The sequence below is a fragment of the Mycobacterium kyorinense genome (genome assembly GCF_002101735.1).
In the GTDB taxonomy this organism is placed as follows: domain Bacteria; phylum Actinomycetota; class Actinomycetes; order Mycobacteriales; family Mycobacteriaceae; genus Mycobacterium; species Mycobacterium kyorinense.
This window is the reverse complement of the sequence record NZ_LQPE01000050.1, coordinates 1-47,427: the sequence shown is the minus strand read 5'-3', so window position 1 is coordinate 47,427 and position 47,427 is coordinate 1. Positions and strand designations below refer to the sequence as shown.

40 protein-coding genes and 3 pseudogenes are annotated in these 47,427 nt (G+C 66.0%); 10 read left to right on the top strand and 33 right to left on the bottom strand.

The window, feature by feature from the left end:
- A pseudogene (locus AWC14_RS08140) lies at positions 1-1,100 on the bottom strand (transposase); the annotation flags it as partial.
- A 7-nt stretch (positions 1,101-1,107) separates the two neighbouring features.
- Between AWC14_RS08140 and AWC14_RS29500 the strand changes: the two are divergent.
- A pseudogene (locus AWC14_RS29500) lies at positions 1,108-1,851 on the top strand (transposase family protein); the annotation flags it as partial.
- A gap of 36 nt (positions 1,852-1,887) precedes the next feature.
- Here the strand turns inward: AWC14_RS29500 and AWC14_RS29495 are convergent.
- The 16 genes and pseudogenes from AWC14_RS29495 to AWC14_RS08055 all read right to left on the bottom strand — a co-directional run.
- A complete protein-coding gene (locus AWC14_RS29495; RefSeq protein ID WP_084046956.1) occupies positions 1,888-2,250 on the bottom strand; it encodes a cupin domain-containing protein in 363 nt (120 codons plus the stop codon).
- Between the two features lie 141 nt (positions 2,251-2,391).
- Positions 2,392-4,230: a type VII secretion AAA-ATPase EccA gene (eccA, locus tag AWC14_RS08125; protein WP_085241133.1), complete on the bottom strand. Its 1,839-nt coding sequence runs from the start codon at positions 4,228-4,230 to the stop codon at positions 2,392-2,394.
- Between the two features lie 21 nt (positions 4,231-4,251).
- Entirely contained in the window at positions 4,252-5,847 is a 1,596-nt protein-coding gene (gene eccE, locus AWC14_RS08120; protein ID WP_158089875.1) for a type VII secretion protein EccE, read from the bottom strand.
- A complete protein-coding gene (gene mycP / locus AWC14_RS08115; protein WP_428838955.1) occupies positions 5,844-7,532 on the bottom strand; it encodes a type VII secretion-associated serine protease mycosin in 1,689 nt (562 codons plus the stop codon). Before mycP ends, eccE begins: the two co-directional genes overlap by 4 nt.
- An 11-nt stretch (positions 7,533-7,543) precedes the next feature.
- Positions 7,544-9,058: a type VII secretion integral membrane protein EccD gene (gene eccD, locus AWC14_RS08110; protein WP_249026317.1), complete on the bottom strand. Its 1,515-nt coding sequence runs from the start codon at positions 9,056-9,058 to the stop codon at positions 7,544-7,546.
- Positions 9,055-10,587 carry a MinD/ParA family ATP-binding protein gene (locus tag AWC14_RS08105; protein ID WP_142281616.1) on the bottom strand — a complete coding sequence of 511 codons (1,533 nt, stop codon included), beginning with the start codon at positions 10,585-10,587 and terminating at the stop codon, positions 9,055-9,057. Before AWC14_RS08105 ends, eccD begins: the two co-directional genes overlap by 4 nt.
- Positions 10,588-10,698: 111 nt before the next feature.
- On the bottom strand, positions 10,699-11,601 hold the full coding sequence (locus AWC14_RS08100; protein ID WP_085241125.1) for an ESX secretion-associated protein EspG: 903 nt from the start codon (positions 11,599-11,601) through the stop codon (positions 10,699-10,701).
- 79 nt (positions 11,602-11,680) lie between these two features.
- Positions 11,681-11,965 carry a WXG100 family type VII secretion target gene (locus AWC14_RS08095; protein ID WP_085241123.1) on the bottom strand — a complete coding sequence of 95 codons (285 nt, stop codon included), beginning with the start codon at positions 11,963-11,965 and terminating at the stop codon, positions 11,681-11,683.
- 35 nt (positions 11,966-12,000) lie between these two features.
- Positions 12,001-12,297: a WXG100 family type VII secretion target gene (locus AWC14_RS08090; protein WP_085241121.1), complete on the bottom strand. Its 297-nt coding sequence runs from the start codon at positions 12,295-12,297 to the stop codon at positions 12,001-12,003.
- Positions 12,298-12,431: 134 nt separating this feature from the next.
- The gene (locus AWC14_RS08085; protein WP_085241119.1) at positions 12,432-13,580 is read right to left on the bottom strand and encodes a PPE family protein; all 1,149 of its coding nucleotides are present in this window, start codon (positions 13,578-13,580) and stop codon (positions 12,432-12,434) included.
- 29 nt (positions 13,581-13,609) lie between these two features.
- Positions 13,610-13,903, bottom strand: a complete 294-nt coding sequence (locus tag AWC14_RS08080) for a PE family protein (RefSeq protein WP_085241117.1) — start codon at positions 13,901-13,903, stop codon at positions 13,610-13,612.
- A 92-nt stretch (positions 13,904-13,995) separates the two neighbouring features.
- A complete protein-coding gene (gene eccCa, locus AWC14_RS08075; protein ID WP_085241115.1) occupies positions 13,996-18,237 on the bottom strand; it encodes a type VII secretion protein EccCa in 4,242 nt (1,413 codons plus the stop codon).
- A complete protein-coding gene (gene eccB, locus AWC14_RS08070; RefSeq protein WP_249026316.1) occupies positions 18,237-19,748 on the bottom strand; it encodes a type VII secretion protein EccB in 1,512 nt (503 codons plus the stop codon). The genes eccCa and eccB overlap by 1 nt, the downstream gene beginning before the upstream one ends.
- Positions 19,749-19,838: 90 nt before the next feature.
- Positions 19,839-20,921, bottom strand: a complete 1,083-nt coding sequence (locus AWC14_RS29160) for a VldE C-terminal domain-containing protein (RefSeq protein ID WP_211282295.1) — start codon at positions 20,919-20,921, stop codon at positions 19,839-19,841.
- Between the two features lie 62 nt (positions 20,922-20,983).
- Positions 20,984-22,126, bottom strand: a complete 1,143-nt coding sequence (locus tag AWC14_RS29940) for a lysozyme family protein (protein WP_283016180.1) — start codon at positions 22,124-22,126, stop codon at positions 20,984-20,986.
- Positions 22,127-22,454: 328 nt separating this feature from the next.
- A pseudogene (locus AWC14_RS08055) lies at positions 22,455-23,177 on the bottom strand (transposase); the annotation flags it as partial.
- Positions 23,178-23,304: 127 nt separating this feature from the next.
- On the opposite strand from AWC14_RS08055, the gene AWC14_RS08050 reads away from it, so the two are divergent.
- The gene (locus AWC14_RS08050) at positions 23,305-24,438 is read left to right on the top strand and encodes a transposase (RefSeq protein WP_249026314.1); all 1,134 of its coding nucleotides are present in this window, start codon (positions 23,305-23,307) and stop codon (positions 24,436-24,438) included.
- A gap of 67 nt (positions 24,439-24,505) precedes the next feature.
- Here AWC14_RS08050 and AWC14_RS08045 read toward each other — a convergent pair whose 3' ends face one another.
- The 4 genes from AWC14_RS08045 to AWC14_RS08030 all read right to left on the bottom strand — a co-directional run bounded on the left by AWC14_RS08045 (position 24,506) and on the right by AWC14_RS08030 (position 28,896).
- Positions 24,506-25,333 (bottom strand): hypothetical protein, encoded by an 828-nt coding sequence (locus tag AWC14_RS08045; protein ID WP_249026313.1) that lies wholly within the window; start codon positions 25,331-25,333, stop codon positions 24,506-24,508.
- 204 nt (positions 25,334-25,537) lie between these two features.
- Positions 25,538-27,946 carry a hypothetical protein gene (locus tag AWC14_RS28065; RefSeq protein WP_142281615.1) on the bottom strand — a complete coding sequence of 803 codons (2,409 nt, stop codon included), beginning with the start codon at positions 27,944-27,946 and terminating at the stop codon, positions 25,538-25,540.
- Positions 27,947-27,950: 4 nt separating this feature from the next.
- Positions 27,951-28,409, bottom strand: a complete 459-nt coding sequence (locus tag AWC14_RS28060; protein ID WP_142281614.1) for a hypothetical protein — start codon at positions 28,407-28,409, stop codon at positions 27,951-27,953.
- A gap of 217 nt (positions 28,410-28,626) precedes the next feature.
- Complete coding sequence (locus AWC14_RS08030) at positions 28,627-28,896, bottom strand: hypothetical protein (protein WP_142281613.1); 270 nt, start codon at positions 28,894-28,896, stop codon at positions 28,627-28,629.
- Between the two features lie 119 nt (positions 28,897-29,015).
- Here AWC14_RS08030 and AWC14_RS08025 point away from each other — a divergent pair, with 119 nt between their 5' ends.
- The gene (locus tag AWC14_RS08025) at positions 29,016-29,405 is read left to right on the top strand and encodes a hypothetical protein (RefSeq protein ID WP_085241106.1); all 390 of its coding nucleotides are present in this window, start codon (positions 29,016-29,018) and stop codon (positions 29,403-29,405) included.
- Positions 29,406-29,434: 29 nt separating this feature from the next.
- Here AWC14_RS08025 and AWC14_RS28590 read toward each other — a convergent pair whose 3' ends face one another.
- From AWC14_RS28590 to AWC14_RS08010, 4 genes are read right to left on the bottom strand one after another with little or no spacing between them, the layout of a single operon-like run.
- Positions 29,435-29,578: a hypothetical protein gene (locus AWC14_RS28590; protein WP_158089874.1), complete on the bottom strand. Its 144-nt coding sequence runs from the start codon at positions 29,576-29,578 to the stop codon at positions 29,435-29,437.
- Positions 29,579-29,583: 5 nt separating this feature from the next.
- Positions 29,584-30,273 (bottom strand): DUF6338 family protein, encoded by a 690-nt coding sequence (locus tag AWC14_RS08020; protein WP_085241103.1) that lies wholly within the window; start codon positions 30,271-30,273, stop codon positions 29,584-29,586.
- Between the two features lie 6 nt (positions 30,274-30,279).
- Positions 30,280-30,987, bottom strand: a complete 708-nt coding sequence (locus AWC14_RS08015) for a hypothetical protein (protein ID WP_085241101.1) — start codon at positions 30,985-30,987, stop codon at positions 30,280-30,282.
- Positions 30,988-31,026: 39 nt separating this feature from the next.
- The gene (locus AWC14_RS08010) at positions 31,027-31,530 is read right to left on the bottom strand and encodes a helix-turn-helix domain-containing protein (RefSeq protein ID WP_142281612.1); all 504 of its coding nucleotides are present in this window, start codon (positions 31,528-31,530) and stop codon (positions 31,027-31,029) included.
- A 301-nt stretch (positions 31,531-31,831) separates the two neighbouring features.
- On the opposite strand from AWC14_RS08010, the gene AWC14_RS08005 reads away from it, so the two are divergent.
- The 3 genes from AWC14_RS08005 (at position 31,832) to AWC14_RS07995 (ending at position 33,922) form a co-directional block, all read left to right on the top strand.
- The gene (locus AWC14_RS08005; RefSeq protein WP_158089873.1) at positions 31,832-32,254 is read left to right on the top strand and encodes a WhiB family transcriptional regulator; all 423 of its coding nucleotides are present in this window, start codon (positions 31,832-31,834) and stop codon (positions 32,252-32,254) included.
- Between the two features lie 23 nt (positions 32,255-32,277).
- Positions 32,278-33,249, top strand: coding sequence for an alpha/beta fold hydrolase (locus tag AWC14_RS08000; protein ID WP_249026312.1), 972 nt, complete (start codon positions 32,278-32,280; stop codon positions 33,247-33,249).
- A gap of 97 nt (positions 33,250-33,346) precedes the next feature.
- The gene (locus AWC14_RS07995) at positions 33,347-33,922 is read left to right on the top strand and encodes a hypothetical protein (protein ID WP_249026311.1); all 576 of its coding nucleotides are present in this window, start codon (positions 33,347-33,349) and stop codon (positions 33,920-33,922) included.
- A gap of 144 nt (positions 33,923-34,066) precedes the next feature.
- Here the strand turns inward: AWC14_RS07995 and AWC14_RS07990 are convergent, their stop codons facing one another.
- The 6 genes from AWC14_RS07990 to AWC14_RS07965 all read right to left on the bottom strand — a co-directional run bounded on the left by AWC14_RS07990 (position 34,067) and on the right by AWC14_RS07965 (position 39,453).
- Entirely contained in the window at positions 34,067-34,408 is a 342-nt protein-coding gene (locus AWC14_RS07990; protein WP_085241095.1) for a YbaB/EbfC family nucleoid-associated protein, read from the bottom strand.
- Positions 34,405-35,973, bottom strand: coding sequence for a PPE domain-containing protein (locus AWC14_RS07985; protein ID WP_085241093.1), 1,569 nt, complete (start codon positions 35,971-35,973; stop codon positions 34,405-34,407). The genes AWC14_RS07990 and AWC14_RS07985 overlap by 4 nt, the downstream gene beginning before the upstream one ends.
- 170 nt (positions 35,974-36,143) lie before the next feature.
- Positions 36,144-36,449 (bottom strand): type VII secretion target, encoded by a 306-nt coding sequence (locus AWC14_RS07980; protein WP_142281611.1) that lies wholly within the window; start codon positions 36,447-36,449, stop codon positions 36,144-36,146.
- 78 nt (positions 36,450-36,527) lie between these two features.
- On the bottom strand, positions 36,528-36,854 hold the full coding sequence (locus AWC14_RS07975; RefSeq protein ID WP_085241089.1) for a hypothetical protein: 327 nt from the start codon (positions 36,852-36,854) through the stop codon (positions 36,528-36,530).
- Between the two features lie 4 nt (positions 36,855-36,858).
- Positions 36,859-38,373: a DUF4226 domain-containing protein gene (locus AWC14_RS07970; RefSeq protein WP_085241087.1), complete on the bottom strand. Its 1,515-nt coding sequence runs from the start codon at positions 38,371-38,373 to the stop codon at positions 36,859-36,861.
- 144 nt (positions 38,374-38,517) lie between these two features.
- Positions 38,518-39,453 (bottom strand): DUF2637 domain-containing protein, encoded by a 936-nt coding sequence (locus AWC14_RS07965; RefSeq protein ID WP_158089872.1) that lies wholly within the window; start codon positions 39,451-39,453, stop codon positions 38,518-38,520.
- A 635-nt stretch (positions 39,454-40,088) separates the two neighbouring features.
- On the opposite strand from AWC14_RS07965, the gene AWC14_RS07960 reads away from it, so the two are divergent.
- The 4 genes from AWC14_RS07960 (at position 40,089) to AWC14_RS07945 (ending at position 45,998) form a co-directional block, all read left to right on the top strand.
- Positions 40,089-40,784, top strand: coding sequence for a WhiB family transcriptional regulator (locus AWC14_RS07960; RefSeq protein WP_158089871.1), 696 nt, complete (start codon positions 40,089-40,091; stop codon positions 40,782-40,784).
- Between the two features lie 1,529 nt (positions 40,785-42,313).
- Positions 42,314-42,595, top strand: coding sequence for a hypothetical protein (locus tag AWC14_RS07955; RefSeq protein WP_085241081.1), 282 nt, complete (start codon positions 42,314-42,316; stop codon positions 42,593-42,595).
- Positions 42,596-44,456: 1,861 nt separating this feature from the next.
- Positions 44,457-45,377 (top strand): ParA family protein, encoded by a 921-nt coding sequence (locus AWC14_RS07950; RefSeq protein ID WP_085241079.1) that lies wholly within the window; start codon positions 44,457-44,459, stop codon positions 45,375-45,377.
- A gap of 21 nt (positions 45,378-45,398) precedes the next feature.
- Complete coding sequence (locus AWC14_RS07945) at positions 45,399-45,998, top strand: hypothetical protein (protein WP_085241077.1); 600 nt, start codon at positions 45,399-45,401, stop codon at positions 45,996-45,998.
- Positions 45,999-46,102: 104 nt separating this feature from the next.
- On the opposite strand, the gene AWC14_RS07940 is transcribed toward AWC14_RS07945, so the two are convergent.
- On the bottom strand, positions 46,103-46,372 hold the full coding sequence (locus AWC14_RS07940; RefSeq protein ID WP_085241075.1) for a hypothetical protein: 270 nt from the start codon (positions 46,370-46,372) through the stop codon (positions 46,103-46,105).
- A gap of 32 nt (positions 46,373-46,404) precedes the next feature.
- Positions 46,405-47,427 (bottom strand): zinc ribbon domain-containing protein (locus tag AWC14_RS07935; RefSeq protein WP_142281610.1); only part of this gene is annotated, 1,023 nt, incomplete at its 5' end.

Below are 47,427 nucleotides of genomic sequence, written 5' to 3'. Positions count from 1 at the left end.
CGCGCCGCGGCCTTCTGCTGTTGTGGTGTGCAGTCGATCTGATCGATGACCAGCCGATCGGGCTGATCAGCGGGAAACGACGCCACCGCCAGGTTGGACACGTTGGCATCCACCCCGGCCCGCCGACCGGCCGGGACCTCGGCGCGGCGGGCCCGGGTGGCGGGGGACTGATACCCGCTTTGATGTACGAGGAGATGCGCGTAGTAGCGCCAGGCCCCAGGAGCCCTACGGTCGGCGACCCGGACCAGGTCGATCTTGTGCCACACATCCGGATCGGCCAGGAAATGGGCCAGCTGCGCCCACCTGCCCGCCCCTTGAGGCAGCCGCACAGGTAGGACGAGATCTCCGGCGGGCAGCCCGGCGAACACTACCGCCAGAACACCATCGTAATCGGCCCATGAGCTCGCCGGACGCGTCGGCGCCGCCAGCCTGGCGGGCTGGGCCAGGATCGAGGTCCCCGCCGGGCGGGCGGCTGCGGCGGCGCCGGTGGTTACCTCGGCGCTGAGCTGCGGGTGCCGATAGGCGGCCAGGTGCCCGTCCAGGGTGCCGACCAGCCGGTAGGTCTCCCACGTCGGCGTGGCCTTGGTGTGCGAACGGGCCCGCCCCGGTATCCGGGTGAATTCCCACCACGACCCGACCCGCGGCGGTCCGTGCCGGCGCCCCGAGCCGTCAGCGAACAGGTGCCGGTCAACGGTTTCCCACACTTCATCGGCCACATGTAACCCGATGGCTTTGGTCAGGTGATCCCGCATCCACCGGCTGGCCTCGATATGCGATTTCGCCGCGGCCTCAAGACCCTTGCGCGTCAACCCCAGCCGCTCGCGCAGCGCCTTGGGATCAGCCGCGCGCTCATGATGGGCCGCCCAATAGGCCAGACACCGCGCGGCGGCGTCGCGCTGCAGCGCACGCCGAAGCCGAAACACCGCCTCCCACTGCCGTTCCAACCGCTCGCGGGCGCGGTGATCAGAGGCATCCAACTCCAGGCGGATCACCGACACCGGCCCCTCGTATTTGAAGTTCGGGGCTTTCGACTTGCCGCGCCGCCGTGGCATCACGTCACCGCTGGTCGCGGTGGTGGTGTCGGTGACCGAGGCTGCCATGTAGGTTATGAAACCATCACCCACTGACACCAACACGCTGCCACACCGATGGCGAAACCTACTGCCGCTCACCGGGCTAACCCGCACCCAGATACAGACCGTCTACGCCATGGCCCAACAGCGGCTGCCGCCACTGCCCGGACGGCCCTGGGCCCTGCCGTTGCCGGTGCGGGTGCTGCTCGTGCTGATCCATCTGCGCACGAACCTGACCACCCGCGCGCTGGCGGCCCTGTTTCACACCAGCCAATCCACGGTGGACCGCGTCATCCATCACCTGGTGCCAGTGCTGGCCCAAGCGCTACAGCCCAATCCGGCTGCCGGCACCGGGCCGTGGATCATCGACGGCACCCTCATCCCGGTGCACGACCAGTCGATCACCGCCATCAGCAAGAACTACCGCCGCAGCGTCAACACCCAGATCATCATCTGTGCTCACCGGCGACGCGTGCTGATAGCCGGCCGCTGCTGGCCCGGTAACCGCAACGACGTCATCGTGGCCCGCCACACCGTGGCGCAACTATTGAATGATCATGTCGTCCTTGGCGACGGAGGCTACCGCGGCATCACCACCATCACCACACCGCGCCGCGACCACACCGGCCGGATCGTCCGCGATGAGCAGTACCGGGCGCACCGCCGGATCAGGGCTCGGGTCGAACACGTCATCGCCCGTCTCAAAGACTGGCAAATACTGCGCCAATGCCGCCGCCGCGGCGACGCCATCAACCACAGCCTCCAGATCGTCGCCGGGCTGTGGAACCTGAAAGCACCAATCCAGTTCAAGAACTCAGACAACTTCGTAATCGGCGGTGCGTACCCCGCCCGCGCCGCCGGTGTTAGGCATGCCTGTTGGCTCGATAAGCACAGCATGGACCTCCTCGCTGGCAACAGGGCAGTGCTCGATTCCGCGGGGAACAACGAATAGTTGTCCCGGCCCCAGCACGACGTCTCGATCACGCAGCCGGATCGTCAGCTCACCTGCCAGGACCAGGAACAGTTCATCGGTGTCTTCGTGGCTGTGCCAGACAAACTCGCCATCGATCGTGACAACCTTGATTTCGTAATCATTCCGGCGCGCAACCGTTTTCGTCGTCCAGTGCTCGGAGAGCAGCGATAGCTTCTCGGCAAGGTCCACAACGTTATTCGTCACGCGACCAGTATGACCCGACAGGCGCAGCGTTCGAATCACCGTCGAACCGCCGGCCACGATTACGGGTCATCTCTTAGCCGGCATGAACGCGGTGACCCGGGCCGGGCAACCGTTACCCCGGCACTGGCCAACAACGGCCAACTACGTTTGTAACGGTTGTTTTTCTGACACCGCCGCGCGCAGCCCCTCGGCCAGATCCTCGCGGGTCAATTCTCGCAGGCGCTGCAGCTGCTCGTCGCTGAACTCGGCGTCGTCGCTGGCCAGCAGGTCATCCAGCTCGGCGTTGTCCAACCGGGCGTTGCGGTGATCGCGGGCCTTTTCCACCACGTTGCGCACAAACCCGGCGTTGCCCAGCATGTCGATGCCGCGGATGAGATCGCCTTCGGCGGTGCGGGTCTGCTCGGTGTAGAAGCGTTCGAAATCGGGTCGCAGCACCTCCACCGCGGCGTCACTGGTGACGTCCTCATCCTCAGCGACCATCAATTTCGTCAACTCGATAAGCTCAGGCGGGGTGTAGCTGAAAAACTCGATGACCGTGGAAAACCGGCGGCGCAGACCCTGATTGACTTCCAGCATGCGTTCCATGGCCTTGGCGTAGCCGGCGCCGAACACCACCAGCTCGTCGCGGTGATTTTCCATGTACAGCAGCAACGTGTTGATGATCGCGTTGCCGTACGGGTCGCCGGTGGAATAGCCGCGCTCATGCAGCGAATGCATCTCATCGAAAAACACCGCCCCACCCAAGGCGCCCTCAAGCATTTCCTCGGTGTTCTTTTCCGCATCGGCCATGTAGCGGCCCAGCAGCTTAGCGCGGCTAGTCTCCACCACCAGCGGCTTGGTCAACACTTTCAGACCGCACAGCTGCTTGGTGAAAGCCCGCGCCACCGAAGTCTTTCCGGTACCCGGGGGCCCCAACAGCAGTGTGTGCCGCGATGTCACCGGAACCCGCAACCCCGCCTTGGAGCGCGCCAGGTTCACTTTCGTTGTCGAGCGGATACGTTTGATTTCGCGTTTAGCCGCCTCCATGCCCAGCATTGCATCCAACTCGGCTTGACCCTGCGCCAAATACTGCGCGGCCGCCTGCGCATCGCGTGCGCTCTGCGTCTGCGCGCGGGTCGGCGCGCTGGCAGCATCCCACGGATCGGTGCGAGCCTCAATAGTTTCCGGGTCGGTCAGCACCAGCCGCCGGCTGGGATCGTCCATCGCCTCGCGGGCCGGACTGAACTTCGGGTCGCGAGAATACACCCGCCGCAACAGCTGCCCGGCTTCGTCTTCGCGGCCCAGATGCCGCAAACACATCGCCTGCGTATAGAGGATCACCGTGGCCGCCTGGGGCACCCGCTCATCGGCGGCGGCTCTTTCCCCGCGCCGAAAAGCGTCCTCGAACACACCCAGCGACGCCAGCGCCGTGGTCGCCATCGCGGTGGCCGCGCACTCGTATTCCGGCCGGTACCAACGCTTGTCGACCGGGAACAGCCGCAGCACATCGGTCCAGCGTTGGGTGCAAAAATGCAGCAGCCCGCTCACGTAGGTGTGCAAGTCGGCGTCGAACGGATCACTCGTGTCCGGCTGGCCGCCCAGCAGCGCATCAGCCTGCCGGTATTGCCTGCCTCGGATCAGCACGCTGGCATAGCCGCAGCGCAGCGAGTCCACCGAGTTGATCGGCAGCTGCAAAAACAAGCCGTCGAACACCATCGGCCGAAACTGTGCGCCGATGACCCCCAAGCGCCGTATCTCCCAGCCCAGCGTGCCCACCGCCGCCCACGCCCCGCCCAAGACCTCCGCAGAGTCCTCGCCGGCCAGCAACCGGCCCAGCCACCCGTCACATACCGACGGATCAGCCTCGGTGGCGGCGCGAAACATTTCGGCGGCCACCTGCTGGTTGTGGCTGGGAACCAGCCCGCCCACACTGACCCCTGAGGCCAGCAGGCCGCGCCGAAATGCGCTGCGCGCCGGGGTTTCCGAATCAATTCCCGTCATTGCGATGAAGTCCCCCCAAAGTCAGGCGGCGTGGCGGGATTTGGTGCCGATCAGGCGGCGCTCATAGCTCAAATCGATGCGCAGCCGGTACTGGAACGCCCACGTCCGGATCACCGCCGTGGCGGGGCTGTCCTGCTCGATATGCACATCAGCGGTGCTGCCTGCGCCCGGGCCCACCCTGCGCACCGTCACCGCCGCCGCGGCCGGCGTTGGTGCGTCAACGCCGTCATAGACCACCAGCCACGCCAGCCGTGACGGCGGCAAGCTCACACCCAAGCCGCCCGGGCCGACAACCTGCAAACCGGCCGCAGTGGCCTCCCGCCACCGCTGCGGCTGGCCGCTGCACACCAGCACCTGATATCCGGTTGCGGCCGCGCGCAACGCCACCTGCACCGTCAACGCGAACTCTCCGCACACCGTGACCAGCGACCCCGCGGTGGGGTCGGCCAAGTCCACCAGCAGCGGATGCCCGGTCGTGGTGGAACCGATGATGATGCCCGTGGCCGCGACCGGCATGGTGATCGTCTCCTCGGCGCCCAGCACCCGGCACGGCACCTTCGGCGCCGGCCCGGGCCGCGCCAGCCCGGCCAAAAGCCCGACGTCGTGGCGACCCGACAGCGGGTTCAACCCGGTCAGCGGGGGTGCGGCCAGCGGGGCGCCGGTGTGATATCGCACCATCACCCCCACCGTGGTCTCGCCGTTGTCGGTCCGCCGCAGCTGCACCGACACCACCGTGGCGTCGGTGTCCGGCGCCCACAGCCGATCCAGCGTGGCGGTGCAAATGTCGCCCGGCGACACCCAATAGGTGTGCACATAACCCCCCGAGTGCCGCAGCCGGCCCCACCCCGGCCGCACCGAGGACGCCTCGATCCCGGCCAGTAACACGGCATCCGCGTCGCGGATCTGCTCGGCGGTCAACACCCGCGCCGGCAGACGCATGTTGGTCAGCTCCGCGGCCAGCCACTCTGCGGCCGCACTGACCGTGGCCGCGACCGACTCACGCCACAGCACCGCCGCCGCGCCGCGCACCGCGTTGAACCGCACCACCAGATACGTTCGGCGCTGCCCGACCGCCGGGTGATCGCCCACTTCGCTCGAATACACCGGCGAATACGGGTGATGCGACTGCGGGGCCCGCCGCGACCCGCTGCTGAGGATGTCGACGCCGTCCAACCGCACATCGCACTGCTGTAAACCCTTGGCCAGCGCGGCCAGCGGCAGCTTCACCAGCGACTCGACCCGCCCGTAGTCGAGCACCGAGGGGCTGTGCGGCGGCCCGTCGACCGCCACCACAGCCACCGCATCCGCGCCCACGCCGCGGATTCCCACCCCCTGGGCCGGGCCGAATGTGCGCGAATAGTCGCCCAATTCCCCGCCCTGTTCATCGAGTCCGTGGTGCGGCCAGCCCAGCGCAGCCCACCCCAAATCGAGCAGCCCCGCGCCGCGCCAGCGCACCAACGCCGCCACCGCGATCAGCCCGGCCACCCCGATCCCGCTCCACCAGCCGGCCCGACCGCCCACGCCGGCCCCGGTGAACACACACCCCACGCCGGTGACAAACACCGCGACCAGCCGCAGCCACGAGGCCCCCACACCCAGCGGAAACGCCGGCGTCACGGCCTGGCCCCCCGCCGCTGTGAAATCAGCGCGGCACTGCCCAACACCAGCGCACCCAGCAGCGCGGTACCCGCCACCCCGGCAGCACTGACCCAAACCGGCGTCATATCGCGGCCGATCTTGGGTGGTGCCAGCACCAGCGGCGCGGCGAGGTGTTGCGGCCCAACCGGTTCGCCCGGCGGCAAATCGTAGGTCAGCGCGGCGACCGGATCGACAATGCCGTGACCGACCTGGTTATCGACTCCGCGGGCCGGGGCATGGGCGGTGGCCAGCAACCGGTTGATCACCTGATGCGCAGTCAAATTAGGGTATTTCGCCCGCACCAGCGCGGCGACCCCGGAGACGATCGCCGCCGAAAACGACGTGCCGCCAACCTGTTTGAGCGTGTTCTGCCTGCCCTCCACGGCGTTCATCAAGCCGTCATCGCGCGGCGAGAGCCCTTCGACGTCGGTGCCCGGCGCAGCGATCGACACCCACGGGCCCGCCATGCTGTTCTGCAGCGGCGCCCCGGTGGCATCCACCGCACCCACTGTCAACACATAGTCAGAAAACCACGCAGGGGTGGCGATGGTGGTCACCCCGGCCCAATCGCGAGGATCGTTGGGCGTCAACGGGTTATAGATCGGATTCTGTTTGCAGTCCCCACTGGCCTCGTCGCCGACATTGCCCGCCGCCGCCACGATCACCACGTTGCGCTCCACCGCCGCGTAACGCACCGCCGCCCCCAAATCCTGCTGATCCAAAATGTCGGTCGACGTCATGCACGACACCTCCGAGATGTTGATGACCGTGGCACCCAGATTCGCCGCGTGCACGATGGCCCGGGCCATCGTGCGCACATCACCGGCTTTGCGCCGCGTCGCCGGGTCTTGATTGCCGGCGAAAGCGTCTTTGGGGCTAAACGCTTTGGAGCTTTGCCGAATCGAAATGATCGACACATCCGGCGCCACCCCAAAAAACCCGTCCGCCACCGGCGGCGGCGGGGCCGGAAGTGGCGGCGGCGGCACCGGGGATGGATCATCAGGTCCTGGCGGTGCGGTCTTCAACCGGCCCGCGGCGTGCACGAACCCGCCGCCATCCGGGCCGCTCTGGCGCCAACCCTCCCCTTCCGGCGGCGGCGGAGGCGGGGGCGGCGCAGGCACCACGGTCACCGTCTGCGGCGGCGGTGGTGGCGGCGGAGCCTCATTGGTCGGCACCGATTCGGGCCGGCGAACCTCCCGCGGCGCCGGCAGCGGTGTGCTCCCGTCGTTGGGCTTGGCGGCGATCATCGACGCCACCAGCGTTCCGTGCGCATCACAGTCCGACAGGCCGTTGTCGGCGGGCACCACATAGTCGCCGCCGCCCACCAGATCCGGCAGCCGAGGGTGCGGGCTGACCCCGGTGTCGATCACGGCGACCCGCTGGCCCGCCCCGCGCCCAAACCGCCACGCTTCAGCCAAATTCAGCATGTCCAGGTAATGCGGCTGCACCCGGTAGTCGGTGCCGGGCATCGTGCCCACCTTGGTGCAATAGGCGCCCTGGCGCAGCGGCTGATCAGGACCCGGCGGCCCATCAGGGGGCAGCGCGGCCACGTTGATCTGCGGAGGCTCCACCGCGCCGGCGCATGGCGCGCCCCACAGCCCGGCCCAGCCGACCGCCGACACACTTAGCGCCGCGCTAACCAATGTGCGTGCCCGCACCGCCACCACCCTCCCCGTCACCGGTACCGGATTGCGGCCAGCACACCCATCAGCCAAAACACCAACGGGAAAACACCGGCCAGACACACGTACTCGATCCACTCCACCACCTTGCGAAACGGCGGGGTGTAGAAGTGGTTGGGCACCACCTGCGCTGCCACCAGCCCGGCCAATGGAACCGCGATGATCACCGACACCCCGACCAGCAACGCAGGCAACGTCCACAGCCCGACCACATAACGGCCGGCAACCCCCACCACCAGCGTCACCGCCGCCCCGGCCAACACGGTGGCCTGTGCCCGGTCGGCAAATGAACGTCCCCGCAGCAGCACCGCCACCGCGACCAGCCCCGCCACCAGCAGCGGCAGCCAGCGCCGCGGCGCATGCGGGTCGGCCAACCCCACACAGGCGGCCACCAACAACCCGGTCGTCGCCACCAAAAGCCCGGTCAAATAGGCGTGCGCCCGATCGGTGGCCACCGCGACCTCACGCACCGACTCCGGCCCGGCGAACGTGTCCACCTGCCCGCTGGCCACCGCAACATTGGCCGGCAGATCCGGGCGAGCCTCGAAAATCCAGCGGCCCGACGCCGAGGGAAACACCGGAAGCCGAATACCGGCCACCCGCCGCGCCGCGCTCGGCGAGGCATGCACACCCAGCAGCGCCGCCAACAGCAGAATCGACAACAGGATCGGCGCCGAGGTCACCGCCACCATGCGCGCCAGCCCGATCAGCACCCCGGCCACGCCCGTCACAATCACCGCAGTCCCCATCGCGATATGACGCCCCGTGAAGCGCACCACCAGCACCGCCGCCAACACCAGCACCGCCAACCCCAGCGCGGCATGAGGCGCACCCACCGGCCCCGGCACCGCCGCGCCGGCCGCCACCGCCGCCGGCGCGCACCCCGCCAGCAACATCGTGTCACCCACCACGCGCCCGGGCGCGCTGCGCTGGCGGGCCAACACCACCACCGCGGCCACGATCAGCACCATGGCCAGCAGACCGCCGTACACACTGGGAACCCAGCCCAGATGGCCGTAGCGCCAACGCGCCAACAGCGCGGTCGCGCTCAGCGTTCCCGCCGCGACCATGACCGCACCGACTCGTCCCGCCCACACCGGGGTTACCGCCGGCCAGCGCGCGGTCAGCTCGGCGGCCACCGCGGTGGTCACATGCTCGACGACGTTGATGCGTGACTCGGTGTCGGTGGCGAACCGCAACCACAACCGAGTGCCGTCACGAACCTGCTGCTCGGCCAACGTCAAACCGGGCTTGAGCGCGGTGCCGTCCACCCAGCACAACGCCCACCGGCCGCGCTCCCCCGCGGTCAGCGGCGCCTCGCCCAGCTCGACCAGGCGGCCGTTAACCAGGTCCACCAGCGCCGACATCTGCACCGACACCGCCACGGTGGCATCGAGGACCACCCCAATTTTGGTGGTGCCCGCGATCACCCCCACCATCACCCGATCCGGCAACGCCGGCGTCGGCGCGCTCGACGTGTCGGCTTCGCGGTGGCGTGCGATGGTCACGCCGCCCACGCCCCCGCGGTCGGGAACCCTTGGGCCAGGTCGGCGGCCAGCTCCATCAACGCCAGCCGGGTCTTTTTGCGCAGGGCACCGTAGTCCAGGTCGGCGCCGTCGCGCAGGTGCGGATCCCACGGGATGGTGTGCACCGAGCGCACCCGTTTGCCGACCGTTTCGCCGATATGGGCTTGGAAATGCTTGTTCAGGCTGTGGTTGGCGTCGTTGAGCACGATGACCGACCGCTGCAGCAGTTCATGGCCATTGCGGGCGGCCAGCCAGTTGATCGTCTGCTCAATGGCCAGGCCGCCGTCGACACCGCACGAACCGACGATCATCAACGCATCCGACACCGACAGAATCGCCTTGAAGAAACTGTTTTCCACATCGGTGCCGCAGTCCACCAGGCACAGTTGATAAAAACGGCGGGTCAAGCCGACGGTGTCGAAAAACGTGGCGTCATCAAGCGGCATCGGGCTGGCGGTGTTCTGGTTTCCGGCCAGCACTTCAAGGCCCTGCTTGTTGCGGCCGGTGAATCGGCGCGCCGTGGGATAGTCGACCACCTGGTCTTGGGAGCCCAAAAAGTCGCGGATCGACGTCCACGCCTGCGGATCGATGTAGCGGCCCAACCCGCCGTAGGTTGGGTTAGCGTCGATCGCCAGCACCGGCTGGCCGCGCTCCAAAGCGAACACCGAACCCACCCCAGCGGTCACCCGGGTCTTGCCGACCCCACCTTTGACCGACACCGCCGCGATCTGATAGTTGCCCGGGATATTGGATTTGATCAGCGCCGACCAGTCACGAAGTTTCTGCTCGTGCTTGCCCGCACCCAAGTTGACCAGGCCCCCGCTGCTCTTGTACAGCGCTTTGCGCCAGCCGATTTCGGCAGGCTCACGCCGGCGCTTGGCTACCTCGTCGGGTTTGACCGACCGTGTCGGGGTCGGCTGGCCCACATGGGTGTCGGCCTGCGGCGCCCACCGCTCGGCCGGGGCCACCGGCGGCGGGGCCCAGTTGCGCTCCGCCAGCGGGGCGCGCTGGTCGAATTGGCGTCGCGGCGGCAACGGCTGCGGGCGCTGCTCGGCGGGCCACCCGCCGCTTTGATCCGCACGCGGCGGCGCCGACACCATCCAGCCTCCGCTGGGCGGACCGCTGTGCCGCGGGGCCCGCGGCGGCGGCGGCCCAACCCGGACCCGCCCGCTGGCAGGACTGAACCCCCCTGGGGGCGTATCCACCCGTCCGGCCTCCCCGCCGCGGGGGGCACTACCCTCGCCGGGCGCGGGCGCACCGCCGAACTCCCCACCCGGTTGCGGTAGTGGCTGGCGATCCCGGATCACCTCGTGGGTGGTTGTTTCCTCGGCCCAATTCGGGTTAGCAGGTTCAGGCATCCGCGGCGGCGAGGGTGGTTGCGGATTGTCGACGACCGGATCAGCTAGCCGCACCTCTTCGGTCAGACCGTCCATCGGCGAGGGCGCCTGCTGCTTGTGTTCGTCGCTGTCTTGCGGCATGTAGCGCGCAAGGAAATCCGAATTATCGGTCATTGTGCCCCTCTTAAATGGCGTTGCCTGCGATTTATCCTATGGGCGGTTGCGGGCCGCTACCACACCCGAAACAAATTGATTGACGTTGATCGGGGGCGAATTGTGCCGAGATTAGTCCATGCGCTCGTGCGTGGCCCATTTGCGCACACCCACACTGTCGATCACCGTCGCCACGGCATGAGTAATCTGTGCCGGCGTTGCCGGCGCAATTGTCATCCATTCCTGCTGGCCGCCCGGCGGCGGGTTGAGCCGATACAACGCCACACGCCCCGAGGCGGTGTCACGCAGGTCGAGCACCGACGCGCTGCACATCACGTCGCTGTCAGCGTAGGCGCGGGCATACATCAGCGCTTCCGCCACCGGATGGTCCAGAGCGGCGCCGAGCTCGGCCAGCGCCGCGCCGCGCAGCCCCACAGCGCGCAGCGCGGCCGCTTTAGCCGCCGGGGTGCCGGCGTCGCCGTGTGTTTTCATCGCGGCCACCATGTCATCCAGCGGGATGTTGCCGGCACTGATCGCGGCGGCAGGGACCTGATGCACCGAGTCCAGGGCGCTAACCGTCAACTGCTCCACACGGGAGTGATCGACCGGTGCGCAGTCGTCGATGGTGATCACCTGGCCGGTCCGCGCCGCCGAGGCCCACCGGGTTCCGCGGCGCGCCAACACGATTCGCAGTTGATCATCCGGGATCGCCCGCCACGTCGACGGATCATCGAGGATCACCGGTGTGACCGTCATCGAACCGGCACACACGATGATGACCACCTCGACGTCGGGGGCTGCCAGCACCGCCATGCGCGCGGCGATGTCGTCGCGCACCACCCCGCCTTCGTCGGCGATTCCCTGCTCGACGAGGACCGCCAAACCCGGATGCTGGCTCACCCACCCGTTACCGCGGGGCTGCCCATACGGGCGGCCCCGCAATTCCGGTGCCAGCCGGCCGATCCCGAGCAGCGCCTGCAACAGCCACAACCCTTCCAGGTTGACGGTGATATCGCTCGTCGACGGTCCAGTCATGAGTTTATGTGCCCGCAACGCGAACGTGGCGACACCTTTGTGGTGCCGCCACGTTCATCGCAGTGTTGCTGCTGACCGGTCACGCCCAGCTGGAACCGACAGCAGAGTCGGTGCTGTTCATGTTGTTACCGGCGGTCTGCACCTTCTGGCCGTGGGCGTTGGCTTGTTCGTAGATGACCTGGAAGTTGCGGCCCAACTGGGTGATGAACTCCTGGCAGGCAGTCGAACCCGCCCCACCCCAGAAGTCGCCGGCGGCCAGCACATCGCGCACGATGGCTTGGTGCTCGGCCTCCAAGGCTGCGGCCTGGGCGCGGATCAGCGCGCCGTGGGCATCCACGTCGCCGAACTGGTAGCTGATCGACATCTTGGTGTTCTCCTTGAAAGTTGTTGTGTGGTGGGCTAGCTGGACAGGATCTGCTGGCTGGCCTGCTCTTGGGACTCGTAATGGTTGGCGTCGCGGATCAGCCCGTCGCGCACCCCGTGCAGCATGTTGACGATGTTGCGAAACGCCTGATTCATCTGCCCCATGGTGTCATACGACGTCATCTGGGCCGTGCCGCTCCAGCCGGCACCGGCGATGTTTTGACTCGACGCCCACATCTTGCGGGCCTCGTCCTCCACCGTCTGGGCGTGCACGTCGAAACGGCCCGCCATCGCCCGCATCTCGTGCGGGTCCGTCATGAAGCGGCTGGTCATCTGGTGTTCTCCTTTGATGCGCGATGGTGAATGAAATTGTTGGTAAAGCTGTCACGGCCAGTGTATTTGCGGTTTTACGGGCTCGGCAACGGCCAACACAATGTTGCTAATCTTTTTCCACTGTATTTATTTGGCTAACCGCGGCGGTGTACCACTTTCACCGGTTTTCCATATCGCGGTGAACCGTCGCCACCCTCACCGCGACCGGCCATCCCAGCCGCCCCCATCGGTGTGCCGCCGTACACCCCGCCCGAGGCGCTGGCCGGCGCCGCCGACGCCGACACCCCCCCGCTGGCCCCCACCGGTGTCACCGCCCGCGCCGTCGTGCCCGCCGATTCCGAGCTGGCACCTGCTGTCCACGTCGCCGGAACCGACAACCCGCCCAACGATCCAGCCCGCCCGGCCACCGCCTCAACTTCGGATGCCGCCCCACCCAGCCCCGCCAGGCCCGGTGCCCCCGCGCTCGAGATCGCCGACGTACCGCCGGCGCCGAACATGCCCGGGTTGCCCAGCACGCTCATAAACGGCGTCAACAGCTGCTGGAACTGTCCCAGCCCGCTGGTCCCCATGCCGCTGGTCAACGGCGATGAAAGCCCTTGCAGCGTAGAAGGAATGGTGCTGATCAGCTCTGGCCCCATCGACAGCATCGTCTGGCCGTCCACCCCGGCCGGCAGCGCCGAACTGCTCAACGTTGTCGATTGTTGACCCGCCGCCTGCCCGCCCGCATCGCCCAGTGCCGCGGCCTGAGCAGCCAAGCCGATCGGATCAGAATTCGGTACCGGCGGCTCGAAAGGGACCAGCGAGCCGGTGATCCCGGACGCATCCGCAGCGAACCCGTACATCACGCCGGTATCTTGCGCCCACATCTGATCGTACTCGGCCTCCAACGCGGCCACCGCCGGCGCGGTCCACGGCAGACCGCCGATCGCCGCCGCCAGCGCGTCGCGGTTCGCCTCGATCACCGGAGGGGGAACCACACCGGCCCGAGCACCCTCGAACGCAGTCGCCGCCGCCGACGCCGCGGCCGCCGCCTCCTCGCACTGCGCCGCGGTGGCCACCATCCACGCCACATACGGGGCCGCCGACATGGCCATCGTCATCGCCGACGGCCCCAACCACGACCCGGCCGTCAGCGCTTCGATGACCGCGCTAAACGCCGCACCCGCCGAACCCAGCTGCGCCGATAACTCCTGCCACGCCGCCGCGGAGGCCACCAGCGACGACGACCCCAGGCCGCCGTACATGCGGCCCGAGTTGATTTCGGGGGGAACCTCGTAGTCCATGAACGGCTCGCTGGCCGGGGCTCGTTAGCCTAAAGCGCGAGCGTGCTCAGCGCTTCGGTGGCGCCGTATGTGGCTCCACTTAGGCCCATGTTCGCCACGAACATCGCGTGAATCACCGAGCCGATGGCTTGGGTAGTTTGAAACAGCCCACCATGCGTGCCGAACGCGGCGGCCATCAGGATCGAGGCGGGCTCCGGGGCCGGCGGCACTACACCGACCGTCGCCGGCGCCCCGGCCGCGTTGCCGGCGGCCACCGTCGAACCGATCCCAGCCAAACTACCCGCCGCGGCGGCCAGGCTTTCCGGTGTCGTTGTGACGAACATCGAACCTCCCGAAGTGTGTCGAGCAGACCGTCAACTGCTCGCACGATGAGTGTATCGGCGCCGCGGCGCTTATGCCGCGTCCCAATACGAAATTAACCCAGCGCGCAGTCGGCGACTTGCACGTATATTCCGGATTCTCCGGATATGGCGCTATTCATCAAGAATCCGCGCCCCGCAGGCATGGAATGACCCTTCCAGCGGCCCTTGACGAAACCTTGGTCGGGGTCGGAGTCCATCACCAAAACCGGTGCGGCGCTATCGCGCAGAGGTTTGATGACCGGATCGCCCATGCCGCCCATGAACGCCCCGAACTGGCGGCTGTAGATGATGTGCAACCCGACGTCGGCGCCGGATTGCACCCACGGCGCCAACGCGCTCAGCGGAGAGTCATAGCCGCCGGGCAGCCGTTCGGAGTCGTCAACGATCACATAGATCTCCGGGCCTTCCCAGTCGCGGCGATCCACGTCGCTGATCGACAACGTGTCGCGCGGCATCCGGGGACGCAGCACCTCGCCCAGCTCGTGCATCCGTTGACCGATGGCCTCCGGTGTCGAGGCGAACCGATGCACATAGTCCGGGGCCAGCACACGGGTCAACTGCCGGCGCGGATCGATCAGCCACACTTGGGCGCTGCGCCGGCCCGCCTCAGCCGGCGGGGCTTTGTCCCCGCCAGGCACGTACACGCGGGCCACTTCGCGCATGATGGTGGCACACGCCGTGGTGCGCCCGCACTTGGGTTGCCCAGTGATCACCAAATGCTGGCCGTCGAACAACACCGGCCGCTCGGCTTCGTCTTGTGCCCACACCAGCATGGTGGCCAGCCGCGGATCGGCGCCCGCCAGCTCGCGCACCGCCTCGACGCTCACCTGTGTGGGCAGGCGGCGCACCTTCGGCGCCGGCGCGAATCCTCGATTCAGCGTGTTGACCGCGGCCACGACACTGCGCGAGTCGAACACACCCGGCTCATCGGAGTCCAGCGCAGGCCGGGCCATCAGGGTGTGCAACCCGACGGGCTCGGAACCGACCCGCTCATAATTCTGCGGGATCATGCCCCGCCCGGGCCGGCCGTGCGGCACCGCGGCCACCATCCGCGGTTTCAGCGGTTCCTGCGCGTCGTTGCTGTCGGCTAGGCGCAGCTCCACCCGAGACCCGAAATCCGTGCGCACCGTCACCTGAAGGTCAGTCGTCTTGTTCACCGCGACCACGGTGTGGATGCCGAAAGTCGGCCCCTCCTTGATCAGCCGGTTGACCTGCTCCTCCACCAAAGCCGGGTACTGGGCCAGCATCGCGGCGTAGTTGTCGATCACCACGAAGACGTCGCCGTGTTTGTCATCGGGCAGCCGCCCGCTGTCGTGGCCGGCTTTGCGGCGGCGAAACACCTCCATCGACATCACGCCCGCCTGCTCGAAACTGCGTTTGCGTGATACCAGCAGCTCGGTCATCTCACTGACCGTGCGGCGAACACCGTCACCGTCTAACGCTTGAACAACCCCGCTGACATGCGCCAACCCCTCAACGGTCTTTAGCGCTGCCGAGGAGAACGCCAGGCAGTAGAACTGCACCTGCTCGGAAGTGTGTGTCATCGCCGCCGCGCAGATCAGGCTCTGTAAGACCGTGGTCTTGCCCGACCCTGGCCCGCCCACGACGATCACGTTGGCCCCCGCACCCGAGACATCCACGATCAGCGGATGCTGATCATGTTTGAACGGGCGGTCGACCAGCCCGACCGGCACCCGCAAATCGGGACTGGCGGCGTAGTCGGCGTCCCACCGCCGCCCCAAATGCGTGTTGACCAGCCTTTCGATGGTCCACGGCACATCCAGCGGCGGTTTCCACAACCGATAAGGTTCGAAGTCGATACGCCGCAGCTGCTCGATGATCATGCGGCCCACTCGAGGCCGCATCAGCGCCGACGCAGTGTCCTCCCGTTCGTCGTCGTCGGCGGTGTCGCGGCGCGAACCGTTGTCGCGGCCCTGGCCGTTGTCGCGGGGATCGCTGAGCACACCGTCGCCGCCCGGCGACCCGGATTCGTCCTCGTCAGCGGCCGGCAGTGGTACGAAATCGGTTCCGAACAGCTGCGGGGGAAAGTAGCTGACCGTCTTGCTCTCGGCCGCAGGGCTCGTCTCCAAATAATCGACCCCCGGCTTGCGGTACTCCCGCCACAAAAATTCGCCCTGAAACTTCGTCAACGTTCCCACCCCAGGGCTGCCTTGCAGGAAATAACCCTGCCCGGAACCCTTGAGATGCACCGCATTCGGCACCCCGGCCAGCGAGGCCGCCGACGCAGTCCTGGCCTGCAACGCCACCCGATACGCCATGTTTTCCAGCAACTTTTCGGCGCGGTTGCCGATCTCCTGGCTGGCCATGAGCAGATGCACCCAATACGCGCGCCCCTGCCGGCAGATCCCGGACAGCACCTCGTGGATCTCGTTGCCCATCAACTTATACAGCTCGGCGAACTCATCAACGACGACCACCAACACCGGCAGTGGCGGCAACACCTCGCGGGCACCGGAGCTGATCTGATCGGCGCGAATCTTGTTGTATTCAGTCGCATCATCAGCACCGGCACGATCGCAGACCGCTTTGCGTCGCGCCAACTCGCCTTGCAAAGCATCGATGAAGCGGCTCAACAAAGTTTGATCCTCTTCGAGGTCAGTGATGATCTGCGACACATGCGGAACCCCCGCAAACGGGCGCACACCCGACCCGCCTTTAAGGTCGGCCAACATGAACTGCAAATTCTGCGGCGGATGACCCAACATCAGCGATTCGATCAACGCCCGCAACATCATCGTCTTACCCGAGCCGGTCGTGCCCGACATCACCCCGTGCGGCCCGTCGCCGCCGCGGTCCTCTGCCTTGAGATCAACAAAAAACAGCTCGTTGTTGTCGCTGCGGTTCCCCAACGGCACCCGCAGCATCTGCGGGGAATTAATGTCGCCACGGCTGGACCACAGCTGCTCGAAATCAATGTGGGCTGCATCGGCAATCCCGTAGTACGCCAAGATGTCTCGCGCCATCACCTTCGGCGCTTCACCCACCCCGATCGCCTCATAGGCCTCGGCCAGCCGCCACCGCGCCATCCGCTCAGCAAACGATTCCGCATCGTCGCGGCTCATCTGATCGGCGAAGGCGAAAAACTCCGGACCCGCCGAATACGCCTCCCGCGTCACCGGGTTACGCGGCACCGCCGACACAACCAAACTCTCATCCACATGCAGCACCCGCCGCGGCGCCCCGCACGCCGGCACCTCACCGGCCCCGCGCACGTCGATAAACGTCAACCCGTTGATTCCGGCCGCCTCAAACCCATCCCAGCCGCCCGAGGTGTCGCACACCACCACGGTGTGCGGCAACGGGCTTATCGGATCTTTGGCCGCCCCGATCCGGGTGCGGAAATCGCCGCGCGTGAGCAGCCCCAACGCGTCAGCCTGGGCGGCCAAGAAATCGTCGACCGAGCGGTACACCATCCGCAGCGGGCCCGCACCATCTGTATGCTGCAGATCTCCCGCGTGCGGCAGCCACTTCACCCAATCCCATTCGGCCACATCAGAACTGACCACAATCAGACGCACATGATCCGGGCCATGAAAAAACACCAGCTGGCAAATCATCGCCCGCACCAACGCCAACACCTGCTCACGCGGGCCGCGCAACTCATAACCAGGTTCCACCAGCATCGACACCAACGCAGGTGTCCCATACGACACCGTCTGAGCGCGCATGAAATCGGCCAGCACCTTACCGGTCACCGGTTCCAACTCAATATCGGTCGGGGCGTTCTGCGGCTCGGCGAACATCGCTGCATTCGACTCCACCAGATCGGTCATCCCCACACCCACGCGAGCGACCCCAAACCACGTGTCAGAGCCGTTAGGTTTGCGTTCCCACATCCGCACACTGCCCACCGCAGCCTCCAGCGTCGCCGGCGGCGGGTGATACCAGCGGTAGTTACGATCAACCTTGTCGGCCAAATCCGAAGCGGTTTCCCGCAATTCGTCCATCACCAGACAGAACTGAGCCCGGGCAGCATCGAGTTTGGTCCGCGACATTTCCTGCGAGCCGCCGCGGCCGCCGAACAGCATCGCCACCAACCCACCCATCATCAGGATCGGAAACAGCGAACCGCCGCCGGTGAACGAGCGCGCACCGCTGGCAAACGACACCACCATCATCGCGCCGAACAACCCGATCAACAAAATGACCAACACCACCATCCACTGCGACTTCCCCTGTGGTGGAGGGATTTTCAGCGGAGTCGGTAACTCGATAGTCTCCGGATTGAACCCCGGCGCCTTCGCAATCTCCTTGCGCGCAAACGCATCCTTCACTATTTCGGTACCTCCAACGCGCCGGGGTTGGTATCAACAGGAAGCGCATTGTGGCGCACCAGCGCATCAGCACGCGACAACGCCGGCCCCGGCGCCAACAGCCGAAGCGCCAGCCACGGCCCCGGCGACGGTTTCGCAGACTTCAAACCCAGCGCATCGATGGTCTCCTGCTCATTCGGAACCCCGAACCGCACCCCGGACTCCGAAATCCACCACAACGCCTCCGCGGTAGCCGACGACGGCGCGTTACCCGTCGACACCACATAATTCGCATACCCCGGGCCCATAAACACCCGGTCGGCCTGCAACTGCGCATCGGCGGGATGGCTCACCAACTCCACCACCTTGGCCGCCTGCGATTCGGCGACCGGAATAGAAGGCCCGGTGATGATCGACGTCGACGCCAACGACTCACCCGACACCTTCTCCCAATGCCAGCACGCCGCCCCATTCTGCTCACTGTCAACCACCGCAGGCGGCACAGCCGGAAACGCCGACAAATCCAGCCCCGCAGCCACCGGCAGCTTGGCCAGCACCGGGCCCGCCACCACCGGCATCCCCACCCCCGCCGGGCCCGCATTCGCCAACACCTGAGCCGCCACCGCCGACACCGGCTGCACCCCGTCGGCCAACACCACCGAATACGCGGTCTGCCCGCCCACCTGCGGTGTCGACACCACCGTGCCGATCGGTCCCGGCGCACCAACAAACCGCGCCGGCGTCCCCGCCCCGGCAATCACCGGAACCGACAGCTCCGGGCCCACCGGTATCGCATCCAGCAACGCCCGGCTGATCGGACGCGCCCCCAACACCGCGTCATCGCCGAGCCCCAACGCCAACAACACCGCCCGCGCGCCCCGATTGATCAACGAGCGGCGGCCATCGCGGATCAGCCACACATGATCCCCAAACCGGCGAACCATCGCCTGATTCGGCCCCAGCACCAGCCGGCGCGGCCCAATCTCAGGCTCGCCGTCGATCACCGTGACCGTCACCGGTTCAGGCGCCCCCATCCCGAACGCCTTAGCGATCTCATCACAGATCAACCACGACGAGCGGCCCGGCGACGTCGGCGACATCGTTGTCGGCGCCCCCGCGATACCCACCAGCGGCCCCCGGGGATGGGACTCGATTTCGCTGCGCCGCACCCGAACCGGGTTGGCCGCCTGCCCGACAATCAGCCGCGCCGAGGCCAGATTCAACGCCGGATACAGCCGCTCCCCCACCCGCACATACAACGCGCCCGACTCCTGGTCCGAGACGATCTTGGCTTCCCCCGCCGAACCAGCCGGGCGCACCAACGACCAAAACAACGCACCCAGGCACAACACCGCTGTGATCGAGGCCCCCGCCAACAACGCCATCGACTGGCGCCGACCAGGCTCGGCTTGCATCCCAACCCGCCGCCGCGTCATCGCCAGCACCGCCCGGCGGGCAAAGAACATATGGCCCGACACCTGGACCCGCGTCGACAGGCCCAGACCGCGGCCACGCGACCGTATCTCGGACACCTGATCTTCCTGGTCTACCACCGTGCGCCTTTCACTTCTTGACGTCTTCGTTCGCACCGCCGGCGGTCGGCGCCGGGTCAGTTCGTCTGGTCACAGGCGGTATACCTCGCCGCCTCGGGGATATCCGCCGCCGTTAGTAGCGATATGAACATGATCCATGTGATTTTGCGTCGGCGAGCCGCGGTCCTCCATATGTGACGACGACCCATCCGGGTTATACAGCGTCTGCTGCCAAATAACGTGATTCAAACTGAACTCGCGGCTGTGCTGCAACGCGAACCGTAAAATCGCATCCCCCAACGCTTTACCATGCGCAGACGTCGGATTAGGGATCATCACATCAATCGCCTTCCCCTGCGGATGCCACGGCAGCGAATCCGGTCGAGCGCCCCCGATGTCCCTGATTTCAGGAAACGCCGCCGACACCGCCCGAGCCGCCAAAATCGTGTCCCGCTGCAGGCCCTTCTCCGAACCCACCTCCGGCCCCAAATCACGCCCACTAACATCCCCGACCTGCGCCCCACCCACGCCGGCTGTGGCGGCGCCGCTGCCCAAGCCGCGGCCGCCAACAAATGAGGCTGGTAGCCCGGCCAAACCACTCAACCCCGACAAACCCCCGCCGCCGCCAAGACCACCAAGACCAGGCATCGACAACCCGCTTAGCGCCGACAACGGCGACCCACCCCCACCCCCGCCAACACGGTAGGCGGCGGCCAACTCCCGTAACCGCAACGCCAACAACCGATTCTGCGCCGTGGTCTGATCAAGCTGACGCTGCATCGCCTCCAAATGCTGATCCATCGTCGCCACCACCAACTGCGCCCCCGCCGCCGAGCTGCCCAACGGCGCGCTCACCGCGCCCACCGCCCGCGCCTGATCCCGAATCGCCCCCGACCCCGCCCGGCCCGCATCAGCCGTCGCCCCACCAGCAGCAGCCACCCCAGCAGTATCGACGTCAACCCCGTCGACCGCGCCCGCCGCCTGGCCATAACTCGCACCGGCAGCCCCGGCCCCACCGCTCAACCCGCTACCCGCAGGCGGATCCGGAACCGAAGGAGCCTCACCACCCCCAGCAGCGAACACCCCACCACCGCTGCCCCCGGAAACGGGAAACAAGCCATGCGCACGGGTCAGCAGCCGATCCACCCCAGCCACGAACTCGGCAACACTCACCCGTCAAAACTAACGTGGCCCACACCACCCCGGCCACAGCCAAACCCGACCAAAACCGAAGGTCAATAGCCGTGGTGGACGCCGGGATTGGCCTGCCCAACCAGTGCCCGTAGATTGTGCCCGTCGCGAGCCACACCATACCGCGACATCACGTAATTGATTGCTGCGCATCCGCTGGCCACCGGATCCCACACGTGATTAGAAGTCCCCGGCTGGTGATGACTCGCGAATGTGCCGGGTTCAACCTGGAAAGGTCCGCGAGTGGAGTGAAGCGGACCACCGTCGACCTGGTGGGGGCCGTGGGCATTGCTGTCCTTCAGGTTGATCGCGTCGGTACGCCAGGTCGACTCGTGCTCGGCGATCGTCAGCATCCCCGCCATCCAATTCGCCCGGGCCCGCGGATCAGTGATACCCAGCCGGTCCAACGACTCTTCCAAATAGTGTTCAATCGCGCCGCGACCCCCAGGCCACACACCCTTACCTTCAAAAGAAACCTCCGACAACGGGATAGCGCCGGCGGCGATCCCGGCCGCGCCAAGCGCTTGCTGTTGTGACCCCGACTGCGAAGTCGTTGCTGCGGCCAATCTGGCGTGATTGCCCAGAAATGAGGCTGGTAGCCCGGCCAAACCGCTCAACCCCGACAAACCCCCGCCGCCGCCAAGACCACCAAGACCAGGCATCGACAACCCGCTTAGCGCCGACAACGGCGACCCACCCCCACCCCCGCCAACACGGTAGGCGGCGGCCAACTCCCGTAACCGCAACGCCAACAACCGATTCTGCGCCGTGGTCTGATCAAGCTGACGCTGCATCGCCTCCAAATGCTGATCCATCGTCGCCACCACCAACTGCGCCCCCGCCGCCGAGCTGCCCAACGGCGCGCTCACCGCGCCCACCGCCCGCGCCTGATCCCGAATCGCCCCCGACCCCGCCCGGCCCGCATCAGCCGTCGCCCCACCAGCAGCAGCCACCCCAGCAGTATCGACGTCAACCCCGTCGACCGCGCCCGCCGCCTGGCCATAACTCGCACCGGCAGCCCCGGCCCCACCGCTCAACCCGCTACCCGCAGGCGGATCCGGAACCGAAGGAGCCTCACCACCCCCAGCAGCGAACACCCCACCACCGCTGCCCCCGGAAACGGGAAACAAGCCATGCGCACGGGTCAGCAGCCGATCCACCCCAGCCACGAACTCGGCAACACTCACCCGTCAAAACTAACGTGGCCCACACCACCCCGGCCACAGCCAAACCAACCCAAAACCGAAGGTCAACGCCAAATCTGAGCGGTTCCAGGCCGAGCCGTCCTCACCGAGACCGATCGCGCCGACGAGTACTCCCGATATTCCGCTGGGCTTCAGCAACTACGTCTTGGATCTCGCCATCGTGGAGGTAATGCAGTTCTGCGGGGCTCAAAATGATTGCCGGGGTCAAGGTAATTGAGCCGTCCTCATGCTCAACAGCGGTGTAGCGGTCGTGGCGGCCGAGCTTGGTCAAGTTGAGTCGCCGCCGGCTATCAACTTCAAGCAGAATTCCAACCGGGGCGGTCATCCCGCGCCGCTTACAGTCACGCAGCAGGTCGGCCCACGACTCGGTGGACTCCCGATAGCCGTCGGTGAGCGCGACCAGTTCCTTGCGGCCGTCAGCACGCACGCCGATCATCACCAGCAGGCACAACTTGGTCTGCTCCAGACGCACCTTGAGGTGGATCCCGTCCACCCACAGGTAGACGTAGTCGGTGCCGGAGAGATCGCGGCGCCCGAACGCGGCGGCCTCGTCTTGCCACTGCGCGGTCAGGCGGGTGATCGTCGACGCCGACAGTCCGGCACCGGAGCCGAGGAATTGCTCCAGGGCCGCGGTGAAGTCGCCGCTGGACAGGCCATGCAGGTACAGCAACGGCAACACCTCGCTCATCTGCGGGGACTTGCGTGCCCACGCCGGCAGGATCGCCGAGGAAAACCGCTGCCGCTCACCGGTATCGGGGTCGACACGGCGGTCATTGACCCGCGGCGCGGTCACCTGCACCGCGCCGGACGCAGTCAGCACCTCGCGGGCCTGGTGATAGCCGTTGCACACCACCAGCCGGTGGCCATTCTCGTCGAGCTGGTCGGCGAACTGCTCCACATACGCGGACACCTCGGCCCGCAGCGCCGCAGCCAGCATCTGCCGGGCACCATCACGGACGATCTCATCGAGCAACGACCGATGACCGGCCGCCTTGTCGTTGGCCTCCGCGGCATCGTGAACTACGGTGAGCAAGGGCGTACCTTCCCGACCAGCGCGCCAACGCCGGTCTTGATCAGAACCACTGGACTTTCAGATCATCCTCGGGAAGGTGCGCCCACTTTCACGCCCCTCACCAAGGCTCATCCACAAGTTCTGATCATTGCTCGCCGGGCGGCTGGTCGGGTTGCAGTGGCGGGCCGGGTTGATCATCGCGATCGCCGCGCCCGCCCAGACGGGTCGCCGCGGTAAGGAACAGCAGGCCGAGATCGCCGAGATCGAGGCGCTGATCGCGGCAGGCAAGGTGCTGTCCACCCGGATCGTGCGCACCGTGATCAACGGCCGCGACACCTACCGCATGCAACTGGTCTGCGACGGACACCCCACCCGGCGGCGCCCGGTCGGGGAAGGTCGGGTCTCCTTCGATCTCGGCCCGAGCCAGATCGCGGTAGCGGTGCGCGGTGTCGACGGCAGCTGGTCGGGTTGGGTGGAGCCGCTGGCCGATGCCATCCGGTTGGACACGATGCGCTTGCGCCGCACCCAGCGCCATCTGGACCGCCAACACCGGGCCGGCTCCCCGGACTGCTTCAACCGTGATGGTAGCCACACGACAGGCCGCTGTGTGTGGCAGCGGTCGAGCGCTGCGCAGCAGACCACGATCCGGGTGGCTGAATTGCATCGCCGCCTGGCGGAGCACCGCAAGACCCTGCACGCCGGACTGTCCAACAGGTTGCTGGCGCACGGAGCCGATATCGCGTGCGAGCGACTGAACTACGTCGCGTGGCAGAAGAACTTCCCGCGCAGCGTGCGCGACCGGGCACCGGGGTTGCTGGTGGAGGTGATGCGCCGCAAGGCTGAAAGCGCCGGCGGTGGTGGTCGTCTCTACGAGTACAGCCCATACACCACTGCCCTGTCGCAAACCTGCCTGTGCGGGGCGAAAAAGAAGAAGCCGCTCTCCCAACGGGTGCACCGCTGCGGGTGCGGCATCAAAGAAGACCGGGACCTGTTTTCGGCTTTCCTGGGACTGCATGTCCGCCAGGAGGCCGATGGTCTCGACCGGCTGGATCTGGAATCAGCCAACCATGGTTGGCTGATCCACCATCACGACGTTGATGGGCGTCGAGCTCCGGCCGCAGCAGCACCTAAGCGGCGAGGCCGCATGCATCCGCCCTCGCGGAGGTCAGTGGCGCGTATCAAAGCCCGGCGTAAAGCCAAAACCATGATGCGACAGAGCCGCTCGACGCGAACCTTCCCTGCTGGTGAGCCCACGGCGCTACCCGCCCAACAAGCGGCATAGCGAGACAGCACACCACCACAAGGAATCCGCGCATCTTCAATGCGCGGAGGACGTCAACAGCTCGACGTTAGTGGCCGCCGCCGCCGCTGTGCGGGTACGTCGCCGGCGGCAGCGAACCACCACCGGGCTGGTAGGTGCTGGGAAGAAGATCCTTGTGCCACAGGTAAATTCCTGAGCCCGGCAAGTATTCCTCCCACCCGTAAGGGGGCAGGTCTCCATGCCACCCACGCGGGTAGATCTTGGCGCCCGGGAAATCTGACTGTGGCACCCAAACCCCGCTATTGGGGGCCAATTCGACATACGGGTCAGGGTTGCCGTGCTGGTCGACCTTCGTCGACGGCCCCAAGGCGCCCGGCTGCAACTCCTGATAGTTGGGTATCTCGTCAGACGGTATGAAGTAGTGCGGGACCTTGTCCGGATCTTGTGTCCGGTCGTACACATCCACCCACCGTGGACCGTCCCGATAATTCGGGGGCCCGAACTGGCCAGGACCCGCGATATAGGGCTGGTGTTTCTGGCCTGGCTTGAGCTTCGGTGTATCCAGCGGCACTGCCGCGGCATCCTTTTGCCCGCCGGCTAACGTGCGATAGCCCGCCGACGCCTCACGCAGCTGCGCCGACACCGCCTGATTCGCCGTGCGCGTCTCCTCCAACTGGCTTTGCATCGCCTGCAAGTGCTGATCCATCGTCGCGACGACCAACTGCGCACCCGACGCCGTATTACCCAGCGGCCCAACTGAACTCGCGAACGCTCGCGCCTGCTCTAAAATCGCGCCCGAACCGGTGCGGCCCTGCTGGGCGATCACACTGCCCTGGCTGGCCGCCTGCTCAAGCTGCACATCCAGCCCGCCGGCGGTGACCTGGGAACGTTGATACCCGGCGCTGGCTGTCGACACTCCGGTGCCTAGCGCGCTTGCCCCGGCCGGCACCGGTGCCGTTCCACTCGGTGCACCGCCGCCTGTCAGCTGCCCTGCACCACCATCGGCGGGATACAGCTCATGAGCACGGGTGAGCAGCCGATCCACGCCAGCTAGAAACTCCGCAACACTCACCGGCTCAAGCTAACCGATCCACGCCGGCCGCCGCCACGGCCGACCCGCTTAAGCAATTGCCATGTCCTTCAACGGGGCCCGGATTCCGGCAACCCACGCCGCATACACCACGTTCAAAAGGTCGCCGCCGAACTGCTCCCAACACAACAACGCTTCCATCCGCCGGCACCGAATAAACTCCCGGCAATAACTGACTACCTGATCGGCATTCTCCACACCGTTGAGGCCGGGCCGCTGCGCCCCCGTAAGGGCCTGGGCGATCTCATACTCGGCACCCAACGCCGCCCACTCCTGCGCTTTTGGCCAACGCTGAGCGACCAAAGCGGTCGCCACCGACTGCGCCACCGGCGACAACTCATCAGCGACCACACCAAATGCCAACTGCCGGGTCAATTCTCGGCAATACGCCCGCAGAACATCCTCGTCGACGGCCTTCAAATCCGTGTACAGCGCTCGATCGACCGTCGCCAATCGGTGCGTACGCGACAACCCCAACTCGTTAGCTGGATTATCCGTTGCCGAGCTCGGCGGCACACCGGTCGCGACCTCACTCACCGCAGGGTGGTCGGCCAGATACTCCGACTCCCACGCCCACGTGGTGGCCACCGCACTAACGGTGTCCCCGAATTCGCGGGCGGCCCGCACCGCTTTCTCTGCCGGATTCACCCAACCCATCCAGCGGGCATCAAAGACGTCGTCCAATCCTGCGGCAACCGGCATTGTCTTTCGTAGGAACACACCGGGCGGGATATACGTCGCACCATCATTCGTCGCGATCCAGTAGGTCGTCGTCCCCGATGCGTTATGGCCTACCGCGACAGCCCAATCAAGGCCTGGATCGGTCACCGTGGCAGCGCCCGCTAACTCAGCCACCGCCATTTTGGCTTGCTCGAGATCGGACTCGGCTTCGCGTCGCGACACCGGCTCGGGGTCCCGACGGCCCGACACCGGCATCAAACCCGCGCCAGCCCCGGCCGCCGACGACGCAGACGCCGGCGGCCCCCCAGCCTCAGCCACCGCTGAAGCAGGCACACCCGCACCGGCCCCAGCACCCGCGCCTGGCGCGGCCGCCGCGGGCGGCAATACCGAACCGTACGGCGTCATACCTTCACCACCACCACCACCACCACCAGCAGCGGCGGCACTGCTACCCGAGCCCGAGACCGCAGCCGGCGTGGCGGGCGCGGCCACCGCGGCCGCCGGCGCCGCGGCACTCGGCGCGGACTCCAGTGGAGCCAGCAACGGCGTCATGGTTGCTTGCGGCACAGAAGGAACGACACCGGCAGCCGAAGCACCAGCCGCCAAGCCCTGCCCGAAACTCATGCCTAACGATGGCAACGGCGGCGGAGCCTGAAAACCCCCGCCCAGGCCCGCGGCAGGCGACATGAACCCGCCACCGCCAGGAAACCCGCCGAAGCCGCTCATCAAGCCTTGCAGACCACCCAACGGCAGCCCGCCACCGCCGCCCGACCCCAAACCAGACAAGCTCGGCAAACTCGGCAACCCACCACCCGCCGCACCAAGCAAAGAGGTCAACGGATTATGGGTCGGAACAGTTGGCGCGTCGGACCACGCTGGTGACAAGGGCGATCGCGGTCCGCCTGGCAACGCTGGTTTGCCCGCCCCGTCGGACCACAGATTCGATTTCACACCGTCCGAGCCGGTACTTTGGCTGGTCGGACCAGGTAGGGGCCCGTTGGGGTCCGAGCCATCCGACCAGGCATCAGAGGCGGTCCCGTTGCCGGCAGCCTTTGCGTGTGGGCCGCCTGAGCCGTTTTCGCCGCCGCTTTCTGGGAATTTACTCGTGAAGTGAGTGGTGTATTCGGTTGCGTAGCCTTGCAGCTCCGAGGAATAGCCTTGGATGGCGGTTCTGTGGGTTGTGAGGATGACGGCCACCTGCGCGAGCGAGTGCCCGGAGCCGCTGCGTAGAAATTGTTCAATCTCCTTGTGGGCGTTCGTGTTTTCCTTGTACATGTCGCGTTTAGTCCGCGCCACGTCTTGGGAGGCACTAGTCGCCAAAGAGGAGCCGGCCCTGCTTATTTCAGCATGGCGGTATTTGATGGATGCTAGTTCAAGATACGCCGCCCGGGCCGCGTCTGCGCCCTCGCCCACCCACAGGCCGCCATCTATGACCTTGAATGTGTAGCTGCGAATGTCGTCGCCTTCGTTTTCTTGGGCCTGCGCATTCTTACTGAGTTTCTCAGCTTTTGATGCGAGTTCGGTTTCCGAATCCACCGGCCACACGAACGGTTGGAACAGAAACGTGACGAACTGACCTTGCGGCACAGGGTGATCGCCGCCACCAACATGTGGTAAGGATGGCGCCTGCATCTTCTGGATCGCGTTCGACGTGTCTAGCAGCTTCAGTAGCTTCGCCGCTTGACTGTTGTTTCGCTCCGCCACCCACCCCGGAATATCCCCACCATCACCAGTTGACGCCAGAGCCGCCATCAGCACCTACCTACCTCGGCAAGCCGCACACGTCCAGCAACCTCTCGATTGCCTCATTGCGCAAGTCGGTTAAGCGATTACCTTCGCTAGCAGGGATATTGCCCATTGCGGCTGTGGTCTGGTCCAAGGTTGTGCTGATGTACTTGCGGGATGCATTGGCGACCTCAGACGGTACCGCAGGGCTCAGTGCATTCTGCACGGCTGCAGCGCTATTGACTGCGCGCAACACCACTGGCACGTTGAGATTTCCCTCCACACGAAGGCCGCCCTGACCCTCTTGTCCGCGCACGGACACATCGAAGATGTGGCACAGATTGTCCTTGGCCGCGCTGATCTCTTCGGCACTGAATTGAGTTGCAGGCGTGGTCGTTTTCGATGTCGGCGACGATGAAACTGTTGGGGCAGATCGGTTTTCGTTTGCTAGCCATAGCAAGGTTGTGGCGGACCCGACCGCCGCTGACACCGCCACAGCGAGCAGGGTAGCTGCGACCGCCCGCGGCTTTACAGTTCGGCGGGGCCGCCTAGGCGACGCCGGGTGCGGGGGCACGGGCCACTGCGGCCCCGCCTGTGGCGGCGGCAGCGTTTGAGGCTGTTGCGGCGGAATCGTTTGCGAAGGTGGCCCAGGCAACGTCGCTGACGGCGACCCCTGCTTAGACCATGGTGAAGGCTCCATGCCTCTGCTCCTTCTACGCTGTCAGCACGCTGGCGTTCGCGTCTTCGGCGGTTTGCACGGTCGCGATGCTGAATTGGCGTGTCGCCGCGTTCGTTGTGCTCCGTGCGGTGGCAGCAGCCTGCTGAGCTGCATCCGTAGCATCCATCGCCCCCACCAACGCCATCATGTAGCCGCCGGGACGCAAGGCTTGGCCGGTTGCGCTGTGCTGGGCGGCTCCTGCCTCGTCTGCGTTCGCCAGGTTCGACTCCGTCTGCGCGATGTCTATCGCGAATTTCGATGCCATGCTCGGCATCTTACCGGTGTCCGACGGCTCACACATCGTCTCACCAGCACCAATCACGCTTTGAACCAGAGCCTCGCCACCAACCGCGGGAGGCGAGCTGAGGCGGTAGTCTGCTCGGTATGCCTGGCGACGACCTGGAAGCCCGCGTCTCAGAACTGGAGCAGAAAGTCGAACACTTATCCGGTCGGGTCACGGCGAGCGAGCAGGACGCGGCCGCCGCCCGGGTCCTTGCCGGCGCGGCCGATCGCGACGTGAGCGCGATCCAGGGCGAGCTGCGCGACTTCCGGCAGGCCACCGCCAGCGGTTTCAATGCCATGCGCCAAGACTTCGTCGACCTACGCGAAGACTTCGTCGACCTACGCGAAGACTTCGTCGATCTGCGCCAGCACGTCGACGAAGGGTTTGCACGCGTAGATCAGGGCTTCACCGAAATGCGCGGCAAACTCGATGCCACCGCCGCTGGCCAACAGCGCATCGCAGAGCTGATCCAAACGCTCATTGACCAGTAGTAGCACGCGCGCGGCGCTGGGAAAGCCGTTTACGACTGCTTGCGCGGTTTACGTAGTCCTTCAGGCACAGGCGGAACGCCTTTGGCCGGTTTGGGGCCTGCCGGGTAGCCGCCCTTTTTCTCGATGCCGTCGTCGTGCGGAACCGCTGTTTCAATGCGTTGTTCCTTGCCCACCGCGTTCACCCTCCTATATCGCTCAGATCAACAAATTCTACGTACTCGATCTCTGACCAGCGGATCAGCAATCCGACACCGAGGTAGGCCGGGTCGCCGTTGTCGTCGTAGGCGACCGCGCCCTCCGCTGAGACGACGATCTGTTCGGCGATGTAGAGTTCCTGGTCTTCGCCGTACGCGCTGGCATACGCCGGCCTGTACCAGATCCCGGCTTTCCACTCCCCGCCCTTTAACTTCAGGGTGATGTATCCGGTCCGGTCTGTCGAGAAGAGGCGATCCCAGGCTCGCGGCTCAGGGTCCGTCCCAGATATGAAGGCCAGCGTGCGTTTCACCGCGTTCTTCGGCCACCCGATCACCCGGCGAGAGCTCGGCTTCCAATCGCGGGAGTCTTCCATCCAAACGCCAACCAGGTACGGGATGGTGATGTATGCCGCGATCGCGGCCCACCACGTCCAAGGCAGCTCGTCGGGCGCTGTCGCGCCGGTCAAGACGACGTGGCGGTAGGCATAGTAGGTCGCTGGTGCCAATAGCGCCTGAAATGCTGCCGACGTCGCCAGGAAACGAAAGATCAGGGTTGCGGCATCCGTTTTTCGCCAGGCCCAACTTGCGCCGTGGCTTTCCCGCGCAAGCGTGTAAACCGCGCCTGGAAGAACCGCGATTATCGCTACAAGCAGCGCTTGAAAAGTGGTGACCATTTCGCCTTAGCTCAGGAGGGCCAGACGCGGGTCATTTACCCAGGCGTCACCCAGGATGCCGTAGGCGCTCCAAAGGCTCAGCGCGGGGGCGGCAGGCCCGGTTAACCGCACCGGATAGGTCGAGTTAAACCCCATCGTCAGCGTCCACTGCTGCAGGTCAGGATGGAACTCGTTGCAGTCGCCGAACCAGAAACTGAGTTGCCCGTGCTTGGTGGTACTGCAGATCAGGCGCTCTGTCGTCACGATGACAGGGCAGTCCTCTTGGTCTCGCCACTGCACTGCCGCGGCGCGTTGCGCGCTCGTTTTGCGACGGCGGTTGATGACGCCTTGAACAGCCAGGGCGCCGAACATCACGGCCGGTCGGCCGGCCACAATCAGCGGCAGCGGCGAATACCGGGCACTGGACCCGTGATAGCGGCTATAGCTGATATTCGTGCTCAGCAGGGCAGACTCACCGGCAGCCAGCACCGGCCCGTACACGTTAACCGGGGCCGGCGGATACCCCGCCCGCAACGCCGCCGCACAAGTGCGGCTGTAGTGCCACCACTGCTCGTAATCAGACCCGGGCTGCCAGGCCGGCCACGCCGACGCCTGACTGCCTTGCTGCCTGCGCGCAGAACACGACGACGGGCTGGCCGTGGTCGCCGGCGCCGACTTGCTGTAGCGCACGGGCAGGTTCGTGTTCGGCCGCGGCATTCCCGGAATGTTGGCCATATCGGCAGCGTAAACGCCGCTGCTGACACCCGGCCACGGTCAACACTGTTGGAGTTCGGCCAAAATACGGATCGCCTCAGCGCGCTCTGCCTCCCCCAGCCAAGGCAACATCCAAATCAGCGCTTCCTCGGTCTCGCGTGAGGCCGCAGCGACCTCCTCCTGCATGGCCTCGCGGACCGCCTCGGGCATCTCGTCACGGTGTTCCATAAACGCTTGGCGCATCTTGATCAGCCGCTGCACGACCGCAAAACGCTGCGCAGCAACCACTTGCGCATCACGCGAGTCCGCCACCGGCGGACCGGCGACCTTGGCTTTGGGGCGCGGTGCCTGCCCATTCAATACCGCGTCCACGCTGCCGGGCTCCCACTCGATGGCCCGCTCCAAAGCCTGACGCAAGCGCTTACTCAACCGTCCCGAACGGTTATTTTCCACCGCGGTCAACGTGGCGACCGACGGGCCGCCGCGTTGGGCGACATCGACCTGGGTCAGATGCAGCTCCTCACGACGACGAGCGACTTCACGGCCCAGCCGTTCCCAGGACATGGCCGTAATCTTGCCTGACTCACTCCCAAGTTGGGTCACACAGGCCCCCAAAACTCTTAAATTCGTGGTCGGCGCCGGCCGCCGATCTTCAATCGCCACCCACGCATCCGAGCACCGTTTGACCCATCTGAGCTGCGGAGACGACACACCAGCGGCGCTTACCAAGGCTCACGCGCGCCGTACCGCCGCGCAGAAACTCCAAAATTAGGAGCATAACTCCTAGAAAATCTGCTAAATTAGCAGCCATTCGTGATTCACTGCGATGTGTGACGACACCCGCCGCCGAGAAAGGACCCGTGCCATGACCACCGCCCCACAACCCCCATCCAAGACACTGGCCCGCCCGGAATCGTCGTTCCAAACCCGCCGCGACGTGCGGGTCTTCGCCACCACTCACGAAGTGGCGTGCCGACAAGATCCCGAACTGTTCTTTGAACCCCGCAAACGCCGGCGCGCCATCAACCTCTGCGCGCAATGCCCGTTTAGGGGCCGCTGCGGCTACAACGCCGTGGTCACCGGAGCCACCCACGGCATCTGGGGCGGAATCATGCTGCCCGGCCACTTCCCCGAAGCCCTCAAGCCGCTCTACGCAGCCTTAGCCAAACAATTCGAGCAGCGCCGCCTCATCGAGGTCGGCGACATCCCCGTAGCACCCCCGTCTCCCCCCAGCGACAACCTCAACGACGACACCCCCGCCCCGCGCGCCGCCGGCGCCGCGGCCTGACTGCAAGGCGAGGTGTAAGTCGCGTGACCACCAACGACCACTCACTTGCAATGACCACTCGGCGACGACACCAGATAGTGCTGGCACGCGATGGCGTCAGACTCGCCGTCACCGATTCCAGGCCCGCCCGGCCGGCCGCCGCCACGGTGATGTTCTGCCACGGCTGGTGCTTGTCGCAGGCATCGTGGGGCCACCAAATCTGTTCACTGGAGCGGATTTACGGCGCAGACGTGCGAGTGATCGCCTTCGATCACCGCGGGCATGGCCAATCGGCGCCGGGGCCCGCCCCCAGTTACCGGCCCGAGCAGCTCGCCGACGATCTTGCGCAAGTCTTAGCGACCCTCGACGTCCGTGGACCACTCCTGCTCGTGGGCCACTCGCTCGGGGCGATGGTGCTGCTGGCGTATCTGGCCCGACCCGCTCTCGACCGCCCGATAGACCCCGATGGCCTGGTCTTGGTGGCCACTGCGGCCGGACAGATCGCCCAGCGCGGCCTGGGCCGCTTGCTGGCCACACCCGGAATCGAGACCCTATGCAGAGCCGGCGAACACGCCCCACAGCGGGCCCTGCGCGCGCTCGCCGCCCCGGTGTGCGCCGCTTTGAGCCGCCGGATCGGCTGCGGCCCGTCACAGCGCGCAACAGTGGCAAGCGTCGTCGCCGCCGCGGTGACGACCACCGCGCTGGGATTCGTCACCGGTTTACGCAGCTTTGACGCCTACCGCGTCCTGAGCACGATCCAAGCGCGCACCGTCATCATCACCGGCGAGGCCGACGTCATCACCCCACCTGAGCATTCCCGCGATTTGGCGGCCGGTATCGCTGGCGCACAGCTGATTTCGCTGCCCGGCGTGGGCCACATGGTGCCGCAGCAGGCCCCCGGTGTGATCGTCGACGCGATCGCATCGCTGATCAACACCGCCCGCGCCAACTCGACTGTCGACGCACTGGCGGGCAGCCTCGCCGACACACCTGCGGTGGCTTGTGCTGCCGTCTAGCGACTGATCGGCGACAGGCCCGACCTGGTCGCGCAAACCGCGGCAGCGAGCAGCGCCTGTAAGTCAACGAAACATCAACCAACACCAGGACAAACGCATGACCAACACGCGGGCCCAGCGCGAAGCTGACATCGCCGCCGACGTCATGCTGACCCACACCAACGGCGCCGGCGCGCACCCGTGTCGACGCCACATCTACGTTGCTTCGTCATGGCGCAATCGCCTGCACCGTCGAGTGGTTCATGTTCTACGCGCACACGGGCACGACGTGTACGACTTCAAGCACCCCAACACATCGACGGACCGCGGGTTTCGTTGGGAGGACGTCTTTCTCACCCACGACAACCCTGCCGACGACGATCCATCGCCCCCGGATCTTGCTAGCGCCGCCGAGTACCTGAATGCGTTAACGCATCCTGCGGCCGATCTGGGATTCCGGCGAGATTTCGACGCCATGCTCGCCGCGGATACCTTCGTGCTCGTCCTGCCGTGCGGGCGGTCCGCACACCTCGAGCTCGGCTGGGCCGTGGGAGCAGGCAAACGCACCGCGATCCTCCTGGATGATCCTTGCACTCCCGAACTCATGTACAAGATGGTCGATCAGGTAGCTACCGGCCTCGACGATCTGCTTGGCTGGCTGGCCGCGCTCCCGTCGTGCGAAGTCCAGCGATGACCGGCACGCGCCCACACTTGTTGGCCGGCGCGCCGCTTCGTGCTCTCCACAACCCGCCCAACAGGCGGCATAGCGAGACAGCACACCACCACAAGGAATCCGCGCATTTTCAATGCGCGGAGGACGTCAAGATTCATCGATTTGCTAGTAGTCGTCGGCTAGGGCTGGAAGCTCGTGCCAGGAGCTTTCAGGCCCCCAGTAGCGTGTCATCGCGGTCATGATGGCCTCGTTGAGCTGGGCGTGGCCGTCGAGCAGTACGTCGGTGATCATGTCTTCAAGCTCAATGTGGGTGTGGTCGGCCAGCGCGGTGGGCGCGATCACCAAATCCTGCAGAAAGCCGTCACGGTCGAACGTGGCCTCGATTTCATGGTTTGCGGACTCGGCTACTGCTTTGGGTTCAATAGCATTCATCTCAGCGACAAGGGCATGGGTGACGCGCAGGCCCTGCTGGATCGCCTCAACCCGGTCCTTATCCGACATCATCATGATTCTTTTTCTTTCTTGCGTTCGCGGCCCTCGCGCCGGTTTTTGACCGGTTCACTGTTGGGTGGTGCGACCACTTTCAATTTGCGGTCACGGTAAAGCTCTTTGACGTCTGGGCCTGACCCGCGGCCGCCGCCGGCCCCCATCGGCGGGGCCATCATCGGCCCCATCCCCATCCCGGTGGCCGGCGCCGGCTCCGCGGGTGCCGCGGCGGCTGCCGGGGCGGCCGCGGCCGGCGTGGGCGCCACATCCGGTGGGGCCGCCATCGGCTCGGCTCCCCCAGCGGGCTCCATCTCCCCGCCGCCACCGCCATCACCGCCGCCGCCCACGTCCGGAGTCGACGGTTCACCACCGGACGCCAGCTCCGCCGGCGGCTCCTCAGACGGCGACGACTGCTCACCCTCCTGCGGCTTGTCACCGCCTTGCGGATGCTGGCCCAACTCGTTCATCAGCGGCCCCGCCGCCTGCCCCATGCTCTGCACCGCCTTCTGGCCCGCACCTGCCAAGCCGCCCAGCGCCCCGCCTAAGCCGCCCACCACTCCACCGATCAGACCGGGAATCACTTGCGGCATCAGCGATCCCGCCGTATCGGGCAGGGCATCAACGAGCGGGTCGGCGGCCGCGGCAGGATCTGTAGCGCCGACCGGGAAGGTTGCACCCGGGCTCAGATCCTGACCGACACCGTTGCCCGCCTGCACCGGATCCACCGGGGCACTGCCGGGTGTGGGGGCCGGCGGCTTGAGCGTATTGATTTTGCCGTCACCCGGGGTTGTCGTCGTCCCCGCATCCGAGGAATCCGGCAGCAGCCCCGGCGGCGGGGTCGGCAGCTGCGGGGAGGGCATCGCCTCGGCTGCGGTGTAGCCGGAAAACCCCGTCGTCGACGCCTGATAAAGCTGACTTACTTTGACTTGGGCGTGAACTACCGCCGCCCGCTGGCGGCCGCCGCTTCGCGCATTGGCCGCCACAGCGTTCTGTAACTCCCGTTCACCGGCCACCACGTCCTGATACGACGGGATAGTCGCCGTGGCCTGGGTGAAGTTCTGCACGTGGGCCTGGGCTTCACTGGCCAGCCCGCGCACATAGTCGGCGTGGCTGCGATACCAGCTCTGCAGCTCGCGCATTTTCGCCGTAGCCGCATCAGCACTCGAACTCTGCCAGCCCTCGTCGGCCGCTGAGATCGCCGAACCCATCTGATCGGCGGCGTCGTCGAGTTCGCGGGCTTCGCGGTGCAAACTGGCTTCGGCTGCTTGCCAGGTCTGCTTGCCGACCCCGCCGCGGCCGGTCTCGATCAGCCGGGCGATGTCGCGTGGGCTTTCGGGAACCTCGCCAGGTGCCGCCCCCGATAGCGGCGCTGCACCCGACGTGGAGGCCAGCCCCGCAAGGCTTGACAGGCCGCTCACGGCGTCGGCCGCGTCCTCGGCGCCCCCGACCCCTGCACCACCGCCACCTAGCAGCGCCGCCGATGCGTCTTCTTGCCGGTCATACGCCTCGGCCGCGGCGGACAGCTTCACCCCGTAATGGGCGGCCACAGCATTGGCAGCAGCGGCGTACTGGCGGGCCAGCGCCATGCGCGCCCCAAACCGGGTGCTGGCAGCGCCGGAAACCACATCGCTGGCGCACGGACGGACCTGCGCAGAACCCGGCGTAGCGGTTGCGGCGGCCGACCCCGCACGGCTAGCTGCCGCGCGGACCGCCGACGAATCCACCCGTAACGAGTCCGACACCGAACAGCCCCCGGCTACGACGACAACGTTTGCTGGCTTTGAGCCTCAGTCTGCTCATACATCGCCACGTTCGACCGAATATGGCCCGCTACACCCTCGCAGAACCGCCCAAGGGCGTGGCCTGCCTCAGTGCGGGCGTGCAACGCCTCGGTCAAAGCGTCACGAACCTCCCACCCGATCACCCCGAACCGCCTACCGGCGCTGGCCAGCGCCTCAGGGCTCGCCGTCAGATGCTCCCGGATGCGCGGGGCTTCGTTGTCCCACCACCGTGCGTGCTCACGCCACTGCTCGGCATCGACCGTTACCGCGTCTCCGCTCATCACTACCTCCTGCGCTCTGAACAGCCTGTTTGCTAACCGTAACAACAGTGCGGGTCGCCCCGCATCGGTCAACAGTCCTCAAAAATCGATGGTGCGGCGGTAGTCATCGACATCGCTGGGCGCCGGCCAGCCCGGCGTCGGCGGCAACATGACCCCGCTTTCGGCCATGTGGCTCAGCCGCTTTTCGGAGCGGGCACGCATCAACGCCAGCCGGTGCAACCGCATGATCCGATCGGCCAGGATGTCGGCCGACCACGACCGCACCTCCGGTTCGAGCTGAACCCGCAGCTCGCTACCGGTGTAGTCGACTTCCACCATCACCGCGCCATCTGCGGAGCACTCCATCACCACCGGACCGCTGACGTATTGCCCGTCCACCACCGCTGCCCCCAATTCCTGCGCCACAGCATCACCCGCCGGTCGCCGTCAACACCGGGGACCCGGGGACGCCCGGCGAACCGGGCGCAGCCGCGGCTGCGGGCGGGGCTCCAGCAACCGCAGCCGGGTCCAACCAGCCCAGGAAATCTGCGGTCGGCAGCGCGCTTTGTGGTTGCGGTTGGCCATCAAGCCAAATCTTGCCATTACCGACATACATCACCGGGTCACGACTCTTGTACTGGGCGATCTCTCCTGGCACCAAATGGCTCGGATCCCCAGGTGTGGTGACCGGGGTGCCCGGCGGAGGAAGCTGCACGCCGTTCTGCTTCCAGGCATCAGCCACCGATGCTCCACTCATCACCGCGCGGACCGAGCCCGCGTGCTGCGGGGTCGTCGCTGTGACCGGGCTGCCATCGGGCATCTGCACCACCAGGCTGGGGTTGCCGGCTGCGCTCGCCGGGGCCGCCGCCGGCGCCGCGGGCTGTTGCCCCGGCCGCGGCTGGTCCTGATCTGCCTGCCCAGCAGGATTGCTTTGCGTTGTCGACCCCACGCTGTTGGGATCGCCGCCCTGGGTCTGCCCCCCGCCGCTGTGTTCGCCGCTGTCGACGAAGTCAGATTTAGGGTGATCGCCCGCGTGGTCGTCGTGGTCAGAGAACCCGTCGCTACCACCGCCGCGGCCGGCCAACCCATCACCCAAAGCTCCCAGCGCACCAGCAGGCAATGACGCACCGGCGCCGCCCAACGATCCGGGCAACGCGCCCAGCGCCGACAATGCCGGACCCAACATCGACGACAACGGATCGGCGCCGCCCAAGCCGCCCAGCCCGCCTAACCCCGCGAAAGGATCTGCCAGCCCCGCGCCCGCTCCCCCGGCGCCCGGGTCAGTCCCGGCACTGCCACCGGCCGCACCGCCGCTCTGGTCGGAACCTCCGCCGCTTTGGTCAGAACCGCCGCCACCGCTACCGCTTTGATCCCCACCCTGACCGCCGGCGTGATCCTTCGTCGAATCCGGGCCAGGAATCGTTTTGCGGTACTCATCGCCAAGCGCTGACAGCAACTCGGCTTGCTTCCTACTGTCCACCTTCGCACCATCGAGAATCTGCTCGATCTTGCCGAGCTGCTGATCCAGATATTGGTTGAAATACGACAGCGATTGCGGGTCACGAGCTTTAAACGGATCGCTCACCAATTGCTGCTGGGCTGCCTTGATGCCGTCGACAATTCCTTGAACCTGCGAGCGAGCCTGGTCATTGGAAGCGAAAATGTCCTTAAGGAGCCCGCTGACCTTGTCATCGGTAGCGCTTACCGCCCCGCTGGTCTGCTGATAGTTGCTGCCGGCCTGATCAGCACCGGCCTGAATGCCACTCGGCCCGCCCGGCGCAGGGGGCGGCGCAGGAGCCAGCGGAGCACCGTCAGGCCCGACAGCGCTGGTCACCACCCTGGGCGCAGGCCAATTCGGCGGGTCCTGGCTATATTCCTCGTCGTCGACGCCGAACAGCCCCAAAATGTCGTCGAACAAATCACCCAACGCGTCAAACAGGCCCATAACCCATCCTCATAATCGAGCTTTCGTCGCTGATCACTGCGCAAAACGCTACCGGCGACAACCGTCCCCCCGCGACGTCCAACTCAAGGCAAATAATGCGATCCAAGACTTGAACAACGCCATGGCCTGCGGATCATTGCGCGGCTATCCGATAGCGGCGCTTGACTGCTCGGCGCCCGCCGCGCCCAGCACCACCGCGGCAGCATCGCGGATCTTGCCTACCGTGCCGTGATGCAGCCCCACCTCGCGCTTCGCCCCGATTGCGCGCAGCGACAGCGCCGGCCGGCGCTCGTACAAATACCACAACACACCCGCGATCTTTTCGGTCGGCACGGTCAGGCAATGGCCTTCCTCATGCAGCTTGGCCGCAGCCGCTTCCCAGCGGTCCATGCGCTGCGCGGCCAGCTCCAGGGCGCGCTCACGCAACTGCGAGCGGGCATCCGGTGGCGGCACCGGATTGAACCGCCACAGCGTTCCCAGAATATGGGTGGTAGCCAACAAGGCTACCGGCGGCACACACGCCAAACCCGCAGAGCCCCACCGCATCCAGGCAACCAGACGAGCCGTGAAAAGCCACGCGTGCAAGGCGTTACCGCCCACGCTCACCGCCGCCGCAGCAGTAAGGACCGCCCAAAAGAAAGCCCGGTTGCGCAGCTGGTCGCGATACGGCGCCAACGCCACAATGCCCAACGTCGCCAAAACGATGATCCCATCAATGATCAACGGCAACAGCCACGATGACCACCCAGGCCAGGCCGACGCCGCCGCCAACTGTCGAAGCGACGTAAACGACAGTACGAAGCTGACAGTCGCAATAGCGACCGTCAGCCACACCGCCGCCCGGCGACTTCTGCGAACAAGAAGCAAAGTGCGCAGGCCCTCGTCGGCGACGGCGCCATAGTGCGACAACGACTCTGCTTCAGCAACCGAGCGCAGCCGCCCTTGACTGGATTGGTCTGTGCGCGGCCCCGGGGTCGGTCCGCCGCGCGCTGAGGCTGCCGATTCACCCAGCTGATAGGGCACACCACCAGACGGGGCCGCGACCTCAGCGCCGTTACGGCGGCTATCGACGATCGTCACGAGGTGTCCCCTTCGTTGAATAAAGCAGGGGCCCAACGCATTAGCCCCAACCAAGCGCGCCACCAAAGAACTGACTGAGCGCGGCGGTATCCGGCCGCTTATGCCCGAACCTACAAGGCTGCTAAGCCGCTACGCATCAGGCGACCGCCGGAAATTTTTTTACGTCGGGTGCGGCGCAACAGTAGAAGCGGGCCTTAACCTAGGCCCCATGGGCCTGGCGTACTGCTATCAGCGCCCCCAGGCGCCACCAGCGCTGCGCGGGTGGCAGTACACCAACCCACTAACAGCCCGAAGCCCCGCTTTAACCCACAGGAGACGACGGTAATGCCAACCCCAGACCCATAGTGCGCGGAAAACCGCGCGGCGTGTCGCCGAGATATCACAGTCCACGCGTGTCACTGTGGTCCCACACGTCCGCGACTTAGCGCCGGAGAGGAGACCGCAAGAAAGCCCCCAGGCACGCGAAACACGTTGACCCGCAAAGTCAGCAACGAATAACTGCACATTGGGCCAAACGCAGAAATCCCCGCCGAAGCGGGGACAACTGTGAACTGGAGACACCAACTCCAGTCATTGGCTTCCGAAACCAGAAACCAAGCCTTCACCGGGCTGGTTTCACGATAGAGGACACCTTCGTGAACCACAAGCGCGACATTGCCCCGCCTCCTTGCCTGCAGCACCCCGGCGACTGGTTCGACCCCACACGGCGGGCCCTCACCCGCCAGCAATGCCTGAAATGCCCGAACCGCGCCCAGTGCAGCCAAGACGCGCTACGCAACCGGCCCGCCTACGGCATGTGGGCCGGCGTGTGGATCAACGACGACTTCAACGCCAAACAACACCTGCTGCGCGCACACGCCCAGCCCATCAGCCCAACGGCCAAACACCCTGAGCCGCAGACTATCTCGCGGCCCGTCGGCCTCATCCCTGTACATCAACGCACCGCCCGGCGAAGCAAAGTCGGAAAACTCATCACTGCAACCCCGCTACCGCCGATCGCCGCACAGATCACCGCCCGGGCCAGCGGCCACTGCGAAATCATGGCGCCGGCCTGCACCTACCAGCAGGGCGCCATCTTCTCCCGCCGGCGCACGGCCACCCGGCAGGGACCGCTCGGCAGCCCCGCCGACGCCATCGCCGCCTGCCACAACTGCATCGAACTCATCGAACACACCGACCTACCCACCGCCCTAGACCTCGGCTACATCGTCGATCCGCGCACCACCACCAGCACCGCCCCCAAGCTCTGGCGCCAACACCGCTGGGTCTACCTCGACACCCAGGGCCGAATTCACGACGTCACCGACGCCTCGATCGCCCGAAGCGCCTAACCGTGGCTACCCCTGTCCCGGCCGGCCGTCCGCCGACCCAGCTGTTGCGTGGAAAACGCTGGCGCCTCTGCTTGCCGCCCCACCTCGTCCGCCACCTGAAGCAACCGAGGTTGCCACACCTCCCCGAAAGGCCAGGCACGCCGCCAAAAGCGCCGCGTTACACCACCATCCGCGTCCGTGTCGACGTCGCCATCGCTTTAGAGGAGCGTGCCGGCACGGCGGGCTCGCCGACGTCTCGCAACAACGGCGAGACGATCCGCACACGCCTGCATATCACGACACCGCGCCCGCGAATGGAGGTAAAGCCGCTGGCCATGTTGACCACGTGCTGATCCCCAGCACGACTCAAACCGAATACATCTGACCGGGCGATAGCACCGCCAAAAGCTCAAAGCCCCCCGGAGCGCAACCGGAGGGCTCTGATGAGGCGCTAAATCGCCTCTTCCCCGAAGGGAATTGCTTTGACAGGCAGCTCCCACGGTAGTGCATGTCTGCGTTTTCCACCAGAACTGCCGCACCGTGTCATACCCAAAAGCGGTCAACGACCGATCGGCTCTTCGCGGCAACGCCCTCGCCGCGGCAAAGCCTACGTCCAGCGGCGCCGCCGGCGCGCGCAGCGCAACCAACCCCGCTCGGTTGCGCTGCTGGCCCGCCACCCCGCACGTGAGGATCCTAAGCAGCTTGCGCTGATCGCTGACTACGCGACCAACTGCGTCTTCGACGAATTCCTGGCCCTCGCGCCCGGCGGTGACGCATACGCCGCGGTCCCCTTATGGACGGGCGCACAACGTTGGGCCCGCGTCGCAGTCCCGGTCGCCTACGCCACCCACTACGAACGCCTGCGCCGCGAGATGCCCTATGACGCCGTATCTCTCAAGACACTTGTCAAGGTTGCCGACGCCCGTGCCCGGTTCGCCGACGGGCGCACCGGCCGCCACTGTCGCCCCACCAACGCGACGCTGGCGGCACTCGCCCGGGTCGACGCCCGAACGGTGCGCCGTGCCACCCGCATGCTCGCCGCGATGGACTGTGCAACCGAAATCTTGAGGGGCCGGCAGCGCACGAAACGTGAACGCCTGGCCACCTGGCGGATGGGTAGCCGGGCGCGCGGCTGGGCTTCGGTGTGGGCGCTGCACCCGCCGCGTCCGTTTGTGGATAACTCACGTGATCGAAATGGGTTGTGGCGCTGCGTTGACCGCGAATTGTCCACCCATCCCCGTAGGGGGTCCTTATCAGTTGAAAACAGCTCTGTTGGTGAACAATTACCTACCGACAGACATGTGCATAACCCCAACACGGCGGGCCACGGCCCGCCAAAACAAGGCGGCGCTACGCGCCACCCCGCCCATACACCAAAACCGAGACCGAAACGATACGCTGCCGCCGACGAGGCCGGCCGGCTGCTGGCCCTTCGTTGGCTCGCTGACGGACAAACACCGTCCTGGGCAGGTCGACACACTCCCCGGGGCTGGGCGCGGCTGTTAGCAGGTCCTGCAGCTCACGGTTGGACTGCGCACGATCTCAATTCGATGATCCATGAGTGGGCCGCAATCAGCGGTAACTACCTACCAGAATCGCCGTACCGACCCATCGGCCTACTTGGCGCCATCCTGCGCTGGCACGGCAACCTGCAAGCACCGCCAGGGGCCGCCGAACGGGCCCGCGATGCCGAACGCGCCGCGGTGCGCGCCGCCGTCGACGCTTGCCCCGTCTGCGACGCCTCCGGCTGGATCGAACTCGCCGACGGCCTGCACCGGTGCCGCCGCCACCTCAATTTCGGAGCCGACCAGCGATTCACCGACAACGCCTGAGCCAGTCGACGTGCGGAAACGCGCTCAGCGCCCCGTACGCCGCCAAACGGCCTGCGGCATGGGGCAGTTACCGCGAGAGGGGGTTACAGCCCGGCGGCGAGCCGCCAGGACGGGATTTTCACGGCCCGGCCCGCAAGCCAGCGCGTGCCCGCCTGTAAATGCCCAGGTCAGATAGGCGACCTGCTTCCGCGGCTCAATGCCGTCCCGCAACAGCAGCCGGCGACCTTGCAGTAGCTGAACCGGCCGTGGCGCCCCGTGCTCCGCCGAACTTTGAGGACACCGGTCACGCCTAGTGATCTGTGAGCTTGCCCCCCAGTCGCTTCGGCACTGCGGCCCACCAAAGCGCGCATCTCGGGAGCTGGCACCCGTGATCCGGACCTCCCCACTCGGCAAGCCGACGGGATCGATCACCGAAGCCCTTCTCCCCCACGCGCAGGCACCACCCACGCCGCCACAAGTGACCCCGGCGTCAATGCAGTCCGCCCCCGTCGGCGACCCCACCCTTGGTCCTGGACCGGTTGGGACATACAAAAATGGGGTCGTCGGCGCTTGTTCCTCACGGCCTTAACCTTCACAGACCGCGTCCGAATCAGGGCCGGTACGTCGCACTAGAGGTCTAACCAACGCGCCCGGCAGGGGGAGAATTCTAACGGCTCCTACCCCTTGGCCGGGCTGCAAATATCTCCGTCTGCGGGCAGGTTGACGACAACTTTGAAACGACCGGAAAACCGAAGCCGCGGTTCAACCAACATCTCGTCCGACATATTGCGGGGCTCCTAGCGGCGGCCACGATATTCGGATTCGGTAAGAACCCGGCGAGCTTTGAGAGAGCGGCCTTGGGCAGCTGGTAGGCGGGCGCGAGCCCAAGGGTTTGCGCCGAGCTGGACCGGGGTGCCCAGCCGTCGCGGCTGCATCCCGATAACCAGGACGTAGCGCAACGCGGCCACCTTGGGTCGACGATCCCCTGCTGCCTGGTCGGCTGTACCCCGAACGGCAAGGGCTTTCAGTTCCGAAATGGGCGTGAGGGCATCCGTCATCCCTGTTACATCGACACGACTCAGCACCGACTTCACGCCCAGGAGTCGGCCGCTGCAGGGCTTAAGGTGGAAGATGTGAAACCACCTTCTAACCAGGTGAAGGCCTGTGAAATGAGGCCGCGCACGCCCAGTGGAATGTGCGTCGACACCCCCTACGTAAGTTCACGACCGCACCACGAGAGCAAACGGCTTGCCACGTGGCTGCTCACGCGCTGTGTAACGCGGGTCACCAGACGTGACGCCACGCTCCCGGCACCGCCCATTGTAGTGGAATGTGCAATACGTGTTCTTGCGTGGCGTTACATACCCGTGCACCCGCGCGTCCGATTGTGCCTGTTACAGGGCGGTTTAAGTTACATGCTCCGCCCACTCGCAACGTGCTACGCAAATAGGCTGGTCAAGGGCGATGCTAAGCGCATGACGATCCACATTCTAATGCACATTGGCATGCGAATGACCAGGCAATCTGCGCCGCACATTCGTATACACACTGGCAGCCGCTTGTCATCGATATGTGTTGTACAACTGCAAGTGTGTGCCGTCATGCACGGTATAGATGGATGTGCCAACCCACGGGATACGCACTATGACACGTGTCGGGCCAACACCGTGCGCAGTGATGAACACCCGTGCCTGCACAGACTCCATTCCGCACACATGTTGAATCACCTGTCCAGTCAGGACCAGAGGGGCATTAAGAGTGGTAGTACCAGGCGCATCTTCAGACACATCGACCCTAACGTCGGCAGCCCAGTGTAAAAGTTAGATAACACACACCGTTTCAAGGTGGTTTATCATGCGCATCGCCACGTACATTAGCCAGCATGACAGCGCCCTCAGGCCCGCCGAAAATCTTGATCGGAAACCAGAAAGGCGGCGTAGGCAAATCGTCCATCGTGGCCAACGTCGCCGTCGCTGTGGCCCGCCGCAATCGACGAGTCGCCGTTTTCGACGTTGACCAGCAAGGCAACCTCACCACCGAGGACCTCGGAGTACCCCTTGACCAGTGGGACAAAGGCCGCCACCTAGCCTCAGTAATGCAGTACGGCGGCGATCTAAAACCCTACCGAGACGTTCGCCCGAACCTCGACGTCATCATGGGTGGGCCGAGCCTAGGTCTGGTATCGACGTCCGCCGAACGCGCCGCCGATGCAGGGATAGACATCGCCGACAACTTCCGTCGCGCTGTCCATGAACTTTGCGAGCGAGAACAGTACGACATCGTCTTCGTCGACTCCGGTCACGGCGATGTGACGCTCCTGTTAGCCCTGCTCCAGGTATGTTCGCACCTCGTCGTGCCGGCCCGCGAAGACTCCGGATCCATGCGCGGCGTCGAGCAACTAGCCACCAGCTATCTGCGTGCGAAACGACACGGTTCGCCCATCAACCTGCTTGGAGTCGTTTTGTTCGAGGTCAACCCCCGCGCCACTACCCGCAACAAAGTCATTACCAACCGTGTACGTGACATGCTCGAAGGATCGAACGCGGAGCCTTTCACTGCCGCCATCCGCCACGCGCCTGGGCCTGCGTTAGCAGCCCGAGAATGCCATCTGACGGCTCAAGAACTCGTTAACGCTGCCAGCGAGCACACGTCCGAGCTATTGCCCGCCCTACGCGAAGGACGCAACGACGACGTGCCGGTGCTGAGGGCCCGCGACCCCGTGCCGCTGGCGAACGACTACCAGAACCTCACGCGAGAGATTCTGCAGCGGGTATTCAGCGCGCCCGTACCCGCAGGCGCGTAAACGAAGAAGGAGTTTATCCCGATGGCAACCAAGGGCGTATTTACCGAAAAACTCGAAGATATCGACGACCTCATGCCGCCGCCCATCTCGCGGTCCGCTCCGGAGGTCCCACAGCCGTCGGCTGTGCCCGACGAGTATGACGACACCGAGGAGGACCACGCAGCGTCCGCGACGCCGACCGAAAGTGGGGGAGGGGAGACGTCCGGCGTGATCACACCGCCGCGGCGGCGCCGCGCCGCAACAAGCGTTCCGACCGCCGAAGTCGCCCCTCAGATCCACCGCCTTTTGCGCCGGTTGACAACCAAAGAAAAAAGCCGCGACCCGATCACTGCCCGGACATATGCGCAGGTCGTGCTCGACGCGATCGAAGCGCACCAGGACCAACTAGCGGCTCACTGGCGACGTGAGGGCGCGGTTCCCGCCGGTGACGGCCTGTTCTCGCGTCGTCCAGCCGCGCCGGCGCGCAGACGCCGCCACCCCGAACCGCCCGCCCGCGTCCCGCTTACCGGGCTCAACGCCGCCGATGCTCACGTGCTCGACGACCTCGTGATCCGGTGGGACGCTCCCTCGCGCAGCGCCCTCGTCGAGCAGGCGCTAAAGCTCTACCTGAACGTCGACTAAGTCGGTTCGACACTGCACGGGAAGAACTGACGCCGCATCCGGGCCGGGGGAGGGGAGATGGGCACAGAAACCGCGGATCTCAGGTCCTCTACTTAGCTCGAGCCTCAGGTGGTTAATCCGCCCGCGTGCCCGGGCGTGATTTGTTGTGTGATGGTGTCGCCGTACTGCTCAATCACGGTTTGCAGCATCTCGATCGTGGTGTGTGCCCGGCTGACCGCCTGCTGATATCCTTCAGCGCCCTCGTGGAACTGCTCGGCCGCGCTGCGATAGCCCTCGGCGGCCACGCGATAGCCCTCAACGCCCTGGTCCACATGCATGCGGGCGGCCAACATGTCGGCAATCATCGACTGGCTTTCCTGCAACGCTTCCCGCAAGAGGGCCGGTCTAAGAGTTGACCCGTATTGGGTCATGCAGCGCCAATCAGCTTGGGGGCTGGTTGTTTTCGGCTGGGCCCGCGACGTCCAAGCTTTTGGCTTGGTCTGTTCGGGGGTGGGTCGAGTGCTGCTTGCTCAGCAGAGGCCACCCGGTGGTGGCTGCCGGTCCTGGCCGGTCCGTCAACGGGTGTTGGCGGTGGCTGGTGCCGGTTGACTGAGCCCTCCCACTCTTGCTGGGAGGCCAGCCACGCCCGCAGGGCGTGGGCAAGCTTGTAGTCGACCCGCGCGGTGCGCGGATCATCGGGATCGGTGAGCTCGACGCAGGCCGCTAGCATCGCCGAGGTGACGTCGCGGTCGGCGTGCAATCCGCATTCGGGGCAGTGATGGGTGCGCTGCGCCAAGGTCTTCGGAACACGATTACCGCATAAGCAGTGCTGGGAAAGTGCGGTGGTGCGAGTACCGGCACGATACAGTGTGCCGCCGGCGGATTCGCATTCGCGTTTGAGGGCGGCCACCAGCATGCCGGGGCTAAACACGGCAATCCGCTTGCCCCACAGGCGCGCCCAGGTCGAGATTCTGCAGTCCTCCACGGTGATGGCGTTGCCGTGGGCTGCAACGATCCGCGCGGCAACCTGGTCGGCGCGGGCTTGTTTGGCCTGACTGGCGCTGCGCGACTCGGCGGCGTGATCGCGGCGGGTGCGCTGAAAGCGCTGCGAGAGTGTGTCGTGGCGGTAGGCGCGCAGCGGCACCCCATCAGCGCGAGCCGCCCTTGGCCCGCCCGGGTTGGTGATCTGTTTGGCCACTAACCCGGCCGCGGCGCGACGCTGCGCCCGCTTGTGCTGTCGCTGCGACGGTCGGTACTGGTCGGGGTTGGTGTTACGCCGCGACCGATCCAACGCCTTCTGCCGGGCCCGGGCTTTCGTGGCCGCCCGCGCCGCGGCCTTCTGCTGTTGTGGTGTGCAGTCGATCTGATCGATGACCAGCCGATCGGGCTGATCAGCGGGAAACGACGCCACCGCCAGGTTGGACACGTTGGCATCCACCCCGGCCCGCCG

Coding starts and splice junctions, on each gene's coding strand:
- eccA (WP_085241133.1), bottom strand. CDS start 4,230: ATGACGGGAATTGATTCGGAAACCCCGGCGCGCAGCGCATTTCGGCGC.
- AWC14_RS08105 (WP_142281616.1), bottom strand. CDS start 10,587: ATGACCGATAATTCGGATTTCCTTGCGCGCTACATGCCGCAAGACAGC.
- AWC14_RS08100 (WP_085241125.1), bottom strand. CDS start 11,601: ATGACTGGACCGTCGACGAGCGATATCACCGTCAACCTGGAAGGGTTG.
- AWC14_RS08095 (WP_085241123.1), bottom strand. CDS start 11,965: ATGTCGATCAGCTACCAGTTCGGCGACGTGGATGCCCACGGCGCGCTG.
- AWC14_RS08090 (WP_085241121.1), bottom strand. CDS start 12,297: ATGACCAGCCGCTTCATGACGGACCCGCACGAGATGCGGGCGATGGCG.
- AWC14_RS08085 (WP_085241119.1), bottom strand. CDS start 13,580: ATGGACTACGAGGTTCCCCCCGAAATCAACTCGGGCCGCATGTACGGC.
- AWC14_RS08080 (WP_085241117.1), bottom strand. CDS start 13,903: ATGTTCGTCACAACGACACCGGAAAGCCTGGCCGCCGCGGCGGGTAGT.
- AWC14_RS08030 (WP_142281613.1), bottom strand. CDS start 28,896: ATGGCATCGAAATTCGCGATAGACATCGCGCAGACGGAGTCGAACCTG.
- AWC14_RS08025 (WP_085241106.1), top strand. CDS start 29,016: ATGCCTGGCGACGACCTGGAAGCCCGCGTCTCAGAACTGGAGCAGAAA.
- AWC14_RS08020 (WP_085241103.1), bottom strand. CDS start 30,273: ATGGTCACCACTTTTCAAGCGCTGCTTGTAGCGATAATCGCGGTTCTT.
- AWC14_RS08015 (WP_085241101.1), bottom strand. CDS start 30,987: ATGGCCAACATTCCGGGAATGCCGCGGCCGAACACGAACCTGCCCGTG.
- AWC14_RS08010 (WP_142281612.1), bottom strand. CDS start 31,530: ATGTCCTGGGAACGGCTGGGCCGTGAAGTCGCTCGTCGTCGTGAGGAG.
- AWC14_RS08005 (WP_158089873.1), top strand. CDS start 31,832: ATGACCACCGCCCCACAACCCCCATCCAAGACACTGGCCCGCCCGGAA.
- AWC14_RS07995 (WP_249026311.1), top strand. CDS start 33,347: ATGACCAACACGCGGGCCCAGCGCGAAGCTGACATCGCCGCCGACGTC.
- AWC14_RS07990 (WP_085241095.1), bottom strand. CDS start 34,408: ATGATGATGTCGGATAAGGACCGGGTTGAGGCGATCCAGCAGGGCCTG.
- AWC14_RS07985 (WP_085241093.1), bottom strand. CDS start 35,973: ATGGCGCTGGCCCGCCAGTACGCCGCTGCTGCCAATGCTGTGGCCGCC.
- AWC14_RS07980 (WP_142281611.1), bottom strand. CDS start 36,449: ATGAGCGGAGACGCGGTAACGGTCGATGCCGAGCAGTGGCGTGAGCAC.
- AWC14_RS07970 (WP_085241087.1), bottom strand. CDS start 38,373: ATGGGCCTGTTTGACGCGTTGGGTGATTTGTTCGACGACATTTTGGGG.
- AWC14_RS07955 (WP_085241081.1), top strand. CDS start 42,314: ATGATCCATGAGTGGGCCGCAATCAGCGGTAACTACCTACCAGAATCG.
- AWC14_RS07950 (WP_085241079.1), top strand. CDS start 44,457: ATGACAGCGCCCTCAGGCCCGCCGAAAATCTTGATCGGAAACCAGAAA.
- AWC14_RS07945 (WP_085241077.1), top strand. CDS start 45,399: ATGGCAACCAAGGGCGTATTTACCGAAAAACTCGAAGATATCGACGAC.